At 69.7% G+C, this 57,671-nt stretch carries 41 protein-coding genes and 7 pseudogenes; 30 read left to right on the plus strand and 18 right to left on the minus strand.

Annotated features, from left to right (window positions below; translation table 11 throughout):
* Positions 1-136 precede the first annotated feature (136 nt).
* A pseudogene (locus ACIQM4_RS25120) lies at positions 137-445 on the minus strand (TetR/AcrR family transcriptional regulator); the annotation flags it as partial.
* A gap of 138 nt (positions 446-583) precedes the next feature.
* On the minus strand, positions 584-1,297 hold the full coding sequence (locus ACIQM4_RS25125) for a FadR/GntR family transcriptional regulator (RefSeq protein ID WP_401595700.1): 714 nt from the start codon (positions 1,295-1,297) through the stop codon (positions 584-586).
* Between the two features lie 171 nt (positions 1,298-1,468).
* Between ACIQM4_RS25125 and ACIQM4_RS25130 the strand changes: the two genes are divergently transcribed.
* The 4 genes and pseudogenes from ACIQM4_RS25130 to ACIQM4_RS25145 all read left to right on the plus strand — a co-directional run bounded on the left by ACIQM4_RS25130 (position 1,469) and on the right by ACIQM4_RS25145 (position 6,854).
* The gene (locus ACIQM4_RS25130; RefSeq protein ID WP_401595703.1) at positions 1,469-2,764 is read left to right on the plus strand and encodes an SLC13 family permease; all 1,296 of its coding nucleotides are present in this window, start codon (positions 1,469-1,471) and stop codon (positions 2,762-2,764) included.
* 101 nt (positions 2,765-2,865) lie between these two features.
* Positions 2,866-4,320 (plus strand): acyl-CoA synthetase, encoded by a 1,455-nt coding sequence (locus tag ACIQM4_RS25135; RefSeq protein ID WP_401595705.1) that lies wholly within the window; start codon positions 2,866-2,868, stop codon positions 4,318-4,320.
* Entirely contained in the window at positions 4,313-5,695 is a 1,383-nt protein-coding gene (locus ACIQM4_RS25140; protein ID WP_401595707.1) for a carboxyl transferase domain-containing protein, read from the plus strand. Before ACIQM4_RS25135 ends, ACIQM4_RS25140 begins: the two co-directional genes overlap by 8 nt.
* A 379-nt stretch (positions 5,696-6,074) precedes the next feature.
* Positions 6,075-6,854: pseudogene (locus ACIQM4_RS25145) on the plus strand (IS5 family transposase).
* 977 nt (positions 6,855-7,831) lie between these two features.
* Here ACIQM4_RS25145 and ACIQM4_RS25150 read toward each other — a convergent pair.
* Positions 7,832-11,113 (minus strand): RHS repeat-associated core domain-containing protein, encoded by a 3,282-nt coding sequence (locus ACIQM4_RS25150; protein ID WP_401596245.1) that lies wholly within the window; start codon positions 11,111-11,113, stop codon positions 7,832-7,834.
* A 535-nt stretch (positions 11,114-11,648) separates the two neighbouring features.
* Between ACIQM4_RS25150 and ACIQM4_RS25155 the strand changes: the two genes are divergently transcribed.
* The gene (locus ACIQM4_RS25155) at positions 11,649-11,846 is read left to right on the plus strand and encodes a hypothetical protein (RefSeq protein WP_401595710.1); all 198 of its coding nucleotides are present in this window, start codon (positions 11,649-11,651) and stop codon (positions 11,844-11,846) included.
* A gap of 106 nt (positions 11,847-11,952) precedes the next feature.
* Here ACIQM4_RS25155 and ACIQM4_RS25160 read toward each other — a convergent pair whose 3' ends face one another.
* Together ACIQM4_RS25160 and ACIQM4_RS25165 are read right to left on the minus strand one after the other, a co-directional pair.
* Positions 11,953-12,630, minus strand: a complete 678-nt coding sequence (locus ACIQM4_RS25160; protein WP_401595712.1) for a DUF998 domain-containing protein — start codon at positions 12,628-12,630, stop codon at positions 11,953-11,955.
* 346 nt (positions 12,631-12,976) lie between these two features.
* The gene (locus ACIQM4_RS25165; RefSeq protein ID WP_401595714.1) at positions 12,977-13,102 is read right to left on the minus strand and encodes a hypothetical protein; all 126 of its coding nucleotides are present in this window, start codon (positions 13,100-13,102) and stop codon (positions 12,977-12,979) included.
* A gap of 18 nt (positions 13,103-13,120) precedes the next feature.
* Here ACIQM4_RS25165 and ACIQM4_RS25170 point away from each other — a divergent pair, with 18 nt between their 5' ends.
* The 7 genes from ACIQM4_RS25170 to ACIQM4_RS25200 all read left to right on the plus strand — a co-directional run bounded on the left by ACIQM4_RS25170 (position 13,121) and on the right by ACIQM4_RS25200 (position 29,025).
* Positions 13,121-13,246 (plus strand): hypothetical protein, encoded by a 126-nt coding sequence (locus ACIQM4_RS25170; protein ID WP_401595717.1) that lies wholly within the window; start codon positions 13,121-13,123, stop codon positions 13,244-13,246.
* A 509-nt stretch (positions 13,247-13,755) separates the two neighbouring features.
* The gene (locus ACIQM4_RS25175) at positions 13,756-16,029 is read left to right on the plus strand and encodes a hypothetical protein (RefSeq protein WP_401595719.1); all 2,274 of its coding nucleotides are present in this window, start codon (positions 13,756-13,758) and stop codon (positions 16,027-16,029) included.
* A 9-nt stretch (positions 16,030-16,038) separates the two neighbouring features.
* Positions 16,039-17,589: an ABC transporter substrate-binding protein gene (locus ACIQM4_RS25180; protein WP_401595722.1), complete on the plus strand. Its 1,551-nt coding sequence runs from the start codon at positions 16,039-16,041 to the stop codon at positions 17,587-17,589.
* Between the two features lie 240 nt (positions 17,590-17,829).
* Positions 17,830-19,416: an FMN-binding glutamate synthase family protein gene (locus ACIQM4_RS25185; protein ID WP_401595725.1), complete on the plus strand. Its 1,587-nt coding sequence runs from the start codon at positions 17,830-17,832 to the stop codon at positions 19,414-19,416.
* A 139-nt stretch (positions 19,417-19,555) separates the two neighbouring features.
* Complete coding sequence (locus ACIQM4_RS25190; RefSeq protein WP_401595728.1) at positions 19,556-21,283, plus strand: thiamine pyrophosphate-dependent enzyme; 1,728 nt, start codon at positions 19,556-19,558, stop codon at positions 21,281-21,283.
* Between the two features lie 1,240 nt (positions 21,284-22,523).
* Positions 22,524-28,652 carry a DNRLRE domain-containing protein gene (locus ACIQM4_RS25195; RefSeq protein ID WP_401595731.1) on the plus strand — a complete coding sequence of 2,043 codons (6,129 nt, stop codon included), beginning with the start codon at positions 22,524-22,526 and terminating at the stop codon, positions 28,650-28,652.
* A gap of 19 nt (positions 28,653-28,671) precedes the next feature.
* Positions 28,672-29,025 (plus strand): hypothetical protein, encoded by a 354-nt coding sequence (locus ACIQM4_RS25200; RefSeq protein WP_401595734.1) that lies wholly within the window; start codon positions 28,672-28,674, stop codon positions 29,023-29,025.
* A 492-nt stretch (positions 29,026-29,517) separates the two neighbouring features.
* Here ACIQM4_RS25200 and ACIQM4_RS25205 read toward each other — a convergent pair whose 3' ends face one another.
* Both ACIQM4_RS25205 and ACIQM4_RS25210 read right to left on the minus strand, forming a co-directional pair.
* The gene (locus tag ACIQM4_RS25205) at positions 29,518-30,516 is read right to left on the minus strand and encodes a serine hydrolase domain-containing protein (protein ID WP_401595737.1); all 999 of its coding nucleotides are present in this window, start codon (positions 30,514-30,516) and stop codon (positions 29,518-29,520) included.
* Entirely contained in the window at positions 30,513-31,448 is a 936-nt protein-coding gene (locus ACIQM4_RS25210) for a DUF6895 family protein (protein WP_401596248.1), read from the minus strand. Before ACIQM4_RS25210 ends, ACIQM4_RS25205 begins: the two co-directional genes overlap by 4 nt.
* Positions 31,449-31,719: 271 nt before the next feature.
* Between ACIQM4_RS25210 and ACIQM4_RS25215 the strand changes: the two genes are divergently transcribed.
* Both ACIQM4_RS25215 and ACIQM4_RS25220 read left to right on the plus strand, forming a co-directional pair.
* Positions 31,720-32,130, plus strand: a complete 411-nt coding sequence (locus tag ACIQM4_RS25215; protein ID WP_401596250.1) for a VOC family protein — start codon at positions 31,720-31,722, stop codon at positions 32,128-32,130.
* Positions 32,131-32,143: 13 nt separating this feature from the next.
* On the plus strand, positions 32,144-32,404 hold the full coding sequence (locus ACIQM4_RS25220) for a hypothetical protein (RefSeq protein ID WP_401595740.1): 261 nt from the start codon (positions 32,144-32,146) through the stop codon (positions 32,402-32,404).
* 238 nt (positions 32,405-32,642) lie between these two features.
* Here the strand turns inward: ACIQM4_RS25220 and ACIQM4_RS25225 are convergent, their stop codons facing one another.
* Positions 32,643-32,780 (minus strand): peptidase inhibitor family I36 protein, encoded by a 138-nt coding sequence (locus ACIQM4_RS25225; RefSeq protein ID WP_401595742.1) that lies wholly within the window; start codon positions 32,778-32,780, stop codon positions 32,643-32,645.
* Between the two features lie 359 nt (positions 32,781-33,139).
* On the minus strand, positions 33,140-33,370 hold the full coding sequence (locus ACIQM4_RS25230) for a hypothetical protein (RefSeq protein ID WP_401595745.1): 231 nt from the start codon (positions 33,368-33,370) through the stop codon (positions 33,140-33,142).
* 122 nt (positions 33,371-33,492) lie between these two features.
* Between ACIQM4_RS25230 and ACIQM4_RS25235 the strand changes: the two genes are divergently transcribed.
* Both ACIQM4_RS25235 and ACIQM4_RS25240 read left to right on the plus strand, forming a co-directional pair.
* Positions 33,493-33,744 carry a DUF397 domain-containing protein gene (locus tag ACIQM4_RS25235; RefSeq protein ID WP_401595748.1) on the plus strand — a complete coding sequence of 84 codons (252 nt, stop codon included), beginning with the start codon at positions 33,493-33,495 and terminating at the stop codon, positions 33,742-33,744.
* 144 nt (positions 33,745-33,888) lie between these two features.
* Positions 33,889-34,074, plus strand: a pseudogene (locus tag ACIQM4_RS25240) (repressor LexA); the annotation flags it as partial.
* A 138-nt stretch (positions 34,075-34,212) separates the two neighbouring features.
* Here the strand turns inward: ACIQM4_RS25240 and ACIQM4_RS25245 are convergent.
* The 3 genes and pseudogenes from ACIQM4_RS25245 to ACIQM4_RS25255 form a co-directional block, all read right to left on the minus strand.
* Positions 34,213-34,773 (minus strand): annotated as a pseudogene (locus tag ACIQM4_RS25245) (hypothetical protein); the annotation flags it as partial.
* A gap of 74 nt (positions 34,774-34,847) precedes the next feature.
* Entirely contained in the window at positions 34,848-34,988 is a 141-nt protein-coding gene (locus tag ACIQM4_RS25250) for a hypothetical protein (RefSeq protein ID WP_401595751.1), read from the minus strand.
* A 133-nt stretch (positions 34,989-35,121) separates the two neighbouring features.
* A complete protein-coding gene (locus ACIQM4_RS25255) occupies positions 35,122-36,582 on the minus strand; it encodes an MFS transporter (protein WP_401595754.1) in 1,461 nt (486 codons plus the stop codon).
* Between the two features lie 286 nt (positions 36,583-36,868).
* Here ACIQM4_RS25255 and ACIQM4_RS25260 point away from each other — a divergent pair, with 286 nt between their 5' ends.
* The 3 genes and pseudogenes from ACIQM4_RS25260 (at position 36,869) to ACIQM4_RS25270 (ending at position 40,685) form a co-directional block, all read left to right on the plus strand.
* The gene (locus ACIQM4_RS25260) at positions 36,869-38,116 is read left to right on the plus strand and encodes a cytochrome P450 (RefSeq protein WP_401596252.1); all 1,248 of its coding nucleotides are present in this window, start codon (positions 36,869-36,871) and stop codon (positions 38,114-38,116) included.
* A 752-nt stretch (positions 38,117-38,868) separates the two neighbouring features.
* Positions 38,869-39,633: pseudogene (locus ACIQM4_RS25265) on the plus strand (bifunctional 5,10-methylenetetrahydrofolate dehydrogenase/5,10-methenyltetrahydrofolate cyclohydrolase); the annotation flags it as partial.
* A gap of 710 nt (positions 39,634-40,343) precedes the next feature.
* A complete protein-coding gene (locus ACIQM4_RS25270) occupies positions 40,344-40,685 on the plus strand; it encodes a hypothetical protein (RefSeq protein WP_401595757.1) in 342 nt (113 codons plus the stop codon).
* Positions 40,686-40,823: 138 nt separating this feature from the next.
* Here ACIQM4_RS25270 and ACIQM4_RS25275 read toward each other — a convergent pair whose 3' ends face one another.
* The gene (locus tag ACIQM4_RS25275) at positions 40,824-41,726 is read right to left on the minus strand and encodes a LysR family transcriptional regulator (RefSeq protein WP_401595760.1); all 903 of its coding nucleotides are present in this window, start codon (positions 41,724-41,726) and stop codon (positions 40,824-40,826) included.
* A gap of 68 nt (positions 41,727-41,794) precedes the next feature.
* Between ACIQM4_RS25275 and ACIQM4_RS25280 the strand changes: the two genes are divergently transcribed.
* Positions 41,795-42,805 (plus strand): DMT family transporter, encoded by a 1,011-nt coding sequence (locus ACIQM4_RS25280; protein ID WP_401595763.1) that lies wholly within the window; start codon positions 41,795-41,797, stop codon positions 42,803-42,805.
* A gap of 170 nt (positions 42,806-42,975) precedes the next feature.
* Here ACIQM4_RS25280 and ACIQM4_RS25285 read toward each other — a convergent pair whose 3' ends face one another.
* Positions 42,976-43,581 (minus strand): hypothetical protein, encoded by a 606-nt coding sequence (locus tag ACIQM4_RS25285; RefSeq protein WP_401595766.1) that lies wholly within the window; start codon positions 43,579-43,581, stop codon positions 42,976-42,978.
* Positions 43,582-43,748: 167 nt separating this feature from the next.
* Between ACIQM4_RS25285 and ACIQM4_RS25290 the strand changes: the two genes are divergently transcribed.
* The 6 genes and pseudogenes from ACIQM4_RS25290 (at position 43,749) to ACIQM4_RS25315 (ending at position 49,114) form a co-directional block, all read left to right on the plus strand.
* A complete protein-coding gene (locus ACIQM4_RS25290) occupies positions 43,749-45,047 on the plus strand; it encodes a helix-turn-helix domain-containing protein (RefSeq protein ID WP_401595769.1) in 1,299 nt (432 codons plus the stop codon).
* Positions 45,048-45,158: 111 nt separating this feature from the next.
* Positions 45,159-45,839, plus strand: coding sequence for a hypothetical protein (locus tag ACIQM4_RS25295; RefSeq protein ID WP_401595772.1), 681 nt, complete (start codon positions 45,159-45,161; stop codon positions 45,837-45,839).
* A 267-nt stretch (positions 45,840-46,106) separates the two neighbouring features.
* A pseudogene (locus ACIQM4_RS25300) lies at positions 46,107-46,904 on the plus strand (S8 family serine peptidase); the annotation flags it as partial.
* A 7-nt stretch (positions 46,905-46,911) separates the two neighbouring features.
* Positions 46,912-48,126 carry a hypothetical protein gene (locus ACIQM4_RS25305; RefSeq protein WP_401596255.1) on the plus strand — a complete coding sequence of 405 codons (1,215 nt, stop codon included), beginning with the start codon at positions 46,912-46,914 and terminating at the stop codon, positions 48,124-48,126.
* A complete protein-coding gene (locus tag ACIQM4_RS25310; protein ID WP_401595775.1) occupies positions 48,108-48,410 on the plus strand; it encodes a hypothetical protein in 303 nt (100 codons plus the stop codon). The genes ACIQM4_RS25305 and ACIQM4_RS25310 overlap by 19 nt, the downstream gene beginning before the upstream one ends.
* Complete coding sequence (locus ACIQM4_RS25315) at positions 48,407-49,114, plus strand: B3/4 domain-containing protein (RefSeq protein ID WP_401595778.1); 708 nt, start codon at positions 48,407-48,409, stop codon at positions 49,112-49,114. Before ACIQM4_RS25310 ends, ACIQM4_RS25315 begins: the two co-directional genes overlap by 4 nt.
* A 389-nt stretch (positions 49,115-49,503) precedes the next feature.
* On the opposite strand, the gene ACIQM4_RS25320 is transcribed toward ACIQM4_RS25315, so the two are convergent.
* Both ACIQM4_RS25320 and ACIQM4_RS25325 read right to left on the minus strand, forming a co-directional pair.
* Positions 49,504-50,139 (minus strand): NADPH-dependent F420 reductase, encoded by a 636-nt coding sequence (locus tag ACIQM4_RS25320; protein ID WP_401595781.1) that lies wholly within the window; start codon positions 50,137-50,139, stop codon positions 49,504-49,506.
* 32 nt (positions 50,140-50,171) lie between these two features.
* Positions 50,172-50,906 (minus strand): SDR family NAD(P)-dependent oxidoreductase, encoded by a 735-nt coding sequence (locus tag ACIQM4_RS25325; RefSeq protein ID WP_401595784.1) that lies wholly within the window; start codon positions 50,904-50,906, stop codon positions 50,172-50,174.
* Positions 50,907-51,047: 141 nt separating this feature from the next.
* Between ACIQM4_RS25325 and ACIQM4_RS25330 the strand changes: the two genes are divergently transcribed.
* Positions 51,048-51,659 carry a TetR/AcrR family transcriptional regulator gene (locus ACIQM4_RS25330; protein WP_401595787.1) on the plus strand — a complete coding sequence of 204 codons (612 nt, stop codon included), beginning with the start codon at positions 51,048-51,050 and terminating at the stop codon, positions 51,657-51,659.
* Between the two features lie 318 nt (positions 51,660-51,977).
* Here the strand turns inward: ACIQM4_RS25330 and ACIQM4_RS25335 are convergent, their stop codons facing one another.
* A complete protein-coding gene (locus tag ACIQM4_RS25335) occupies positions 51,978-52,895 on the minus strand; it encodes an NmrA family NAD(P)-binding protein (protein ID WP_401595790.1) in 918 nt (305 codons plus the stop codon).
* Positions 52,896-52,999: 104 nt separating this feature from the next.
* On the opposite strand from ACIQM4_RS25335, the gene ACIQM4_RS25340 reads away from it, so the two are divergent.
* Both ACIQM4_RS25340 and ACIQM4_RS25345 read left to right on the plus strand, forming a co-directional pair.
* Positions 53,000-53,626, plus strand: a complete 627-nt coding sequence (locus ACIQM4_RS25340) for a TetR/AcrR family transcriptional regulator (RefSeq protein WP_401595793.1) — start codon at positions 53,000-53,002, stop codon at positions 53,624-53,626.
* Between the two features lie 39 nt (positions 53,627-53,665).
* A pseudogene (locus ACIQM4_RS25345) lies at positions 53,666-54,598 on the plus strand (amidohydrolase family protein); the annotation flags it as partial.
* 187 nt (positions 54,599-54,785) lie between these two features.
* Here ACIQM4_RS25345 and ACIQM4_RS25350 read toward each other — a convergent pair.
* On the minus strand, positions 54,786-55,832 hold the full coding sequence (locus ACIQM4_RS25350; protein WP_401595795.1) for a LacI family DNA-binding transcriptional regulator: 1,047 nt from the start codon (positions 55,830-55,832) through the stop codon (positions 54,786-54,788).
* A 263-nt stretch (positions 55,833-56,095) separates the two neighbouring features.
* Between ACIQM4_RS25350 and ACIQM4_RS25355 the strand changes: the two genes are divergently transcribed.
* Positions 56,096-57,493 carry an extracellular solute-binding protein gene (locus tag ACIQM4_RS25355; protein ID WP_401595798.1) on the plus strand — a complete coding sequence of 466 codons (1,398 nt, stop codon included), beginning with the start codon at positions 56,096-56,098 and terminating at the stop codon, positions 57,491-57,493.
* Positions 57,494-57,671 lie beyond the last annotated feature (178 nt).

The following is a 57,671-nucleotide window of genomic DNA, read 5'->3' on the forward strand; positions in this document are numbered from 1 at the left end:
ACCGGGACTCGGCGCCAGCTTTCAGTGACAACCCGGCGTCCCGAGTTCAGCACACCAGACAAACCTCAAGCCACACACGCTGAACCATCACTGAAAACAGAACACCGAACCACTAAAAAACCAACGCCGAGCATCAGAGAGGCTGACGACCATCGAGCGCGAATCTGGCGATCTCCGTGTTCTCGATCAGTAAGCGCACCCGCGCCCGGCCGTAAGCAACCAGCCGGTCGACTGGCGGCGCACCGGGGCCGAGCGGCGGTGGCCCGGACAGTACCCGCTCCTGCAAGCCTCGCTCGATCTCATCGAGCAGCGCCTGGAAGATCCCCGCCCGAGTGCCGAAGCGCCGAAATACGGTGCCTTTGCCCAGGCCCGACCGCTCGGCCAGGGCATCCATCGTCAGCTGGTCGGGGCCGGACTCGGCCAGCATTTGGCGGGCAGTGGCCAGGAGGTGGGCGCGATTGCGGGCCGCGTCCGCCCGCTCCGGCCGCGGCGCTCGCTCGGATGTTCCGACTGTCCTGGTCCGGGGCGGCCCTGGGCGATAGGGATGACCGGTCCGCGCTCCGGCTTGTCGGGGCGGGCCGCCTCAGCCTTCGTCGCTCTCCGGGTCCCAGTCGAGGAGCCGGACCTTCGCGACCGTCCGCACATGGCGGCGCATGGCCGCGGCGGCCCCCCGGCCGTTGCCTGCTTCGATCATCTCGAGGATGACCTTGTGCTGCGCGAACGACTTGGAGGGGCGGCCCCGTTGGCGCAGTGACTCGTGGCGGGACTCCGTGATCTGCTCGGCGATCGAGCGCATGAAGTCCGCGAGGAGCGTGCTGCGGGCTGCTGCCGTCACGGCGGCGTGGAAGCGGCGATCGCCTTCGACGCCGTGCTCGCCTCGCTCGATCTCCTGCGCCATGAAGTCGAGGGCCTCGCGGATTGCGGCGAGGTCCGCGTCCATGCGGCGTTCTGCGGCGAGTTCGGCGAGCTTGGTCTCCATGGCTTCGCGCGCTTCGAGTACGTCGGGGAGCCGGCGCCGGCGCTCCACGAGCTGCTCTACGGGCTCGGCGACGTCGAGGCTGTCGCCGACGAGGTAGGTGCCGCCGCCGTGGCGCACTTCGACGAGCCCTTGGACTTCGAGGACGACGATGCCCTGCTTGACCGAGGCGCGGGAGATGCCGAGGCGCTGGGCGAGTTCACGCTCGGGCGGGAGACGGTCGCCGGACTTGAGGCCGGACTCGGTTGCGTAGGTGCGCAGGCGGTCGATGACCTGCTCGTACAGGCGCGTGCGCCCCATGGGGCGCAGTGCTTCGGACATGGCCCACCCCCTCCCGTGGATATCCGCAGCGTAGCAGCGGAGTTGGACAAGTGGCTGAGCCAATTTGCGCGCACCCCCTTGACGAGGAGGGGCGCGCCCCCGACTCTGTGGGACACCCAATCGACCAAGTGGCTAAGCCACTTGGCCAATCCTGCACCCGGGGAGCCCCCGATGTCCGCGGAACTGATCTCGATCCTTGTCCTCGTGGTGGTCTTCGTGATCGCCACCACCCGTTCGATCAACATGGGGGCGCTGGCTTTCGCCGCAGCATTCGGCGTCGGTGAACTCGTCGCCGACCTCGACGCGGACGGCATCTTCGCCGGATTCCCGGGCGACCTCTTCGTCGTCCTGGTCGGCATCACGTATCTCTTTGCCATCGCCCGAGCCAACGGCACGACCGACTGGCTGGTGCATGCCTCCATCCGCTTGGTCGGCGGGAGAATCGCGCTGATCCCCTGGGTGATGTTCGTGATCACCGGCGCCCTCACGGCGATCGGCGCCGTCAGCCCGGCTGCGGTCGCGATCGTCGCGCCGATCGCGCTCAGCTTCGCCGCGCGCTACGGCATCAGCCCGCTCCTCATGGGCGCGATGGTGGTCCACGGCGCGCAGGGCGGTGGGTTCTCGCCCATCAGCATCTACGGCTCGATCGTCAACGGAATCGTCGAGCGTGAGAACCTCCCAGGTAATGAAGTCGCCCTTTTCCTCGCTTCTTTGGTGGCGAATCTGATCATCGCGGCCGTCGTCTTCGTCCTGTTCGGCGGCCTGAAGCTGGCCCGCCACCGCGCCGACGCCGGCAGCACCGGCGACGACAGCGACAAGGGGGCGACCGCGGAGTCCGGCGCGGCTTCGGAGTCCGGCGAGGAGACCCGCCTCACCGCGCCCCGAATCGCCACCCTCATCGCCCTGGTCGCCCTGGTCGTCGCCGTGCTCGGCTTCGACCTCGATGCCGGTCTCACCGCCGTCACCCTCGCCGTCGCACTCAGTGCCATCTGGCCGACGACCAGCCGCAAGGCCGTCGGCGAGATCGCCTGGCCGACGGTGCTCCTCATCTGCGGTGTCATCACGTACGTAGGCGTCATGGAAGAAATGGGCACCATCACGTGGGCGGGCGAGGGCGTCGGCGACATCGGCATACCTCTGCTCGCGGCGCTCCTGCTCTGCTACGTCGGCGCCATCGTCTCGGCCTTCGCCTCCTCCGTCGGCATCATGGGCGCCCTGATCCCGCTGGCCGTCCCGTTCCTCGCGCAGGGCGAGATCGGTGCCGTCGGAATGATCGCCGCGCTGGCCGTGTCGGCAACGGTCGTGGACGTCAGCCCCTTCTCCACGAACGGCGCCCTCGTGCTGGCGGCCGCGCCGGATGTCGACCGCGAGCGGTTCTTCCGGCAGTTGATGATCTACGGCGGCGTCATCGTCGCCGTGGTCCCCGCCATCGTCTGGCTGGTCCTGGTGGTCCCCGGATTCGGGTGACATGCCCGAGGAAGCCCTGCCCGCGGCCCATGGAGCCGCCCGCCGGCCGATGGTCGGCGGGCGCTTCGCGCGCCTGAGTTCCATGAATCGGAGTACGACACGTGAGTCACCGGACCACGCCCCTGTTCCCCGCCCTAGCCGAAGGATCGTCCCGGCCGGCCCTGACCTTCGGCGAGCGCACGCTCTCGTACAAGGAACTGGCCGAGTCGGCCGGCTCGCTGGCCGCACTGCTCGGCCCGGCTCCCCGAGTCGCCGTCTGGGCGACACCGACCCTGGAGACGGCGATCGGCGTGGTGGCGGCACTGCTCGCCGGCATCCCTGCCATCCCGATCAACCCCAGGGTCGGCGAGCGGGAGCTCGCCCACATCGTCAGCGACAGCGAGCCGTCGCTGGTCCTGGCCACGCAGGGTGACAAACTGCCGCTCGCGCTAGCCGAGTTGGTCCGGATCGACATCAAGGCCACGGCCACCACGGGCTACGGGCGCACTTGGCCCGAACCCGCACCCGACCATCCGGCCCTGATCGTCTACACCTCCGGCACCACCGGACCGCCCAAGGGCGCCATCCTGCCTCGTCGAGCACTGTCCAGCACCCTGGACGCCCTTCAGGACGCCTGGCAGTGGACCTCGCGGGACGTCCTCGTCCACGGGCTTCCCCTTTTCCACGTCCACGGACTGATCCTCGGCATCCTCGGCCCGCTGCGGCGCGGCGGATCGGTGCGCCACCTGGGCCGGTTCAGCACGGACGGGGTGACCAGGGAGCTGAGCGCCGGGGCCACGATGCTCTTCGGCGTACCCACGATGTATCACCGGATCGCCGAGCAACTGCCGGAAGATCCCGCACTGGCCAAGGCGCTGGCGGGAGCGCGGCTGCTCGTATCGGGGTCCGCCGCGCTACAGGCCCGCGACCACGAACGGATCCGGACCGCGACCGGGCGGGCGGTGATCGAGCGGTACGGAATGACGGAAACGCTGATGAACACCAGCGTCCGCGCGGACGGCGAACCCCGGGCGGCCACGGTCGGCGTACCGCTGCGCGGCGTCGACCTGCGCCTGGTCGACGAGAACGGCCGCGAACTCCTGGACGGCCCCGATCAGGTGGGTGAGATCCAGGTACGCGGCCCGAACCTCTTCCTCGAATACCTCAACCGGCCGGACGCCACCGCCGCCGCCTTCACCGACGACGGCTTCTTCCGTACGGGCGACATGGCGGTACGAGACCCGGACGGCTACGTACGGATCGTGGGCCGCAAGGCCACCGACCTCATCAAGAGCGGCGGCTACAAGATCGGCGCGGGAGAGATCGAGAACGTCCTCATGGAGCACCCGGCCGTACGCGACGCCGCGGTGACGGGTGAGCCCGACCCCGACCTGGGCGAGCGAATCGTGGCGTGGATCGTGCCCGGCGATTGCGAACAGCCGCCCACGGAAAAGGAACTGGCGGACCATGTGGCGACTCAGCTCGCCCCGCACAAGCGCCCGCGCACCGTCCACTACCTCGCCGAGCTGCCGCGCAACGACATGGGCAAGCTCATGAAGAGGGCCCTCCATGCCTGAGCCCAGCCCTGGGCCCCGCCGGCCCTCCGCTTCCCCCACGCCGTCCAGCCCCCGCCTCACCGCCCGCCAAGCCATCGCGCTCCTGACCACCGACTTCATCGAACTCCCCACACCTGATGGCAAGTACGAGAGCGACGGCCCTCTCAACTGGCAGGGCTACGGCGCTTCAGTCGCCCGCGCCATCGAACGCACCGGCGAGCAGGAGTCCGTGGTCTGCGGACGGGCCGTGATCGGCGGGACCCCAGCGGTGGTCATCTCGTTCGAGTTCGGCTTCCTCGGCGGCTCGCTCGGCACCCGCACCGGTGACCTCATCGAGGCCGCCCATGCGCACGCCCGCTCCCACCGCCTCCCCGTGGTCGCCCTGATCGCGACCGGCGGCAGCCGGATGCAGGAGGGGATACTCGCGCTCACCCAACTCCAACGCGTGGCACAGCAGTCGGCTCTTACGGCTTCAGTGGGCCTGCCGCAGCTGGCCGTCCTGCGGGATCCGACGACGGGCGGAGGCTGGGCGACCCTCGGCGCCGGCGCCGACATGATCGTGGCGCTGCCCGGCGCCCAGGTCGGGTTCGCCGGGTCGCGGGTGCGGCCGGCCGACGCGGATCCGGCCGCGTACACGGCCGAGGCGCAGTTCGCGTCCGGGCATGTGGACGCGGTCGTCCGGGCCGAGGACCTGCGCGCGGATGTGTCGCTACGACTGCGGTTGCTGACCTCGGCCGGGTCCGCCCTGCCCGCCCCCGTACCGGCCGCGCAGGGCGACACAACGCTCCCGGATTCCGGCTGGGACGCGGTCGAGGCGGCCCGCAGCCCCAGGCGCCCCCGGGCGCACGCCTACTTGGACGCGTACTTCACCGAGCGCACCACCGTCTCGGGCGACCGATGCGGCGGCCGCGACCCCGGCATGCTGTGCGGCTTCGGGCTGCACGGCGGGCGAACGATCGCGTACGCCGCACAGTGCGGCACCGCTACCCGCCCCTCCGGCTACCGCACCGCGGCCCGTCTCATCCGCCTCGCCGACCGGCTCGGCATTCCGGTCCTGACCCTCGTGGACACCCCGGGCGCCGCCAACGACGCGGCGGCGGAGGCGGCCGGCGCGGGCCCCGCCATCGCCGAACTCTTCACAGCCGTCGCCACGGCCCGCGTCCCCGTGACGACGCTGCTGATCGGCGAGGGCGGCTCGGGCGGGGCCCTCGCGCTCGCGGCACCCGACAACACCTGGGCCACCCCATCCAGCTACTTCTCCGTCATCGCACCCGAGCTCGCCACCGCGATCCTCAAACGCCCGGCCTCCGACCTACGGGCGACGGCGAACGAGCTGCGACTCAAGCCACAGGACTTGACGGACCTCGGTGTCGCACGAGGAATCGTTGGCGGATGACATCCCAGGACCAATTCACCCGAACAAGGGTATTTCGCGAGACGCGGCAACGCGGGCGGGGGGGGGGGGGGGCCCCCCCCGGGGGGGGCGGGGGGGGGGGGGGCGGGGGCCCCCCGCCCCCCCGGGGGGGCCCCCCCCCCCCGCCCCCCCCGCGCCCCCGCGGGGGGGCCGCCCCCCCCCCCGCCGCCCTGACCTGCTCCGCCGGTAACAACCCTCAGCGGTAGACGGGTCGTTGACCTCGGCGAGCTCGGCGAGCTCGGCGACCTGGTCGTAGCGCAGCCCGCCGACGCCGTTACGGGCGATCAGCTCGGCCGCCGCCTCAAGAATCCGGCGCCGCACCCTGGCGGTGCGCCCACCCGGACGGCGGGCCGGTTCTTGCATAGGTCCGTTCTCGAACACGGTCGTCGGCAGCTTAGACGGTGTCCTTATCCCGGCGTCGAGAGTTCGGCCACAAGGCGGCGGCACGCAGGACACACCTGATGAGACGCTGTTCGCGGCGATCACCTACGTGCTGGTCAGCGGGTGTTCCTGGCGGGCCTTGCCTCCGTGCTTCGGGGTGTCGAAGTCGACGGTGCACCGCCGGTTCATGATCTGGTCGAGAGCCGGTGTCTGGGGCCGCCTTCACGAAGCGGTGGTGCACCGCCTCGATGACGCCGGCCTCATCGACGTCTCCCGTGTGGCAAAAAAGGGGGCGAACACAAAGGTCCGAGCCCCGTGGACCGGGGCAGGCCAGGTTCCAAGATGCACGTCCTGTCGGACGCGAACGGACTGCCCCTGGTCGTCGGCATCTCCGCCGCGAACGTCCACGACAGCCTCGCCCTGAAGCCCCATGGTCGCCGCTCACCAAACGCGACACGACCCCCACCGCGGCCGGTACTTCAAGCCCCAGCGACTGCACGCGGACAAAGCCTACGACGTTCCCCACCTGCGGAAATGGTTATGGGGCAAGCACATCGGCGTCCGCATCGCACGCAAAGGCATCGAGTCCAGCGAACGACTCGGCCGACGCAGGTGGGTGATCGAGCGGACCATGTCGTGGCTGACCGGCTACCGGCGGCTCAGCCCACGCTACGAACGCCAGCCCGCCAACTACCTGGCCTTTCTCGGACTTGCCGCGGCCCTCTGCTGCTACAAACGGCTCGTCCGACTCACCACATAGGACACCGTCTTAACCTGGTCAGGACGGCATCCAGTGATCCCCCGTTATAGGGGCGTCTGTGAGAGGTGGGCGCCCAGCCGGAACCGCCCGGCTGGGCCCGCCGACGGTGTAATCCGACCAGCTGCTCCCGCAGCGCTAGATCGGCGGTGACCAAGACCGCCTTCAGCTGGTTCATGGCCTGGGTGCGCGAGGCCGATTCCGGTGGAGCGGCTCACCTTCATTGACGTACGCAATCTCCAGGGCGGCGACGGCGACCTCGTCCCCCGAGGCTGGTTCATTGCCGCACTCGACGGAGCGGGCAGACCGGTTCTCCTCGCCGCCGCCTCTCACAGCTTACGAACATCATCAGCGCGTTGGGCGCTGCACGTGCTCCGGCGGACGATCAGGGGGGGGATATCTGAGGCTGCATCCAGCTCGGGCGGTTCGTTGGGTTCGTGGCGTTTACCGGACCACCGTCTTCATCGCAGGCCGTTCTCGTCCTTCATCACGCCTCAAGAGGTTGTGTAGGCGGGCAATGCCGAGCATGGCGTGGTGAACGCCATCGCACTTGAGGCGGCAATCACGCAGGATCTTCCAGCGCTGGGGAGGCATGCGGGGCGACGAGAAGTCGGTCAGTAAGAAGCCGGGGGCGTGATGCTGCCCCCGGCCTCTTTACCTGGTCCTCAGGATAATTCCGGCGCCAATTACGGGCGCACAGCAGAGCACTATGACAACCCGGTTCACATCCAGGACGCTCATGGTCAAGGCTGCCAAGCAGCCGGCACCGATCAGCCAGTACGCCCTGTGAGGTGAGGTCACTTCTTCTTGTTCTTCCGTCCGAAGTAGATGAAGATTATGGCGAGTGCCAGGACGGAGACGCCAACCACTATGGGACGTCCGCCTTCAGGAATCCACCATCCAGCACCTTCGGAGCTCAGTAGGTACATTTCGGGGATACCTTTCATTGGCCTCAGTCTGTGTATCTGGAGAGAAGTAGATCATGACCAGGCTGCGACGGTTTTTTCTTCAGCGAAGGATCCGGCAGCCTCGCCAAGGCCCATGCAGGGCACTGCGGCGACTCCGGCTGCTACAGGTCCGAAGGCTGCCCCTGTGCCCCCAATGCATGCAGCCTCTACAGACTTGCTCACGGCGAGGCCAAAGCCAACCCCCGCTACCTTTCCCCAGTCCCCGTCAAGCCCCGCGTTCCACATCTTTCCGACGGTGGCAATATCGTTGGAGACAGAGACGGACTTGGTGAGGCCGTCCACGATCCCGCCGAAGCTCAGCGTCCCGTTCGGGTCGATGCGGTTGACGGGGTCCCCCTCGGCGTAGAGATACGGGTTCTTCTCCTGGCCGGAGGGATCCGGTGAGGTGAAGCGGCCGATGCGGGGGTCGTAGTACCGGGCCTTGAGGTGGTACAGGCCGGTGGGGTCCTGGTAGCCGCCGGCGAACCGGTAGGGCTGGGGGACCTTTTCGGTGAAGGTGCCGTCGACGCCGCGGGGGCTGTAGCGGTACTCGTTCACCTTGGCGCCGGTCTCGTCCGCGAGCGCGAGGACGGAGCCGAGTGCGTCGGTGAGGTAGTAGTACGACTTGCCCCCGGTCGTCATGGAGTTCAGGGTGCCCCCGGGCTCCCGGTTGAATCCCATGTCCCCGGTCGGGTCGGTCTTGCCGGAAAGGCCGAGCGGGCCGTTGTGCATGGTGGTGTCGCCGTAGTAGAGGCGCTCGGACTGGTCCGTGGAACCGTAGGTGCCTGAGTAGGTCTTGCCCGCGACCGTCAGCGAGGTCTGCTGCGAGTGGTCCGACCAGACACCGCCGGTGCGGGCCCGCTCGGCACCGCTGGCGCCATCGGTCTCGTTGCCCGACTTGTCGTAGCCCCACCCGGCGGTCGAGCCGGCGCGGGAGATGATCTGGGAAGCGTCGTTGTAGGTCAGGGCGATACCGGACGGGCAGCCCTTGGCCGAGCCCTGCGAGGTGAGGTTGCCGACCGCGTCGTAGCAGTACTGGTAAGACGCGGCGAGCGTGGTGCCCTTCATCTCCGTGGCGTAGGAGAAGCGGCCCGCGCTGTCGTACTCGTAGGTCTTCTTCAGCCCCATCACCCCGTCCGTGACGGTGCGGATCTTCGTGCCGTCCTTGAGCGACGTGCCGGAACCGTAGGAATACGTGTACGAGGTGTTGGTCAGTGTCCCCTTCGGTGAGGTCGCCTTGATCACCTTCGGACGGCCGGACTCGTCCAGGGTGGACTCCTGGACCGTACCTCCGGGGTAAGTGGTTTTCGTGCGCTTGTCGTTGGAGTTGTACGTGTACGTCGTAGCCTTGCCCGCCGGGTCCTTCAGCGTGGTCAGGCGGTTGGCGGCGTCGTAGGTGTAGTCGGTCAGGCCCGCCGGGTCCTTGTACGTGTCGACGTTGCCCGCAGCCGTATACGTCAGTTCGGTTTGTGAACCGTTCTGCAGGGTGCGGATCGTCTCGCGGGAGAGCGGGTCGAATTCGTACTTCATGACGCCGGTGTCATCAGTGCGCTGTGAGAGGTTGCCGTCACCGTCGTAGACGTAGGACACCGTGGTGGAGGTCGAGGAAACTTTGGTGATGCGGTCGCGGCTGTCGTAGGTGAAGACTGCCTTCACCCCGCGTCCGTCCAGCGAGGTTTCGACCCGGCCCAGCGCGTCGTAGGTGTTCGTGGTCTTGCCGAGTGGCGCGGGCGGGGTCACCTCGATCAGGTTGCCCTCGGCGTCGTACTTGAACTTGGTGACCTTGCCCCGAGCGTCGGTGGCGGTGCAGCGCTGGCCCTCGAAGCCTCCGCAGTTGGGGGTCGCCTTGTTGTAGGTGAACTTCTGCGTGCCGCCGCCAGTGCCCGAGATGGCTACCGACTCGGTGTTGCCTGCCGCGTCGTAGGTGTACGAGGACTTCTCGCCGTCGGCGTTCGTCTGGCTGTTCGGCAGGTCGCGGCCGGCGACGGTGTTGTACTTGTCGACCGCCGCTGTTGCACCCGTCGGCAGCTTGGCCGAGGTGGCGTTGTTGCGGGCGTCCCATCCGTACTCGGTCTCGTTGCCCGGGGTTGCACCCACTCCCATGGCGTCCGTGGCCGTCTGGACGTTGTGGTTCGCGTCGTAGGAGGAGGAGCGGTTGTGGCCGAGGGCGTCGATGGTCTTGGTGACGCCGCCGTCCTTGTCCAACTCGTAGGTGGTGGTGTGCGCTTCGGGGTCGGTGACCTTCGTCTTCCCGGCCTCGTAGGCATAGGTGTAGGTGGGGCCGGTGTGGCCGGTGCCGTTGAAGGCGGTGGCGCGCTGCATCGAGGTGACGCGGTTCTGGGCGTCGTAGCCGAAGTTGGTCACCCGCCCGTCCGGGGTGGTGATCCGCGTCAGGCGGCGGGAGGAGTCGTACTCGAAGGATGTGGCCCCGTTCGTGGTGTCCGTGGTCTTCACCAGGTCGCCGGCCGCGTTGAGGTCGAAGACTGCAGTGCGGCCGGTGTGGTCCTTGGCCTGCCACTGCGAGGCATCGGTCTTCACGAGATCGATGGACCGGCCGGAGCGGGTCTCCGTGAGTTTGAAACCCTTGTGCTCGGCACCTTCGTCATGCTGGGTAACGGTGATGGTGCCGTTGTTGCTGTCGGTCACCTTGGTGAGGGTGCCGTACTGGTTGTAGGTGTCCTTGGACCCCGACTTGCGGTTCGTCAGTGTGTAGGTGCCGTCCGCGTTCTTCTTCAAGTCCTGCGAGTAGCCGGCCGGCGTCATGTATGTGCCGTCGGACTTCTTCGCGAAGCGCACCGAGGCACCGGTGGCGTTGTAGAGGACGAACTCGGAGTCGGATATCTGCGCGTAGCGCTCATATCCCTGCCACCAGCGCTGGGAGACCTTGCCCCACGGGGCGTCCATCGAGTTGTACGTCCGCGACAGCTGCAGGCCCTGGCCGACGCCCGCGACGTCGAAGTCGGTGCCGGCAAGCATCAGGTTGCCGGTCGAGTAGTTGACTCGTGCGACCAGTGAGTCGGTGATGCGAAAGTCGGAGATCTTGTGCCACGGCACCGCCCCCTGCCCCTTGGGGACTTCGGCGGCCAGCGGTGCGGCTGAGGCGGACGGGGCGGCGAAGCGGGCCTTCTGCCCGGACTCCGCGCGTGCCTCCTGTGCCTTGCGCCAGGCCGCGCGCTCCTTGGACGGTGCTGCCTCAGCGACCGGGGCCACCGGGTCCGTCACGCCCACCTTCACCGGAGGGACAGGCAGCTTCCCGCTGTCCTTGCCCCACACCGAGTCCGCGGGCACCGGCGGCGGGTCCACTGGATCAGCCATCGCGGACGGCAGAGCACCGGCCCCCAGCGCCAGGACCGCGAGAGCCACAGTCAATGAGCGTCTTGCCCGGAATTGGGCATGGTTGTGCGTCAACTTCCCCCCAGGGAATATGTGTTCCGAGACGGCCAGAACGGCCACCGGTCACACACACCTTCACACACAAGATCCGCAAACTTCCTGGCACTACCCCCAAACAATTCAAACATGTGTGCGCCATGCACTGTTTCTTCCGTACCGGGGAGACGCTGCGCGGCGATAGCGCGCCGGGCCATCTGACCAGCACCTGAGCCCTGCCCCGTAGTCCACCGCCGCGCCTCGCCGACAAGCCTGGAACGATTCCCTGCGTTGAAGGCGACTTCACCCACTACACACAGACGCAAATAGCTTCTTCTCGAACTTGGTTTCAGCTTCACGGTGCGGGTACCTGCGCTGAGCGCCGCGCGCCGCCTGCCGCAAACCCTGTCGGCACAGCCGGCCCGTTGAACGGCACTGGGCGAGCGAGCGCGGTACCACTCACCTCTTGAAGGTGTGCACCTTGAAGATCAAGGCGCCCCGTGCGGCCCACCGGAACATGCTGTTCTCCACAATGGCCTGCGCCGCACTGGCAGCTGGCCTCACGGGGTGCTCCGACGTTTCCTCCGACGAGAAGAAGTCCCCCGCCACGGAGAAGCAGGCGTCCCAGGGTAAGAGTGCCGACCAGATAAGTACCCACTACCTGCCCGCCGACTCGTGAACCACCCGGCCCCCGCCTCGGCGGGGGCCTTCCACTGCCCGACCCGCCGAATCGTCCAGCGGCACAGGCGTCGACGTGGAGGCCAACCGGGACCTGACCAGAGCGCTCAACCAGCGCGGCTGAGAGGTTCTGTCGGCTTCGACTCGTGCATACGGCCTGCCCGACAAATGGCGCCACGAGCGCCGACAGCCAGTGCCCATAACAGGAGAGGAAGAGCAGCGACCCGTTCCATGCCGCCCATGCCGAGGCCGAGGTAGTGGTGGGAGAGAAACAGTCCGAAGGCGGTGATCGCTGTGACTCCCAGCAGGCTGGTGCCCCACCGCAGGGGGGTCGGTACGTGTTCTGCCAGGGCGAACCCCGCCGTGGCGAGACCAATGTTGCCCGCTGCCATGATGAGGAGGGCGCCCAGGACATGTTGGTTCTCATTGACGTCCGCAGGTGCCAACCCGGCCAGCACGAATCCCACGGCGGCACATACGAGAAGCAGGCGGGCCATGGCAGCGGCCCGTCCTCTGCGCCACAGGACACCACGGGTCAGGGCGACGCCAACAACAAGCAGCACTCCCAGGACGACGAACGAAGCATTCATCAGGCTGTGCTCGGGGGAACAGATATACCGCGGCTCAGGATCTGGCTGCAGAGCGCAGTGAGCGTTGCCTAAATCGCTGATGTTGTTCCCCGCCCAGCTATACGGTCTGGCCCAAGCCGACTCGGCAATCCAGTTGATGACGAAGAACTGCACCACGCCCACGATCCATGCCGAGTAACCGATCCGGACTCTCACTTGTCCACCTTCCGTCACGCGAATCACGTGCGGACAGCCGATCATGCGGGGCCGGACCCAGGCACTCCGACGAGCCCCCGGAGCAGGGTGGGGCAGGCCCTACTGCGGCGGGGGAATAGGAGTTCGCGGAACGAGGCTCACGACTCCGCTCATCGAGCTTCGTCGCAAGCAGCGTCATACATGTTGCACGCGATATGGTCGCTCAAACCAGCGCTGAGCTGCACAAAGTCGTTCCCGCTCGCCTCGCGCCACACGATCACCCCCCAGAGAACGCGGCAAAAGGGCGCTCTGGTGAGCTGCCGCGCGGCCGTCGGCCCTCATGGCCAGGAATACGCCAAGCGTCGTGCTACACAGCGAGCGTGGCGGGCAGGACGAGGACGGCGTGGTCGTCGTCGATGTGCATCTCGACGGATCGACCGGGTACGTACCCGTGGACCGGGCACCTGGCAGGCGGGCCCTGATCAGTCACCACGGATGGGACGGAAGAGTCATGTCACACATGCTGTTTTTCGCCAAGGGAGCGGGTCAGGGCTCTCCCCCCTTCTGGATCATCGCCATCGTTTTGATCGTCATCGTGGGAGCGGCATTTCTGGTGGCCAAGGCGCGCAGGCGATAGAGCGCGATACTCAAGGCGTCCAGCTCCAGTGGCCATCGGTCCAACTTCGATGCCAAAGGCCATCGAGACGTACGCCACAACCCGGCTCAGCTGACTGGGCGCCGGGCTGTCACAGGGGGGCCAGCCCGGAAAGCAGTCGGTCTGTATCGAAGCCCAACCAGATCCTGCACTGCGAAGTCCAGTCCCACTGTCCCACTGACACCTCCCGTGGCAGAACAACTGGCCGGCGCCGGGCCCGGGGCGTGGCCCACCAGCTCCCCGCCGGTACGACGCCATGACTACAAGCTCAGAAGCATTGGGTGCACCGGCGTTCAAGGGCTTCGGCTGCTGGGACCGGCCGTGGATCGTCCGGACCTGGTCACACCAGTGACTGGCGGGACCCGTCAGCGTATAAACTGCAGAGCCGACAACTCCCTTTGTCGGAGGTGCACTTGTCGCCGCGATCGACCGGCTCCGCAGCTCATTGGCGCAGGTCATCCGCGAGGGTGCCGGAATTTCCGGGGGGACGCATGGGGAACGACCTGCACAACCTGAACGCCGTGCTGGACGCACTTGCCCCGGCCGTGATCGGCCTGCCACCGGGAGGTACTGCCTGGCAGGACACGAAATTCACGGCGGGCGCGCCAGTGGTGGAAATCGTCGGCGACCGTGCGTCCGGCAAGACTGCTTTGATCGACGCCCTGTACGCGGGCTACCACGCGGCGGTGCCCACCGCTCGCGTCGACCTCGCCAAGGCCCCGTACTCCGCCACCGACCCGGTCGATCAGGACTGGCTGGACGTGGTCAATGCATCGCCCGTGACCCACCTGCTCTTCACCCTTTCCTACGAGTTGCACAAGACGCACGGCGGCAGGGTGATCGAGTTCCCCCGGCTCGCGCCCGCGCTGCTCGTCCTCACTGCCTGGCGGCCGGACGCGCCGGCTGAGGCGGAGCCGGGTGAGGACGAGAGCACGGGGGGCGCACCGACCCGGGCCCGGCCCGGTGTCCCGCCGTCCGGTCTCGAGGTCTGGCCCGCCCGCCTGACCGCAGCGGAAGGCGCCCTGCGCCGGCTGCTCGGCACAGGCACTCCCCCTCCCGAGCCGCAGCAGGGTGGGCCGCTCGATGTCTGGCTCGGGGCCCTGCCCGGCATCGTCGCCGGGTTCGTCCCCGGCGTGCCCGGGTTGGAGAACATCCTGCAGGCCGGCATCACCACCCTGCGCGAGCGAAGACCTGCCGCCGCCGAGTGGGAGTGGTGGCGCGAGCGCCTCGCCAAGGTCAACGGCGACGGTGTGCAGCGGCTCTTCTCCCTCGTCCGGGACTTCCGGGCGGGCGGGGCGCTCCGTACCGCTGTGGAGGCCCACCTGGTTGCCGCGCTGCTGGCCGACATAGACGGCGCGTACGGTTTCTGGGCCAGACGCAACAGACACCCCCCACTCCTGCTGCTCGACAACGTGGACGAGGTGCTGCGTGCCCGGTTTCTCGATCCCCTCGTCCGCGAGTACGGGGCGCTGAGGACCGTCGCGCACGGGCGACGGCGGCGCGGCGGCGTCATGCTGCCCGCGGTGTTCGTCACCTCCTTGGGCGACGGACGCTTCTCGCACGGCAAGCGCCTACTCCCGGCCTCCGACTCCGAGCCGTGGACCAAGCCGGAACTCTGTCCTCCCACGACATGGCTGTTGCGCCTGGGTGTGCCACGGGTGACCCGCCCCGAGATACAGCGGATGCTCAGTGGCGGCGGCGGGCCCGCAGGTCTGTCCCAAGTGGTCGAGCGGCTCAGCGGCGGGCGCACCGGCTGCGCCCTGCTGATCGCGCGTGCGGCGGCCGAGTGGCACAGCCGGGTGCACCAGCCGGAAAGGGCCGGGCCCGGGGGCCTGCTCGACCTGCCCGCGCCGGACGCCGGCGAACTGCCCCTCGGCGCCCGGCTGTTGGAGATGCTGCTGCCCGACCCGCGCGTGCGCGCCGAGTTGATCAGCCTCGGACCGGTCCTGGACGAGGAGGCGGCGGCACGGCTGGTGCTGCCCTCCGCGCCCGGTGCCATCGGAGCGCTGCGGGTACGTGAACTGCGGGACAACACCCTTGCCCTCGCACACTGGGATCATCGCCCCTGGCCGCCTGGCATGCAGGGCACGGTCGGCCCTACTCCGTTGGTTTCCGACCGCGCCCTGCGTGCGCTGCTGCTGGCCGCACTGCGGACCCGCCCCAAGGAGGACGCCCGGGACACCTCGTACCCCTGGGACCGGGTGCACAGCAGACTCGCGCACCACTACGACGCGGCCGATCTCCAGGCCGAAGACTCTGTACGGCACGTTCCCCGCCACCTCCACCACGCGCTCGCCCGCGGCCAGCTCGACACGCTCGTCGTACGGGCGATGCACCACCGCTACCGCAGGTTCCCTGCCGCCGAGTGGCTGCGTGACCTCAACCTGGTGGCGGCGGCCCCCCAGGCGCGCGAGGACCAGCACGCCGCCCCCGCCGGCCCACCGCCGGTCTGCCCCGACTGCCAAGGGGACTCGGCCGGCCTCGCCGTCGCCCGAGCTGTGCACACGGCGATACGCGAACTGCTGCGGACAGTGTGGCGGCTCTCGGACCCGCTCGCCCAGCCGCCTACCGGGTACAAGCACCCGGATGCCGACGCGGTCGGCCGAGCGCTCACGACGCTCTGTACCTACTACGAGATCCACCACGTACGGCCGGTCGCCACTTCCCTCCCGAACGCGTTCGTCGACGCCCTCGCCCGGGACGGCTGGCAGCACGCCCTGATCACCGGAGTCCAGGCACCCGACCTCCCCGTCGCGGGAAGATAGAAGGTGGTCGTGAAGCCCTTTGAGGCTGTCACCGAGCGGTACGCGAGACAGAGCCCGGCCGTGCGGAAACTCTTCTGGGTGGTGCTGGTGCTTCTGCTGGCGGCCGGTGCGACCGTGACCGTGCCGCGGCTGCTGCCCAACTCCTCTTGCGGCGTGGGTGTGGAGAAGCGGGGCGATGACGTGGAGTGCACCGGCGTCACCGACGGCGCATATCACTTCATCCCCGAGATCGGCCCGGTCTCCGACCGCATCAAGGCGGAGAACGACCGTGTCACCGGGAGCGGCGCACCCTATTCCACCATCGCGCTGATGATCCCGATGACACCCACGGAACAGGACACGGCGGCCCGCACCCAGCTCCTGCGAGAGGTCCAGGGCGCCTATCTCGCACAGTTCCGGGCCAATCAGGAAGGGGAACTCGAACCGCCCATACGGCTGGTGCTCGCCAACCCGGGCCGGGAGATGACCCGGCGCACGGAGGTCACCGACCAGCTGGCCGCCATGTCTGCCTCGGACCGGGACCGTCTGCGGGCCGTCTTCGGGTTCAATGTCAGCACCACACAGACCGAGGAGACCATCCGCCGGCTCACCGAGGTTCACCGCATCGCGGTCGTCGGCGGTCCGATCACCGCGGACAGTATCGCCAACACCAAGGCGGAACCGGACAAGTACCCGGGACTGGCGAAGATCGTCCCGTCCAACAGCGACCAGGCCCGGGCTCTCACCCACTACCTCAAGGTCAAACCGGCCGAAACCTTCCTGGTGGAGGACACCCGCGCCGACGACCTCTACGCCCGATCCCTGCGCGCGGCCTTCCGCACGGAAACCAAGGGCACCCCGTTCGCCCCCGAGGAATACCGGGCCGACCAGGCAACTCCCAACGACTTCGCCCAGATGGTCAACAACCTCTGCAACTCCCGTGCCACCACCGTCTACTTCTCCGGCCGCCCGCCCGCCCTCACGCAATTGGTGCGAGCCCTGGGCAAGCGTGGCTGCCCGGAAAAACGCTACCGGGTCGTCACCGTCTCCGGCGCCTCCACGCTCGCCCTCGACCCGAAGATGCCCTGGGAGGCGTTCACCTTCGGGGCCGGCCTCTCCGTCGAGTACGCGACCATCACCCACCAGGACGCGTGGACCGCCAGACCGCCCGCGACCGGCGGCTCCAGCACCGACTACAAGGCCCTCGAACGTCTCGTCACCGACCCCAGGCAGAGGGACGCGGTGGGCGACATCGGCCCGACCGGTCTCGCCGACGGCCGTACGATCACCACACACGACTCCGCCCTCACCGCGATCGCCGCCATCCGCAACCGGGTGGTCGGGAAAGGCCGGGTGCCCGACCAGAAGTCGATTCCGGCCGCCTGGCCGCGCCTGCACGGTCAGGCGATGGTGCGCGGGGCATCGGGCTGGATCTGCCTCAACAGCTACGGCACGCCGTACAACAAGGCCGTCGCCATAGTGAAGCTGTTACCTGCCGAGGGCCACCACATCCAGTTCGTGCGCCTGGCCTGGCCGGACGGCGCCCCGCCGAAGAAGGAGTGCACGGCGAAGGGCGACTGATGTCGAGCGGGCCTGGGAGCGGTTCGTGATCACGCGAGAGACCGCGGCCCTCGCTTGGCCGGACGGGCATGGCCGAGTGGCAGAACCGGCCCCTGGACGCGTTCCGGTTCGCCTTCCGCCACGTAGCCGTTCACCCGTTCCGCCCGTAAGCGTTCCGCACGTAAGCCGTCTGCCGCGCTCAGGAAAGTTGTCACCTGGTCGGCGGACATGAGAGCACCCATCGCGGTTAACAGATCAGCCATGAAGCGTTTCGGGGCGGTGGCCCTCCTGGTTCTGTGTGCGGCCGTGGCCGTGATGACGGCGGTCCTCCTGACGCCCTGGTGGTGGTTCGCAGCCGCGCCATTGGCCGTCGCCGCTCTGGTAGGGATCTACGACTTGACGCAACCGCGTCACTCGGTGCTGCGCAACTACCCCGTGCTTGGGCACGCGCGTTTCCTCCTGGAGGCGATCCGGCCCGAGCTCCAGCAGTACTTCGTGGAGCGCAGCTTCGACGGGCGCCCGTACGACCGGGACACCCGCAACATCGTCTACGAGCGGGCCAAGGGCGTGGACGCCGAGGAGCCCTTCGGCAGCGAGCGGGACATGTACAGCCGCGGTTACGAGTTCCTGGTGCCGTCCATGCGTCCGGTCGAGCCGCCCAAGAGCGCGCCCCGGGTGCGGGTCGGCGGGCCGGACTGCACACAGCCCTACGACATGGCGCTCCTGAACGTCTCCGCCATGAGTTTCGGGTCGCTGTCCGCCAATGCGATCCTCGCGCTCAACACGGGTGCCGCCCGCGGCGGCTTTGCCCATGACACCGGTGAGGGCGGGCTCTCCGAGTACCACCTCCGGCCCGGGGGCGACATCATTTGGGAAATCGGCACCGGCTACTTCGGCTGCCGTACGAAGGACGGGGACTTCGATCCCGAGCAGTTCCGCCAGAAGGCGGCACACGACGCGGTGAAGTGCGTCTCACTCAAACTGTCGCAGGGGGCAAAGCCCGGAATCGGCGGCGTGCTTCCCGGCGGCAAGGTCAACGCCGAGATCGCCCGGGTGCGGGGCGTTCCGCAGGGAGAGACCGTCATCTCGCCGCCCTACCACCGGGTGTTCTCCACCCCGCGGGAGCTGGTGCGGTTCGTGGCGCGGATGCGGGAGCTCGCGGATGGCAAACCAGTCGGCCTCAAGCTCTGCCCGGGATCGCGCGTGCAGTTCCTCGCCGTCTGCAAGGCGATGCTCGCCGAGAACATCACTCCGGACTTCATCGTCGTGGACGGCGCCGAGGGCGGCACCGGCGCGGCTCCCTTGGAGTTCGCCGACAACCTCGGCATGCCCCTGACCGAGGGTTTGATCACCGTGCACAACGCCCTGGTGGGTACCGGCCTGCGGGACCGTATCCGGATCGGCGCGAGCGGCAAGGTGGCCGCCGGTTCCGACATCGTCAAACGCCTGGCCATGGGCGCCGACTGGACGAACGCCGCCCGCGCCATGATGTTCGCCGTCGGGTGCATCCAGGCCCAGCGGTGCCACACCAACCGCTGTCCCACCGGCGTCACGACGCAGGACCCGCGCCGCGCCCGCGCGCTGGTCGTCGCCGACAAGTCCGAGCGGGTCCACCGCTTCCAGGAGGCGACCGTTTCCAGCGCGTTGCAGATCATGGCTGCCATGGGTGTGACGGACCCTGCTGATCTCAGCCCGCGCCTGGTGCGTCGGCGCGCCACTGACGCCGACGACTTCCGCTCGTACGCGGAGCTGTACGAATGGCTGGCCCCCGGCGCACTGACCGATAACCCACCACCCGCCTGGGCGTCGGACTGGAAGGCCGCGAACCCGGACACCTTTACGTTCTGATCCTTCTGGCCCCCTCGACCCCGGCGGCCCTCCAGTCCGCCTGGCCGGGTCGGTGAGACAACCGCCCCCTCCCCGACGCAGCGAGGACGCCTCCCCGTCGCCCGCAGAGCGTCCTTGCTCACGGAAAGGAACAACCCCCATGACCCGCACTGTCGGACAACTCTTCGCGGACACCCTTGAGGACCTCGGCGTCCAGCACGTCTTCGGCGTCGTCGGAGACGCACTCAATCCGCTGACCGACGCGATCAGATCCTCGAAGTCGCTCTCCTGGGTCGGCTGCCGGCACGAGGAAGCGGCCGCCTTCGCCGCCGGCGCGCAGTCGCAGCTCACCGATACGATCGGTGTGTGCATGGGCACGGTGGGGCCAGGCGCCGTCCACCTCCTCAACGGTTTGTACGACGCGGCCAAGAGCGGCACCCCGGTGCTGGCAGTCGCCGGACAGATCCCGCTGTCCGAGATCGGCACCGACTACTTCCAAGAGGTCGACAACGATCTGTTGTTCAAGGATGTGGCGGTCTTCAGGGCCACCGTCACTTCGCCCGAACAGCTGCCCGCTCTGCTGGAGGTCGCCGTCCGCACGGCAATCGGACGCCGCGGTGTGGCAGTCCTGAGTGTGCCTGGCGACATCGGCGGGCAGAAGCTTCCCGCCGACCGGCCTCTGCGGCTGTCCCTCGTCGGCTCAGGCAACCGCCCCGACGACCCGGCCCTTGACGAGGCCTCGACGCTGCTCAACGACGGCGGCAACGTCACGCTGCTGGTAGGACGCGGCGCGCGCGAGTCCCGCGAGGACGTGCTGGCCCTCGCCGAACGGCTCGCGGCGCCAATGGTCCTCACGCTCAAGGCGAAGGAGGGGTTCGAGGGCGCGAACCCCTATCAGGTCGGCCAGACCGGGCTCATCGGCAACCCGGCCGCCGCCTGGGCGATGGACCACGCCGAAACGCTGCTGCTACTCGGTACCGACTTTCCCTATCGCGACTGGTACCCGGAGGGCAAAAAGGTAGTCCAGGTCGACCGGGTGGCCGAGCACATCGGACGCCGCGTGCCGGTGGACGTCGGACTCGCCGCGGATGTCGGGCCCACCGTGCGGGGGCTGCTGGAGCGGCTCGACAGCCGCAAGGACCAGGACCACCTGGAGTCGGCCCGCAAGAAGTTCCTGCACTGGCAGGAGGGACAGCGTCGGCTGGCCGAACCGGAGCACGACCGGGGGCTGCTGGGGCGGGTGCGCTCTGCGTTTGACAACAATTCCCACCTGGTACGGCCGGAGGCGCTTGCCGCCGCCATCGACCGTGCGGCGGCGGAAGACGCCGTGTTCACCTCGGACACCGGGATGGCGACGGTCTGGCTTGCGCGGTTCGTGGAGATGCGGGGTGCGCGCAGGCTGCTGGGCTCGTACAACCTCGGCTCGATGGCCAACGCCATGCCCCAGGCGATCGGCGCCCAGCTGGTGGACCGGGACCGTCAGGTGGTGGCGTTCTGCGGTGACGGCGGGCTCTCGATGCTGCTCGGGGATCTCATGACGATCCGCTCCGAGCGGCTGCCGGTCAAGCTCGTCGTCTTCGACAACCAGCGGCTGGGAATGGTGAAGTTGGAACAGGAGCAGGCGGGTCTGCCCGAGTTCGGCACGGTCCTGGACAACCCCGACTTCGCCGCCGTGGCGCAGGCGCTCGGAATCACCGGCATCCGCGTCACGCGCGCCGAGGACCTCGCCGACGGAGTACGACGCGCGTTCGAGGAGCCCGGCCCCGTGCTCCTCGACGTGCTCACCAATCCGGACGAGATCGCCGTGCCGGCCAAGCCGACGGTCCAGCAAGGTTGGGGATTCGCCATCGCCAAGGTGCGGGAGAATCTGCGCAGCGCGGGCAGTTGAGCAGCTACCAGGAAGCAGTCCCGCCGCGGCGCGGTCGGACCGGCACGGTCGCGAGCGGTCAGTGATCGACTGCGGCGGCGTCCGGCGTCCAGGAGAGCGGAGTGATGCTCATCGTCAAGCCCTTCGGGCAGAGACCCTTACCCAATCGGACCAGGGCGGGACGGTGAGGCATGACGGCGACAGCGCGCCGCCCGGGCCCCGGGCCCGGGGCCCTTCGCTCCGGACAGCCACCGGAGCGACGGACCAGTCGCTGTCGCAACCTGATCCTCGTGCGAGGCCGCGCCCCACATCCCGCCCCGACCGCGCCCTGTCCGAGGTCGCCTGCCTCCCGGCTGGGGCGGTCTGTTCGCCGCGACACGGCACCAAGACCCGCCCGTGCGATGTGGCACTCCGAGACACGACACACGTGGCGTGACGGCGGGAACCCGCATGCGCGCGTATCAATGAGGTACCGGTGGGAGGTGCCGGGTGCTCGTCCCCTCGCCAACTCCCCACAGCGGTCCCTTCGTCGGGTTCCTTGAGGCGAGCGCGTTCCTATGGGCGCGCACTACGTCCTGACGAATACCGTGGCCGGCGGCCGCCTCGCCGTGGCGGGCTGTCCTACCGCTGCCTGACGGCAGCACCCACCTCGTCGCCACCCGCGGCCTCGACGCGGCACCTGCCACGCCCTGGCCGCCACAGCCGTAGCCGCTCACACGGGCCCAGGGCCTCGCAGACCAGTGAAGCCGGTTGCCGACCGCCCAGCCTCGACCGACAGGCACGGTCCAGCAGACCGCCCGGGCCGCCGCGGCATGCGCTCCGCAACGGCCTGACCTCGCATCAAGCCCCGAATGACCTCCAGAGCGCACCGCTGAGCGGCAACCGCCTTTGCGTGCGTACGACTTGAAAGCCAGTGGCGAAGACGTCTGAGTGGCCCCATTCATTCCCATTTGTTGATCACGATCAGACATCGCTTCAGGTCAGCTGTTGGAGCAGTTCCTGATCACACGTTCAATAAGGCGGTCAATATGTGAGCAACCTGTGCGCATCGTGCGGGTTGAACGGAGGCATTGTGAAAAGCAGTTGGGGGCGGAAGATACCGCCTCTCGCATCCATCAACAGGACACGGCAGGTCAGACGGGTCGCCGTCGGCCTGACTACCGTCCTGCTGGCGCAGACGGCCCTGGTGTCGCTCGACAATGGTGCGGCCTTCGCCCTCGAACAGCCGACCTCGGTGAGGCCTGCCACTGGTACGCCGACCATGGGCACACCCACGGGTGCCGGCGCCGTCGATGCGCCCGGTGCAGGGAAGGCGGCGTCCACCGCCGACTCGGTGGCGGCCGGCCTGTTGATGGCCCGGCTGCAGAAGCGCAGGATCGAGGTGCTCTCGGAGCGTACGGCGACGACGACCACCTACGCACTGCCCAGCGGTGAACTGGAGACCTCGCTGTACGCCGGACCCGTCCGCGCACAGGTGAACGGCCGCTGGCAGGACATCGACACCGCGCTGGTGGACTCCGGGCCCTCGCTGAAGCCCAAGGTCGCCGCCGCCGAGGTGCAGTTGTCCGACGGCGGCGACAAGTCCCTGGCAACGGTGGCACGAGGCGGCCGGTCCTTCGGCATGCAATGGTCCACGCCCCTTCCCGCACCCAAGGTGAAGGACGGCACCGCCTCATACGCCCTGGGCGGTGGTGAGACGCTCACCGTGACGGCACTCTCCCAGGGCTTCTCGCAGAGCGTCGTCCTGGACAAGGCGCCGACCACGGCCCCCGTGTACCGCATGCCCCTCAAGCTGGGCGGCGGACTGAAGCTCTCCAAGGCCGGCACCGGCCGCCTGCTCCTCAAGGACGGCACGGGCAAGCTCGTGGCCGAGGCCCCGGCACCCATGATGTGGGACTCCTCGGTCAACCCGGCGTCCGGCGAGTCCAGACACCTGGCACAGGTGGCCACCACGATCGAGACGGCCGCCGACGGCACCCAGACCCTCGTGCTGAAGCCCGACGCCGGTTACTTCAAGAAGCAGCTCACCTATCCGGTGACCGTCGATCCGACGTCCACCCTCGCGGCGTCCACGGACACCTGGGTGGCGACCAACTACCCGGACTCGCAGGTGTCCTCCACCGAGCTGAAGTCGGGTACCTACGACGGGGGCACCACGAAGGCCCGCTCGTACCTCAAGTTCGACGTGAACGCGCTCAAGGGCAAGCACGTCACGGACAGCAGGCTGACGCTGTACTCGTACTACTCCGCGACCTGCGGCACGACCGGAGCGGGCACCCAGGTCCGGCGGGTCACCTCCGCATGGGACTCCTCGGCCCTCACCTGGGGAGCCCAGCCGACCACGGCGACCGAGGGCGCGGTGACCAACAAGGCCGCGCTGGGATACAACTCCACCTGCCCGGCCGGAAATATGGCCTTCGACGTCGACGCCATCGTGCAGGCGTGGGCCGCCGGTTCCGCCAACCACGGGTTCCGGGTGGCCGGAGCGAGCGAGACCGACTCGACGACGTGGCGCCGGTTCCGTTCGGCCAACTACGTGTCCGGTGACGGGTCCACCGAACCGCACCTGACGGTCACATACAACTCCTACCCGGCCGTGCCCACCGGCGTGTCGGTGCTCCCCTCCGCGGTGAACAGCTACAACGGCAAGCGTTATGTCACCTCGCGCACTCCCCTGCTGTCGGCCGACGTGAAGGACCTCGACGGCTCGAAGGCCAAGGCACAGTTCGAGGTCACGGCGGACCCCGCCTACGCGGACACCACCTACACGTACACCGCCACGTCCGCCGAGGTCTCCTCCGGAAGCACGGCGAAGCTCACCGTGCCCACGGCCAACGCCTTCCCCGACGGTGCCCACCTGCGCTACCGGGCCCGCGCCCACGACGGCATCGACTACGGCCCGTGGACCGGGTACAGCACGTTCGTCATGAACACCATCAAGCCCACCGCGCCCAAGGTGACCTGCGAGACGTACGAGGAGAACGGCTGGACCGCCAAGGCCGCCGAGCCCGTCTCCTGCACCCTCGACACCACCTCGGCGGACGGGGCCGGCTACTGGTGGGGTCTCGACGATCCGGCCGTGCCGCACAAGCTGCTCGACACCACCAACGGCACCGGTGGCGACGCGGCGACCTTCGCCGTCAACCCCGCCGACGGCTGGCACACCCTCTACGCCAAGACCGTCGACTCCGGCGGCAACCTCTCGACCACCGCCACCACCTACCAGTTCGGCGTAGGTGAGGACGGGGCGGCCGTACTGTCGCCCGCCGACGGCGCGGAAACCGCCCGCCGGCTCACCCTGGCGGCCAGAGGACTGACCTCCTACACGGGCGTCACCTGGGAATACCGACGCGGCGAGGAGGACACCTGGCGCACGGTTCCCGTCGCCGACGTCACCGCCTCCGGCGCGGCGGTCACCGCGTGGCCGGTGAAGGTGACCGGTGGCACCGCCACTCCCCTGGTCTGGAACGTGGTGTCCACCCTCGCGGAGGACGGTGGCATCGAACTGCGCGCCCGGTTCACCAACGGCACCACCAACGGCCACACGCAGACCACCGAGGTCACCCTGGACCGGGACGCGGGCAACGCGCCCACCGACAGCGTCGGCACCGGGGAAGTCAACCTGCTCACCGGCGACTTCACGCTGACCGAGCCGGACGCATCGGCGTACTCCGTGCAGGTGCAGCGCACCTTCTCCTCGCGCACCAACGGCAAGGACACCGAGGGCCAGGCCGAGATCTTCGGTCCCGGCTGGACGTCGTCGGTCAAGGGGGAGGAGAGCGGCTCGTTCACTCAGCTGCGCAAGACCTCGGACACCTCGGTGGAGATCCTCGAAGCCGACGGCTCCACCATCGCGTTCACCGCGGCCGCACAGGGCCGTTGGGCGCCGCAGCCGGGATACGAGTCCCTCGTGCTCACCGGCACGCTCACCGGCGCGTCGTTCACGCTGACGGACACCGGCAAGGCCGACGTGTCCGTGTTCACGAAGGCCAACTCCGCCGCCACCACGTGGCCGCTGGCGTCCAGCGCCTCCGCGGTGGACGACACCCAGCTCACCTTCGTCTCCGAGACGGTCGGCGACGCCGGACACCAGCTGGCCCGCCCCAAGTACGTGATCTCGCCCAACGAGGCGATCGCGGCCGCACAGTGCCAGGCCGACCCGGCCCGGCGCGGCTGCCGCGTCGTCGAGTTCGTCTACGCCGACCGCACCACCGCCGCCGGCGGCGCCCTGGGCGACCGGCAGGGACAGGTGCAGTCCGTGCGTCTGTGGGCCACCGCCCCGGGAGCGACCGCGTCCACGCCGGAGGTCGTGTCCCGGTACGCCTACGACGCCAAGGGCCTGCTCCGCGAGGTGTGGGACCCGAGGATCGGCACCGAGCTCAAGACCTCCTACGGCTACGACGCGGACGGCCTGGTCACCACCCTCACCGAGGGCGGCCAGCTGCCGTGGACCTTCACCTACGGCAGGGCTGGCTCGGCGCTGACCGCCGGTTCGGGCATGCTCCTCAAGGTGTCCCGTCCCGGCCTTGCCGAAGGCTCGGCCACGACCACGTCCGGCACCGCCGCGACCACGGTCGTCTACGACGTGCCGCTCGCCACCGACCGGGCGCCGTACCGGATGGACGAGGCCACCGTGGCGGCCTGGGGACAGGACGACGCGCCCACCGACGCCACCGCCCTCTTTCCTCCCGGGTCGGCCCCGGCCTCCAGCACAGGCTCCGACCTCGCGTCGGGTGACTACGCCGCGGCGACCGTCACCTATCTCAACGCCGACGGCGAGGAGACCAACACCGCCTCGCCAGGCGGCTCGATCACCACGACCGAGTACGACGCGCACGGCAACACGGTGTCCGAACTGAGCGCGCGCAACAGGGAGATCGCGCTGCGCGCCGACGACGACACCGCCGCCGCCCTCGGACTGGCCGACCTGTCGGGCGTCGAGCGCGCCGAACGTCTCTCCACCACCTCGGTGTACTCGCCCGACGGCACGCGGCTGGTACACGAGTACGGCCCGCTGCATCTCGTGACCCTGGTCAAGGAACTCGCCGGCGCCACCGCAGAAGCCACGTTGCCGGCCGGCTCGGTGATCCCCGCCCGTTCGCACAACAGCTACGTCTATGACGAGAACCGGCCCGCGGACGCCGCGGTGTCGGGTCAGGTGACCACCACCGCCTCCGGCGCAACCGTCGAGGGCTACGCCAAGGACGCGGACCTCCAGACCGCCTCCGTCAGCTACGACTGGAAGACCGGCCAGGTGCTGTCCGGCAAGGACGGTGCCACGGGCGGCAGCGGCGCCACCGCGGTGGCCCGTACGACGTACGACGCCAAGGGCCGGGTGGAGAGCACCCGCACCGCCGCGTCCGGCGGCTCCGACGCCGGCACCCTGCGGTACACCTACTACACCGCCGACGGAACCGGTGACTGCGCCGGTCGGCCCGAGTGGGCGGGCATGCTCTGCCGCACCGCTCCCGCCGCCTCCGTGACCGGAGGGGGGAGCAACCCCAAGGAACTTCTCACCACCCGCCTCACCTACGACCGTTCGGGCCAGCTGGCCACGAAGACCGAGATCGCAGGCACCGTTACCCGCGTCACCACGGTCGTGCGGGACGACGCGGGCCGCACCGTCAAGATGTCGGTCACCGGCGGTGTCGGCGAGGCAGTGGCGGACACCACCCTCACCTACGACAAGGCCACCGGACAGCAGGCCACCCGGGCCTCCGGCGGTCAGACCGTCTCCTACACCTATGACGCGCTGGGACGTCCGACCTCCTACGACGACGGCGCCGGCAATGTGACAACCACCGCGTACGACCTCCTCGACAGGCCGGTGAAGGTCACCGACTCCGCCCCGTCGACCACGTCCTACGCCTATGACGGGGCAGGGCGGGTCAAGAAGATCACCGACTCCGTCGCGGGCGTCCTCGGCGCCACCTACGACGCGGACGGAAAACTCGCCACCGAGTCACTCCCCGGCGGTTACACGCTCAAGGTCACGACCGACACGGCAGGCAAGGAGACCGGCAAGGAGTACACCGACCAGGCCGGAATCCCGGTCCTCTCGGACGTGGCGGGCACCACCGTCAACGGCGAGCAGGCGCAGCACACCCAGACCGACGGCGCCACCACCGAGAGCGCCTTCACCTACGACGGCACCGGACGCTTGATCACCGCCACCGACACCACAGCAGGAGGCTGCACCACCCGCACCTACACCCTCGACGCGAACAGCAACCGCACCGCCCTGGCCACCGCGTCGGACGACTGCGACAGCGCCACCGACGACGCCACCCGCACCACGGTCACCTCCGCCTTCGACAGCGGCGACCGCCTGACCGCCTCCGGCATCGAGTACGACGCCTTCGGCCGCACCACGGCCAACGGCGCCACCGCGCTGACGTACTACGCCAACGACCTGGTCCGCAGCGAGAGCACCGACAACCGGCGCACCGTACGCTCCCTGGACGCGGCCGGACGGCTTGCCCGCTCCACCGAGCAGGTCAAGCAGGAGGACGGCACCTGGGCCGCCGGCGAGAGCCTCACCAGTCACTTCGCCGACGACGAGGACAGCCCAACCTGGACCGCGTCGTCCAAGGGGACGCTCACCCGTTCCGTCACCGGCCCGGGCGGGCGGCTGTCCGCCCTCACCTCGGGCACGGGGGACACGGTCCTGCAACTCTCGAACCTGCACGGCGACGTCTCCGTGCAACTTCCGCTGAGCCAGGCCGCCGCCCCCGTGGTGCAGCGGTACGACGAGTACGGCAAGCCCCTCGACGGGACCTCCTCCGCCTCCTACGGCTGGCTGGGTTCCTACCAGCGGGACAGCGGCACTTCCAGCGGTCTCGTCCTCATGGGCGTGCGCCTGTACGACCCCGCCTCGGGCCGGTTCCTGTCCGTAGATCCCGTCCAGGGCGGCAACGACAACAGCTACGAGTACTGCCGCGGCAACCCTGTCTCCTGCCTCGACCTGAGCGGAGAGTACTCGTACGGGTCCTCCTACGGTCTCGGCTACTTCTACAGCTCGGCCAAAACCGTCTTCAAGTGGATGCGCAATCACTTCTGGGTCTTCCCGCTGACCGGCTGCGGTTCCACCCTCAACAAGGGCGAACGCTGCAACCTGGCCTACGGCAAGGGCCCGGTCCGGGTCACGAAGATCTACTCGACGGGCTGGAAGTTCAAGTCCCTCAAGGGTCACGTGGAGGGCAAGGACAAGAACATCAAGTTCTGGCTCGGCAAGAAGTACGGCAGGCTCCAGCTCAACGTGAAGGCCTGGGGCCCCAACAACACCTGGTGCAACCGGAACAAGCCGTGCTCCAAGGCGAACAACGTCTTCGCCAAGGTGATGTGGGCCCTGTTCGCCAGCAACATCAGCTGGTACGCACCGCGCTGGTAGGAATCTGAAGGAGAATCGGATGAGAAGGTCCGCGGACACCCCACCGGCCCGTATCGCCCAAGCGGTGGCCCTGATCGGGCTGGCGTTCCTGCCGGGGCTCTTCGCGGCGCTCCCGCTCGTGTTCAACGGCGCCCAGCACGTTCTGGGCGCCGGGGGACACGCGACGATGCCCGAGGGCACGACGGCCTCGCTGGGCTGGGGCCTCACTCTTCTGGGCGCGGCCGCCCTGCCCTTCGTCGCCGCGCCGGTGGCCCTCGTCACCGCCCGGGTCAGGCACCTGCCCCGTGACAGAACGGTTCGCGTCTGCGCGACGGCGGTTTGCGGTTGCGGCCTGCTGTCCTGCCTGATGGCAGCCGTGTCGGCGGCAGTCTGACGACCGGGGCGACCTCAGGGCTGAGGGCCGGGAACTCTGTTCCCGGCCCTCAGCCGTTTCGACGGTCGTCCCCCACCTGGCTTCGGGGTTACGGAACGCATCGCGCCAGGAACGCGTCGCGCCAGTCTGCGCGGCAGGATCCGAGTCCTCGGCGTTCGAAAGGCTGGTAGGGCGACCCCGTCGACGACCAGGAAGCCCTGCCGCAGGTGGGAGCCGAGTCTGCTGGTCAACCGCCCGGCCGCTTGGGCGGCTTTGAAATTGCGGGTCGGCAGGGCCACAGCCGTCGGATCGCTGTCGGTGTTTGCCGGTCATGCGCTCACTCGTCTGGACTGTCGCGGTAGTGGCAGGGACCGCAGTCACGGCCGGCCCCTGCGCTACTGCATCGCGGCGACGGACACCGACTGCGGATCTCCGCCCGCCACCCGTTTGGTCCGGCGGGTCTTCCTCGCGGTGGCCCACAGGGAGTGCTGTCAACAAGGTTGTGGCGGACATTCACATGCCGGTGTGCAGGATGTTGTAGGCCTGTCTGAGGAAGCCTGCTGCTCGCGTGGCGTTGGTGTTGGCGAGGGCGGCGATGGCGGTTTTGGTGTGGGGGGCGAAGCCGATGAAGGTGGTGAAGCCGCGGGTGGCGCCGGCGTGGGTGATGACAGGTTGGTTCTTGACCTGGTTTCGGTACCAGATCAGGCAGATCTGGCCGCTGCTGCGTGGGAGGCGCAGCTGTGCTTCTTGCACGGTGCACAGTGCGGCGGGCAAAGGTGAGTTGTCAGGTTCGATGTGTGCGTGGAGGTAGCGCAGCAGGTCGTTGGCGGTGGAGCGCAGTGCGCCGGCGGCGGGGAGGGCGGGGCACTGCCATGGGGGCATGGGGCGGCCGGTGTTGTAGCCGACCGCCTGGGGGCTGTCGCTGCGGCAGTGGGTGGCGGGCAGCCCCAGAGGCTGGCAGACGCGCTCGTCGAGGAGGCGTGGGTAGGGCGTGGCGGTGGTATGGGCCATAGCCCGGCCGAGGAGGGCGGCTCCGTAGTTGGAATACCCGAAGTGCGTGCCGGGCGGGTGGGTGAGTCTGGTGTGGTGCACGGAGCGTGCAAGATCCTCGTCGGTGTAGGGCAGGTAGGGGTTGGTGAGGAGGTGGGGAAGGGCCTTGCGTAGGAGGCCGGGGGGCAGGGCGGGCAGGCCGGAGGTGTGGGTGGCCAGATGCAGGGGGGCGACACGGTCGGCGCCCGGGCCGTGCAGACGAAGTTCTCGTGGGAGGTAGCTGTTGAGGGGTGCGCGGGGGTCGATGTCGCCGCGCGCGGTGAGCTCGGCCAGCAGCAGGGCGGTGAAGGTCTTGGTGATCGAGCCCATCTCGTAGACCGTGTCCGCCGTGGTGGGCGGTCCGGTGCGCGACTGGTGGCCGTGGCAGAAGACCTGCGAGTGCCCGTCGCGCAGGACGGCGAGCGTGACGCTGGTGGCGCCCGGGGTTGCTTCGGCCAGGGCGGCGAGGTCGGATGCGCTCACTGGGGTACGGGCGAGGAGCCCAGGGCTCGGGCGAGGGTGAGAGTGCCGGCGCACACGGCGACCACGGCGGTATGTTCGTGGTTCTTGAACGCCAGGTCGACGTCGTCCTCGACGGGGTCGTTGTCCCGGGGGGTGAGGCCGTCCGGGTGCTGGGCGGCAAGCAGCGGTTCCCACGCATCGGCTAGACACTGCGGGTCACCGATACACGTGTCGACGAGGAGGAGTTCACCCGCCAGGTCCCACTGTCCCAACTCGGTCCACACATCGACCCATACCGGGAGCCACTGGCGTAGGTAGGTGCGCATGGGTTCGGGCAGCCCGCCTGGCATGGCCCCCCAGTCGGTCAGGTGGAACACGGTGTGGGTGACGTCGTAGGCGGTGTTGACGTCCAAGGCCCACGGTTCCGGGGTGGCACCCAGCCAGGTCGCGGAGGCCAACGCCGCCCAGTCCGAACTCGGACCGACGCCCAGCACGCGGCGGGCGTTGGCGATCGCCAGTCGCCGGTTGGGGACGCTTTCCGCGACGTGGGGCGAGCGCAACCTGGCGCTGGAGCTCAGCAGCTCGTCCATCTGCCGGTGCCGCAGGCCCGCGACGACGAAGGAGTGGTAGACCTCCAGCGGGTCGCTGAGCATCATGTGACGCAGCTGGCGCTCGTACAGGAAGTCGCCCCGGCCCAGCTGGTTCCAGCAGAACTCGATCATACGGCGTGCGATCTCGGTGTCCTGAGTCCCGGCCACCCCCTCACGCAGGACGAGCGACGCCGCGAGGGCGCACTCGCTGAGAGGCTTGCAGGTCTCATCGGGGTCGTCGCTCATGTCGGCTGAGACGTCCGCCGAGAAGTGGCCGCGGCCCTCCGCATGAGCGGCGTCGAGCCAGCCCAAAGCCTTGGAGGACCACACCTGCACCGCACCGAGAAGACCGGAGTCATGCATCGCCATGTCTCCCCGTCTCTTTGACGGAGAGCTCGCCTGGCACGGCGAATGAACCTCTGGGGGGCTGACGCACCTGATCCTCGACCCGCCCACTACCGCCCTCGACCCCGAAGAGCTCTGCCTGGCAGCAACCGCCGAGCTGAGCCGACGATTAGCGCGGTTCTACACCCCCTCGGAACCCAGGGCCCCCCTTTACCGGCGCTTCTGTCTCCGTCGGGACCGCGACTGGCCTGTCTCGAAGTCGGGTGCGAGCTTGTGGCAAGATCGCGGGATGCTGCGACTCACCGATTTCATTATCGACTGCCCGGACACGATGGAGCTGGCGGCTTTCTACTCCGAGGTGACGGGCCGTCCGATCAAGGAAGGCAGCTCCGAGGACTGGGCCGGCATCCAGTTCGGCGAGATCGAGCTGGCTTTCATCCGGGTGGACGACTATCGCGCTCCGCAGTGGCCCGACAGCGAGCACCCCAAGCAGTTCCACCTCGACTTCGAAGTGGACGAGTTCGAGTCCGAGCAGCTGCGCGTCCTCGACCTCGGCGCGACGCTGAGGCAGGACTTCATCGGCCCCAACGGCTATGGCTGGCAGGTCTACATCGACCCGATCGGCCATCCCTTCTGTCTGTGCCGCAACAAGGGCGTCATCTGGACCGACCAGGGCCCGATCTGGCCCGAGCGCGACTAATGAGGTTCCGGTCGTGGAGAAGAGCGAAGTCACGATCAAGCTCACCCCCGACGAGGCCCTGATCCTCTCGGACTGGCTGGAGCGGGTACAGATGACAGATTTCAGTCGCCTGGTCGACGATCCGGCCGCATGGGCCCCGATCCACAAGATCGCGGGAACACTGGACAAAGCGCTCCCTGGAAATTTCGCCGCCGACTATGCCGAACGTCTGGAAGCGGCTCGGCATCGTCTCCGGCCGGCCACGGGCAACCTTGCCGAAGAGCAAGACGGCTGAGCTGTCCTTGCCCACCACCAGCGCGCTTCCGTGAAAGCCATGTCGTTTGAGAACGCCGGCCCGCGGCGTTCTCAAACGACATGGCAACCCAGCAGGTCAGCGGCCCATGATCTGTCAGCTGCACTGCGACAGGACAGGCGAGTTGTCCTCAGCCGCAGTCGTTCCTGTCGATCCTCAGGGAACGGGTCTGGCCGTTGAGGTTGTAACCGCACAGGTCAGGCGGAACCGCCGCTGCGCGTCACGCACCCCACCGCCCGCCGTAGCTGCGCTTCTCGTACACCCAGGCCGTGCGCTCCGAGTTGTTGCGCACCGAGCTGCCCCGGTCACGGATCGAGGAGGGGAGGTCCTTGACGCTGCCCTCCACCGCCCGCTTCACCCACGGCTGCCCCCCCCGAAGTTGATCTCCGGATAGATACAGACGTAGCCGTCCGGGCAATCGATCTCCGCCACCACGGAAGCGGCACGGCCGTGGGGAGAGGCATCGGCGCCGGGAGCAGCCAGCAGGAATGGGACCAGAGCAACTGCAGCCGTCACAGCGGTGCGCACACAAGGAGTCGTCATACCCCCAGCAGTAGCTCCGAACAGGCACCCCCCACCACACCCCGGACCGTCGGCCACCCCTGAGGGAAGCCCGGGGCGGCTCATTCGGGCGGCCGGCTTCTGGAATGTTCTCCCGGAAGATCTCGTCGAGCTGGTCGTCCGACAGGAGACGGGCGGGCCCTGTGGCCCGCTGCGTCACTCATCGCGAGGCTCCTCACGCACCACGGCAAGCAGCGCGGGCATGTCCCGCAGGATCTCCGCGATCCGCTCCCGGCCGTCGGCAGTCAGGACGTCACGCTCGATGAGCGGCGGAGCGCGCTGCGCGCGCCAGGCCCGCGCGGTCTGTGGGTCGTCGGCAGCACCGATGCGGCCGCTGTGTGCGGCAATCACCGCGTTGAGCACGGCGTGCACCCTTTTCGTAGTCATCCATCTCAGCGGCGGTCCACCGCGGCGCCCGCCCGCCGTTCGACATGGTCTTCTTTCCCGCCCTTGATCGTTTTCGGTGTGCCAACTCGCCGTCTCGCGAAGCGCGTTGTTCCTAGACTCGCGTGGACAAGCTGCTCGTAGTGCACGCCCTTCTTCGCCCCAGGGAGAACCACATGTCGCTGCGTCCGAGCGTCTGGCACAAGAGCACCTACGGCGGCGATTTCCAAGATGCCTGCGTCGAGGCTTGCGCAGCAGCGGACGGTACCGGGGTGCAGGTCCAGGATTCCAAGGACCGCGGGCTGGGACCGCTCACGATTTCGCGTGCAGCATGGTCGACCTTCCTGGTCAGCCCGTACACCGAGGCAGGCCGCTGAGCGGTACATACGTGAAGAACCCGGGGAAGACCGCCCGGTGCACGGCGGCCATGTGTCGGCCTGTCGAATTGGTGTTCTCTTTTCCGGGAGTGCGGGGCTACGGTCAGTGGACGCAAGATCGACAAATCAACAAGGGGGGATCTCGTGCGTGCTGCCTCTGGCCTGCCCGGACGTCCGCCGGGTATCTACGAGGACGCCGCCGGCCTGACCGCGCGTCAGCGCAGTGTCCTGGCCTGTCTCCTGGACTCGGTACGCACGCGCGGCTACCCGCCCACTCTGCGCGAGATCGGCCCGAGGGTGCACCTGGCGTCCCCCAGCTCCGTGGCGCACCAGATGCTGGCTCTGGAGCGCAAAGGCTTCTTGCACCGTGACCCGAACCGGCCCCGTGCCTATGCGCTGACCCCGCGCGCCCAGAAGCTGGCCGACAGCCACCCGGTGCCCGCCCCGTCCGACGTCTACCTGACGGCACGAGCCGATCAGGCCGAGCGGGACGCCCGTGGCCGATGTACCCCTCCTCGGCCGGGTCTCCGCGAGGTGTCGCGGCATCAGCATCGTCACGTAGGTGGTCGCGGAACTGGCGAACCGCACCGGCCGTACCGGGTCGATGGGAACCAGGTCCGTGGGTCCCAGTACGGCGGTGCTGCCGCCCTGCTCGGCACGTACGTGCCCTCGTTTCACCACCTCGACCTGCCAGAGCCCGCTGTCCTGGGCACGTGCGGAGTGGGCCTTGCGGAAGCATTCGCCCTCCGGGGTCACCAGCTCGGTAAGGCGCAAGGGGCCCAGGTCACGGCTCACCACAGTGGCAGGGAGATCCTCGCCCGTGTGCCGGTCACCGCGCAGCCGCGGCAAGTCACTGCGTTCCAGCGCCTCCAGGAAGCCGTCGGCGCTCCTCATTCCGGTCATTCCGAGCCCGGTTTGCGCGGCGCTGCCCAGTCGCGTCTCGTCACCGTCCATCGATGCAGTGTTCCGTCTCCACCGCTGGCGTGCGGCGCTCGCAGCAGGCTGCTCGGCACCGGGTCTCGCGTCCATGGGCCCGCCCCGCGGGGCGGGCCCATGAGGCCCCACGCGGGGCGGGAGAGACAGTCCGTGCCCGGGGCCGCCCCTCAGTGGGCCGATCCGCCGTACTCGGCGTGCCGGCCGAGCAGTACGTAGCGGGGCTCGTCGTCGAGTGGAGGCGGCAGGACAGTTCTGCGTATCTCCGCCCGAGCCTCCGCGAGTAGACGCAGGAACTCTTCGTCAGTCATGACGCTCACCAGATTTCGCTTGTCACCTGTGATTCGGTGCGGTCGGCTTCCGGGATTGGTTACCCCGGGGACAGAAGGCACATAGCAGGGGAAGCCGGGTGTTGCGCGGATCGGGGGTCCACACGCAAGTGGCTCAGTCGGTCCGCATCACTGCAACTCGCCGCACGTCCGCGACGGCGACGGCGAGTGCGAGGAGCACGAACGCGAGCGCCGTGAGCAGCCCGAGTTGCAGGGCCCGCCCCCAGTCGTCGTGATTGGCGACATGGGCGAAGAACACGGCGCCGACCATCGCGATGCCCGCCGCCGACCCGATGCGCTGACCGGTCTGCAGGACGCCGCTGGCCGAACCGCCCAGGGACACCGGCACCTTGGACAGCGTCAGCGTGGTGTTCGGCGAGATCACGAGCCCGGAGCCGACTCCGGCCAACAGCAGCGGCACGGCCGCCACCAGGGCCACGGAGCGTCCCGGCACGAACTGCACCACCGCCATCGTGCCCATCAGCCCGAGCGCGACCCCGACCAGTCCGTACGCCACCAGGCGCCGCCCGTGCCTGACCACGAGCCGCCCACCCGCCGCCGCGGCGCCCGCCGACCCGACCGCCACCGGGGTGGCGGCCAGGCCGGCCTGAAGTGCGCTGAGGTCGTGCCCGTTCTGCAGGAACAGCGTGTAGACGAAGAACAGCGTCGTGAACCCGGAGAAGTACGCCAGGCCGAGCAGCGCGCCCAGTGAGAAGGACCGCAGCTCGAACAGTCGCAGATCGATCAGCGGTGCGCGGCCCCGCGCAGACTGTCGCGATGCTCGCCGCTCCCACCCCCAGAAGCCCGCGAGCAGCGCCACCCCGGCGGGAATCAGCAGCCACTTGCCCCGCCCGGCCCACTGCTGCTCCTGCACCAGGGGCAGCATGATCGCGACGACCCCGGTGCCGAGCAGTACCACACCGACCAGGTCGAAGCCGGTCCGCCCGCGCCCGGAGCGCTCGGTACGGGGCAGCAGCCGCAGGGCCGCCGCGAACGCGGCCACCCCGATCGGCAGGTTCACGAAGAACACCGCGCGCCACCCGTGCTCCGCCCCGAAGCCCCCGATGAGCAGCCCGCCGACGAGCGGTCCGACCGCCGTCGAGATTCCCACGACGCTGCCGAGCCGCCCGAACGCGCGTGCCCGTAACGGCCCCTGGAACATCTGCTGGATCAGCCCCGACACCTGCGGCGACACCATGCCCGCGGCGGCACCCTGCAAGAGCCGGGACACGACGAGCCAGGTGGCCCCGGGCGCGAGTCCGCACGCCACGGAGGCCAGCGTGAACAGTGCGAGCCCACCCAGAAACATCTCCCGCCGCCCGTACAGGTCCCCCAGGCGCCCCGCCGGCACCAGCACGAGTCCGAACGCCAGCGCATAGCCGGACACCACCCACGACAGCTCCGCCTCCGCGGCGCCGAGGGCACGCTCGATGGAGGGCAGCGCCACGTTGACGATCGATGTGTCGAGCAGCGTCATGAACCCGGCGGTCAGCAGGACCCCGAGCGCCCTCCCACTCCTCTGATCTGCGGCACTGCCCGCGGAGACACGCGCCGTGGAGGTGTCCGTGCTGTCCATCCGCCCACGCTAGGCAGCACCGGCCGGCCCCGGCGGGCCGGAGAGCCCATCTGGAGTACGCCGGTGCGAGCTCCCGCCCGACGGTGCCTGATGGTGAAGGGAGAGCCCCCACAGGCATGGCCACGGACGCGACAGCCACATGCGGACGTGACGAAGAACGTACGGAGACGGAGACGGACACGTGCTCGACGACCTCGCCCCCGAAGAACGGCCCGTCGCACCGGAGGAACGCCTCGTCGCTTCCGAGGAGCACCGCCCCGCCCCCGAGGAGCACCGCGAAGAACCGCTGGCCGAACACCGGACCCTGGAACCCGTCGTCCGTGACTGGCCCACCCAGAACATCCAGGGCCCCGACTTCGACCCGGTCCTGATCGAGCTGATGCGCGAAGGCCCGCTCACCCGCATCAAGCTGCCGTACGGCGAGGGCTGGGCCTGGCTCGTGACCCGCTACGAGGACGTACGCGCCGTGACGAACGACGCCCGCTTCGTCCGTGGCCCCGTCCCCGGACGGCAGATCACCCGCCTCGCCCCGCACTTCAAACCCCGGCCAGGCGCCCTCGCCTTCGCCGACCCGCCCGACCACAACCGGCTGCGCCGCGTGGTCGCGCCCGCCTTCACGGCGCGTGGTGTGGCGCGGCTGCGCGCCGGGGCGCAGGAGACCCTCGACGCCCTGGTGGACACCTTCGTACGGGGCGGCGCACCGGCGGATCTCACGGCCCGCGTCCTCGAACCGTTCCCCATCGCGGTGCACTGCGAGGTCATGGGCGTACCCGAGGCCGACCGCCCGCGCCTGCACCGGCTGACCCAGGAGATCGTGTTCCCGTCACGCGACGCGACGGTCACGGGTCGAGCGAAGGACGAGCTGTACGGCTGGCTCGCCGACGAGCTCCGTACCCGTCGCAACCTCCGTCCCGCCCCCGACGCCGAGCCCGCCGCCGATGCCGAGCCCGCCGCCGACATCCTGTCGCTCCTGGCCGCCGGGGTGGACCGCGGCGATCTGACGGAGGAGGAGGCCATCGGCGTCGCGGGCCCGCTGCAGATCGGCGGCGAGGCCGTCACCAACAACACCGGCCAGATGTTCTTCCTGCTCCTCACCCACCCCCACCTCCTCCACCGCGTGCGGACCGACCCCGCGATCCGCCCCCGGGCCATCGACGAACTGCTCCGCCACATCTCGCACCGCAGTTCGGTCGGCCTCGCCCGCATCGCCACGGAGGACGTGGAACTGTGCGGCCGACGCATCAGGAAGGGCGACCCGGTCTACGTCTCGTACCTGGCGGCCAACCGCGATCCGGCCGTCTTCCCGGACCCCGAACGCATCGACTTCGACCGCATGGACAACCCGCACGTCGCCTTCGGCCACGGCACTCACTACTGCACCGGCGGCCCGCTCGCCCGCCTCCAGATCGACCTCCTCCTCAACACCCTCCTCGACCGCATCCCCACCCTGCGCCTCGCGAGCGCCCCGGACACGATCCCCTGGCGCCGCAACGCCCTGATCCGCGGTCCCGAGGCGCTGCCGGTCGCGTGGTGAGGCGACGCCGTACGGATGGCGGGCGGAGCGGTCGTCGTCGGACATGATTCCCACGCGCGCAAGATCCACAGATCGGCGAGGGTGTCCAGCGACAGGCGTGCGGTTGGGGCTCGCTTCCGACACCCAGGTGTACAGGGGCCCGGCCAGAACCCTCCGATCCACACCGGCGGCCGGGGCTGCTGCACGGCCGCCGAGTTGGCCACCTGCCGCGCGAGTTGCTGCGGCCGCTTTCGAGCCGCCGGGGTGAGCAGTGCCCCAGCCGGTGCAGGACCCACCGGGCCGGCTGGGTCAGGCCGAGAACCCCGAGCGCGATGCGGGTGTTCTGGACGACGGCCCGGCCGGCCGCGTTGGCCCAGTACCCGATGGGCTGGCCGATGAGGCCGGCGTCGTCGTGGGCGGGAGCGAAGGAGGCCGAGGTGCTGCTCGAAGAGGTCATGGGGACAACGCAGAAACTCAACCATGCTTGAGGTCAAGCGCCTTGGGGGGCGAATCACGGCTGAACAGCCGACAGAGGGCCGCTGCTGCCGCGGCGCCGCGGTAGACGTGACCGCGGTCGCATCCGGTCGGGACGGCGTGGCGTCGGCGGAGCCGGGGTCGCTCGGGGTGTAGAGCTACTCGGCGCGGCAGCCCTGCGCTGGCTCCCGAAGGGTGCGCCCGACGCCTCAGCCGGTCCCGCGTCCCCCTCCGCCTGAATCTTCCGCGACTCTGGGTCCACCGTCAGGCCGACGCCGCTCTACGTCAGTCTTGTCCCCCGGATCGGACCGGCCCCCTGTCTGGCGACGGTGCTGGTAGGAGATGACCCTGCTTCGGCCACGTATGTACGTATGAAGCGGGCGCGGTGCGCCAAGACAGGTATCCGGTCCCGACATGTCGCCCTGCCTGCCACCACTACAACCACTGAGCTGATCGGCACCCTCGCCGGCCTGTCCGGCGATCGGCAGGTGCACGGCATCCTGCTCCAGCATCCTTGCGGCCCCCACATTGACGAGCGCGCGGCGTTCGAGGCTATTGCACCGGAGAAGGACGTCGACGGGGTCACGATGCATTCCTTCGCCGCGATGAGCTTTGGCCTTCCGGGCTTCGTCTCCTGCACTCCGGGAGGAATCATGCGACTGCTGGTGGCGTACGACGTCGACCTCGGCACACACGCCGTCGTCGTGGGGCGCAGCACAATTCGCGGCAAGCCGGCGGGGATGCTCCTGCTCGCCAAGGACGCAACGGTGACCTACTGCCACTCCCCCACGGCAGACCTACCGGCGATCGTCCGGGAGGCAGACGTGCTGGTGGCGGCCGTGGGACGGCCCCGGTTGATCCGTGGTCAGGACATCAAGCCCGGAGCGGTGGTGCTCGATGCCGGATACAACCCGGGCAACGTCGGCGACGTGGAGTTCAACAGTGCTCTGACCCGCGCCCGTCTGATCACACCGGTACCGGGCGGCGTCGGGCCGATGACCATCGCCGTCCTCCTTGCACAAACCGTGGACGCCGCCGCGAACCAGCTCGGACTCCCGCAGTGAACTCCTGAACATCGCCCGATCGTAGATCAGAGCGCCTCCCACATCCGCGAACAACTGACGACGCAGCTCGTGGACAAGGCCACGCTGACAGACGATCTACTCCACAGGCTGCCGCGTACGACCAGCACGAGCACCCCGAGAACCGATCACACCAGCTCTTTGACCTGCAACTTCAAGGCGGCGCAGGCTCACTCAACTGAACTGCATGCACTGCGCACTGCTGGTGCTACGCACTACGGGTACAGCGGTGTTGCGTACTGCTCGCGGCCTGGAAAGTCACCGCGCCGGTGACCTGGGAAGCGTCACCGCTTCTCCGGCAGCCAGCCCCGTCACCCGTCCTGCGTCTGCTCTGGCTCAGAACCCCACTGCCGGACTTCCCGGTGCGCGCGCCCCCAGTCGGCGCCTTCACCAGGGGTACTGCACTTGCACTGCTGGGTACTGCCCCTACGGGTACTGCTCCCGGGTGCACCGCGGGATCTACCGGGTGGTGGCTCCTGATCACTGCGGGCCCTCTGGTGATGCCCTGGGCCTGGCAACCTCCTCCTGAGGTACCCGGTGGCAGTGAGCGCCGGGGTCTGGGGCACACGGAGCCCACCAGTACGGCGGGCTCCCCGCCCGCGCCTCTGTGGAGAACGACATGAAGCCCTGCCCAGCCCAGCCCAGCCCAGCCCAGCCCAGAAGAGACTGGTCCCCCGCGAGTGGGTCGCAACGTGCTCCACCAGCGTTTCGGCTCAAAAGCGGAATTCCGGCTCGTCAATGCTGAGGCGAACCTGTTGACCGACCGTCTTGAGTACCTCTACACCAGCCACTTGGTGACGATGGAGAGAGTTATTCGGCCTCTCGTGGACGCACTCTCCTCGGCGGGATTGATCCGGCCGGTGCCCTGGCGCAGCTTGTTCCTTGTGTTCACTGCTGGAGGAACCGCCAAGTTCAGCAATGAAGCCCTTGCCCGCCTGGTGGATCCCGGACACGTCGAGGCATCCGTGGACGTGGAGACGCATGCCGACTTCGTGGCGGACCTCGTCATCGCCGGGCTGTGCGTACCCGGCTGACCGAGGGACGACCTGATCCAGACGCAGCACAGGAAGTCTCGCCCGCACACGTGGCGAGCCGAACCCGCAACGGGGCGGTCCGGCTCCCTGTTGGCGGGCCGGGACTCGTGTGAGCCGTTGAGCGGCAAGCGCTGCCACTCATCTGCGGGAGCGGGGCGGGGCTTGGTTTGTGCGGTAGAGGTCGATGGCGAGGGCGACGGCGGCGCGGGTGGCGGGATGGGGGTCCTGTCGGCGCCAGATGAGGTGAACGGGGACGGGCTCGGCGTCACGTAGGGGGCGGTAGGTGATGCCGGAGGGGCGGTACTGGGCTGCGGTGGCTTGTGGGGTGACGCCGACGCAGCGGCCGGAGGCGATGGCGGCGAGCCAGTCGTCGATGTCATGGACGTGTTCGCCGGCGGGCCGTTCGGGCTCGGGCCACAGATTCAGGGTGGTGGTGCCGGTGCGGCGGTCGAGGGCGAGGGTGCGGGTGGCGACTTCGGCCAGGCGGATGCTGCGTCGGCGGGCCCAGGGGTCGTCGGAGGCGAGGGCCAGGTAGCGGTCCTCGTGGCCGACGAAGGCGTGGGACCAGGGTGTGAGGTCGAGGGCGCTGCGAATGACCGCGAGGTCGCACAGTCCTTCGGCAAGCCCTCCGGTTGAGGAGTTGTGGCGGACGAGCCTCAGCTCGATGTCGGGGTGGTCGTGGTGCCAGCGGCGCTGGAACTCGGTGGTGTGGCGCCCGAAGGCCGACCAGGCGTGACCGATGTGCAGGCGGCTGTGGCCGGAGGCGGCCTCGGCGACGAGTTCGTCCGCGCCGGCCAGCAGCAGACGGGCTCGGGCGAGGACCTGCGCCCCCGCCACGGTGGGTTCGACCGTGCGACTGGTGCGGTGCAGCAGCCGCACTCCCAAGGTCTTCTCCAGGGCGAGCAGGGTGCGGGAGACCGCGGCCTGGGAGACGCCCAGCTCCAGGGCCGCGTCCGTGAAGCTGCCGGTGTCGACGATGGCGACCAGGCAGCGCAGGTGCTTCAGCTCCAGCCCCGCACCACGTTCTCCGCGTGTGTCCATACGCTCAGCGTATCGATAGTCGGCTGGATGCATTTTGCGTATCGTGCGCGGAGGCGCACGGTGACGCGATGAAGACCTCACAGGACCTCACCGTCGACGCGGATGCACCGGGTCCGGGCGGGAGCCGCTCACTGACCGGCTCGCTCTCGGTGCGGCGCGGTTTCGCCCTCCTCGCCTTCGTCGGGATCGCCTGGGGTACCACCGGCGCGGCCGTGGAGGTCATTTACCGGACCAGCGACCTGGGGCCCATGGCCATCTCGTTCTGGCGTTTCCTGGCCGGAGCGGTGCTGCTGCTGCCGGTCTGGGCCCTGCGCCCGGTCCGCAAGGCGCCCCGCGCGTCGCAGCCTGCCGGGCGGCGTGTGTTGCTGCTGGGGGGCACCGGAGTGGGGCTGGCCGTCTTCCAGACCGCCTACTTCGCCGCCGTGCGGGACACCGGCCTGGCGGTGGGCACCATCGTCACGCTCGGCGCCGCACCGGTGTTCACGGCCGCCGGCGGGCGCCTGTTCCTGGGCGAGCGCGTCGGCCGCACCGGGGCACTGGCCGTCGCCGGTGCGCTGGCCGGACTGACCGTGCTCGTGCTGGGCAACCAGCCCGGTGTCGTCCGCCTCGCGGGCGTGGCGATGGCGCTGCTGTCCGCCGCCGGTTACGCCGTCTCCAACCTGCTGGGCCGATGGACCGGACGTCACGGCACCGGCGAGGACGCCCTCACCCTTACCCTGTGGTCCTTTCTCATCGGCGCAGCCGTGATGCTGCCGCCGGCCTTTCACGAGGGCCTTCTCCCCCAGGGCGGGAACCTCGCCCGGGCGGCGCTGCTGATGCTGTACATCTCCGCTGTCACCACGGCGCTCGCCTACCCGCTGTACTTCGCCGGCGTCGCCGTCCTCAGGGCCGCCACCGCGTCGGTGATGATGCTCCTCGAACCGGTCAGCGCCGCCGTCCTGGCCGTGCTGTTCCTTGACGAACGACTCACGGTGGCCACCGTCGCGGGCACGGTGATCCTGCTCGGGGCCATTGCCGCCCTCGCTCTTGCGGAAGCGCGGACGGAGGAGGAGACCGTTCCTCCGCCGATGTCCACCTAGAGACCACCTCCCTTGGCGAGTCTGCGGTAGCAGATGAGGGTGCAGGCGATGCCGGTGAAGGCCAGGAAGTGATCGCCGCCGGCGGAGCAGGTGGGACACGACAACGGCGCGGCCGGGGTTCCGGCCGCGCCGCCGTCGAGCTGTGGTCAGCCCCCGGGGGAGCCCCCGGGTCAGTGGAGCTTGCTGACGGCGGTCTTCGTCGTGGTGCGGAAGGCGGTCAGCGGGGCGTCCGCGAGGTCGCCCATCTGGCCCCAGCGGACGAGGGTGACGGTGCGGCCGTCGCGGCCGACGGAGAACAGGTGGATGTCGGAGATGCCGATCTGCGGGTCGGCGGTGTCCAGGCTGTAGACCCAGGCGCCCTCCTCGACGGCGAGCTTGCCGTGGGAGGCGCTGACGGCCTGCAGGCCCGGGTTCTGCTGCTCCAGCAGGGGGCCGCAGCCGGCGAGGGCCCCGCGGAGTGTGTCGACCAGCTTCACGGCGTCGGCCTCGGTACGGGCGACGGTGGTGACCTGGACGCCGTTGGTGTCGAGCTCGGTGCTGAACTCGCGGTAGCGGGTGTTCTGCGCCGGGATCTTGTACGGGGCGCAGAGGACGCCGCCGTTCTCCGGGACGCCGGTGAAGACCTGGGTGGCGGACCACGGCGTCGACGACGGCGGCATCTGGGATGCGGCGAGGAAGGCGGGCTGGGCAGCGGCCTGCGCCGGGGCTGTGGCGAGGGCCGCGAGGCCAAGTGCGGCAGCGGCTGCGGTGGCGCGTGCGGTGCGGAGCTTGTTCATGGTGGTGGATCCCCCGTCGGGTCGTTCGTTCGGTCAGTGCTCAACCAGCGTGGGGCCGGCGCCCGCCGGCTGCAACGATCATGCGCCCACCAGCCGTCCCGGAACCATTCCACCCCCGCTGACGTGCAAGGACGTGAAGGATGGGATGCAGGGTCGAGGGGGATGGAATGCCGAAGGATGCCGCCGTCGAGGAGTTCGCGGGGCTCGTGCGCGCGCTGAAGGCGCGGGACGGGAGGAGTTACGAGGCGCTGGGCCGGCGGCTGAGCGTCAGCGCGTCCACCCTCCACCGCTACTGCTCGGGCGCGACCGTCCCGGAGGAGTTCGCCGTGGTCGACCGCCTCGCCCTGTTGTGCGGGGCGGACGGGGAGGAACGGCGGGCCCTGGAGGCGGCCTGGACGGAGGCGGACCGCGCCCGCCGCCGTGCGGCCTCGCCCGCGCCTGTGCCGGCCGTGTCGGCCGCGCCGGAATCGAACCCGGAACCGTCCGCGCCGGAACCGGACCCCGGCCCCGCACCGGACCCGACCACACCGGACCCGACCGCACCGGACCCGTCCGCCGCGGATCCGTCCGCCCCGGGCCCGTCCGCCCCGGACCCGTCCGCCCCGGACCCGTCCGCACCGGATCCGTCCGCCCCGGACCCGACCGTGCCGGAGGCGCCCCGCGCCCGCCCTCGTCGTGGCGCCCCCGCTCCCCTCCTCGTCGCCGCTGCCGTCGGCCTCGTCGTGCTCGCCCTCGCCGCCGCCCTGCTCGGCCACCCCACCCGTACGGCTTCCGCCCCCGCTCCCGCTTCCACCGCTCCGGGGCGGACCGCGGCTCCCCTCCCCTTCACCTGGAGCATCGGTTCCCAGCTCTGGGAGGGCGGCTGCGGGCACACCTACCTCGTGGACCGGGGCCCCCGAGCGGTCGCCCCGCCGCCGGTCGCGGCCGACTCCGGGGCGTGGGCCGGGACGCACGGTGCCGTGCACGGCGGGGAGGCGCTGGTGCGGATCACGGTCCAGGGCCGGTCACCGTCCGACGCCGTCGTCCTCCATGCCCTGCACGTGCGCGTGGTCGACCGCGCCGCGCCGCTGCCGTGGAACGCGTACCGGATGGACAACGGCTGTGGCGGCGCCGTCACCCCGCGCCACTTCGCCGTGGACCTCGACCGGCCGCGCCCGCTCGCGAGGCCCGTCGACGGCCTTGACGCCTCCGGCGCCGAGGTCCGGAAGATCCCGGCCGTCTCCTTTCCGTACAAGGTCACCTCCTCCGACCCCGAGGAGCTGCTGGTCTCCGCGCGGACGGCGGGCTGCGACTGCCGCTGGTACCTGGAGCTGGAGTGGAGCGCCGGCGGCCGTACGGGGACGGTGCGGATCACGGACGACGGGAAGCCGTTCCGCACGAGCGGGACCAGGGGGAGGCCGGCGTACGTGCACGACTCCGCCGAAGGGCGCTGGATCACAGACTCGGACTCCGGACAGACCGGGTGACCAATGCGTAACTTCGACTGACATACGCCGAACAAGCGCTTTAGACGGTGTCCCGCTACTTCGGACGAACCGGCGGAAGGCAACGTCGGTGGGACTGAGAGACTCTGATCCGTGCTGATCAGGGGATACGGCTTCGGGCCGATGATCGAGGGTGAGCGGCTGCTTGAACGCGCCGGGTTCTGGTCCAATCACCTTCTGGCCATGTGCCGGTTCGTCTCGGGTGAGGCCCGGCCGGCCCCCGAGTGGTTCGGTGACGACGGCGCGGACACCGACGCCCTGGCCGAGGTTCTTCTGGACGACCAGGCCTGGCCGACGTTCCGCATCCCGTTCGAAAGCGGCAGCGCTTTCGTCGTGTACCGGAACCTCGTGGGTGACTTCGGGATCGACTACCTGCTGACCCGAGCGGGCCGGCCTCGGGCAGAGGAGCTGGCCAGCTTTGACGGCGACTGGAACGGGCCGGGCTTGTCCTGGCGCGCCATGGTGCACATCGCCGAGACGCCCGACCTGGCCGCCGTCGGCGTGCACGACACCGCGGCACGACTCCTGCTTCTGTTGCCGTTGCTCGCCGACGACGAGTTGCCGCCGGATGCACCGGCACGGGTGAACGCCGCTCTGACTGCCGTCGGAGCACCCGACGACTGTGCTCAGGACACGGCTGACCATCTCCTTGGGAACGGAAGGCCTGGAGCGGGGCGCCGTGGGGGCGGCGCCGATTCTCCGCTGAGCGGTCCGGGCAGGCTCTGCCCGGCGGATCAAGACGGCACAGGCTCCAGGGCATGCACAGCACCCTGACGGAGCACGCCCGGTGTCTCTACGGAGACGAGTACCGACCTACGAAGTGCGACGGCGACCACCACGAGCACTACTTCGTCGAAGAGCTGACCTTCGCCGATGCAGAGTCGATCCTCGCCATGCTGTCAGACCAACCCATGGCACATCCCTGCCCAGTAATGCTCCAGTAACGGCCTCCTCCTAGCGTCACGGAAAAGTCCGCTCCCCCACCCCCGGTGCCCGGGGCGGTGGGGGGCGACCCCGTACCGGCCATGGAGGAGCACTCCCATGTACCTGCCCCGATCCTCGTGGCGCACAACTGCCACGTGGGCGGCGGCCGCCGCAATCACCGCGGCTGTCCTCACCGGGCCTGCCCCTGCCTCCGCGCAGCCCAACAGCGCTGACGTGTCCCGGCCCGGCAGTGCCTCCGGCGACGTCCAGGTCGACCCCGCCGTTCTCGACACCGTCAAGACAGGCAAGGAGTCAACCTTCTTCGTCACGCTGAAGAAGCAGGCGGATCTCTCCGCCGCGCGTGCGAAGCCCACCCACGAGGACAAGGCGAAGTCGGCCTTCGGCTCGCTGCGCAAGGAGGCGGGCCGCAGCCAGGCATCGATCCGGTCCTACCTGGACAGGGCCAAGGTCGGCTACGAGCCGTTCTGGATTGCCAACGCCATCAAGGTGACGGGCGACGAGCAGCTGGTCGCCGAGCTCGCCGCACGCGGCGATGTGGAGAGCATCCGCCAGGAGCGCACCTACCAGCTCGACGAGGTGGAGCAGCAGGCGGTCGCCGGCCCGTCGCTCGACACCGGCGCCGCCCCCGAATGGGGTATCAAGGCCGTCAAGGCCGATCAGGTCTGGTCCCAGTACGACGACCGCGGCGAGAGCATCGTCATCGCGAACATCGACTCGGGCGTGCAGTACGACCACCCGGCTCTCGTGGACAACTACCGGGGCAACCTGGGCGACGGCACGTTCAGCCACGACTACAACTGGTACGACCCGACCGGCGAGTGCGGCCCCTCCGGGAGCCCGTGCGACAACAACGGTCACGGCACGCACACCATGGGCACCATGGTCGGCGCCGACGGTGTCGGTGTCAGTACTCCAGTTCGTCAGCGGGCAGTACGAGGAGGCGCACGCCTCGGCGTGCACCGCGCAGAAGTCCGCCGACGCCATTGCCGGCAGCGGACGGCGCGGGCTGCTGGCCCGGGCGCTGGGGCTCCAGGCCACGTCGCTGGGGCTGGCCGGACGACTGGCCGAGGCACGGCCCGCGGCCGATCTGGCGCTGCCGCACGCGGAGGCGTACGGCGATCAGGAACTGCTCGTCAACATCCTCTCGGTGCTCCGGGAGCACGCCCGCCGCTCGGGCCGTCTCGCCGAGGCGGCCTCGACGGGGCAGCGGGCGCTGCGGCTTGCGGAGCACGCGGGCGACCCGACGGCCGTCGCCTTCGAGCGCGCCAACCTGGCCGAGCTGCACCTGCTGCTCATGGAGTTCGACGCGGCACGGGAACATGCGGAGGCGGCGGTGCGGGACACGGGCGAGCGTGACGAGTGGTGCACCCCGTACACGCTCGCCGCACTGGCCCGGGTGCGCGTCAGAACCGGTGAGCCGGGTAGCTCCCAACTGCTGGCGCGGGCCGCGGAGGTGGCCGCGGCACAAGCGGACCGGCAGGCGATGCACGAGGTACGCACCGCACAGGCCGAGCTGCTGATACGTGAGGGCCGTCCCGAGGAGACATTGCCCCTGCTTGCCGACGGCACGGGCCCGGGCGCCGCCCATCTGAGGGCGTGGGCGGAGCTCCTGTCGGGCCACCCGGACCTGGCGGCACACCGGGCTGCCGCGGAGACGGGCCCGCGCGGAACGCACCGGCGAACGCCTCGCGGAGACGGAGGCCCGCGCGGTGCACGCCGCCGCACTCATGGCCCTGGGGCGGGAACGGGAAGCCGGGGAGGAGTTCGACAGATCCGCAGCCCTCTGCGCCGAACTCCCCTACCCGGCAGGCGCACTCAGGGTCGCGCAGGCCCGCGCTCTGCGCTTCGGCTCATGGCGGCTTCTGCCCGGCGAGCGGCTTCTACCCGGCACAGACACCTTCGGGCCCTGTCCGCAGCCGGAGAACATCGGGCCGGCCGTGGAACCGTAACCGGCGTAACTCACCTCGCTTCCTCCAGGAGCGCGCGGCGCGTTGCAGCGCCGTTACTCCGTGGCGTCCGTGGTGGAGGCGAAATTGAGAGGAGGCGCCCCTGTCGCGTGAGGCTCGGGGCTCACCCTGACGAGAGACAGGAGGCACCATGCTGGAAGCCCTGGTGAGCGGGGCACTGGAGGGACTGGTCGCGAAGGGGCTGCTCACCCGGACTGCCGGAGAACCCGCCCAGCTCATCGCGTCCCCGCCGGACATCGCCGGGGAGGTTCTGCTGCTGCGCCGTATGCAGGAATTCCATCTGGCCCGGGCTGCCATGGGACGATTGTCCGCCGAGTACCACAGCAGCGGCACAGCAGATACGGCGCCTGAACCGCGTCGGCACCTGGAAGCCATGACCCTGCCCCACTGCCATCCCGCCCCCTCCTCCCGGAACGGAATTCTCTCGCCATGACCACCTTCCGCCTCAGCCAGGCCGTCGCCGACGCCTTCCCGGACACCCTCATCGCCATCGTCACCGCCACCGGGTTGCGCGGCCGCGAACCGTGGCCTGCCACCGCCGCAGCCCAGGAAGACCTGGAGCGGCAGCTCGCCGCCGGCGCCTGGGCTCCCGCCGACGAGAGCGACCCGCGGATCGAGGCTTGGCACACCGCCTACCGCTCCTTCGGCACGAACCCCCGCCGCATCCGCCCCAGCGTCGACGCCCTCGGCCGCCGCCTGGCCAAGAAGGGTTCCCTGCCCCGGATCAACCCGGCCGTCGACTCGTACAACGCCGTCTCCGTCCGCCACGGGCTGCCCGCCGGGGCGTTCGACCTCGACCGCGTCACCGGCGATGTCGAGATCCGCCACGCCGACGGCAGCGAGAGCTTCACCCCGCTCGGCGAACCCGACACGATCGAGAAGCCCAAAGCCGGGGAGATCATCTACACCGATACCACCGACGTCCTCACCCGCCACTGGAACCACCGCGACGCCCACCGCACCCGCGTCACCGAAGACTCCACCCACGTCTCCTTCATCCTCGAAACCCTCCACGCCACCCGCGACGGCCACCTTCTCAAGGCCGCTGCCGGCGAACTGCAGGACCTGCTCACCGCGCACTCCGCCGGGAGCACCGTCGGCCACCTCAGCCCCGCAGACCGGCAGGTCACCATCTGAGTGGTCACGTCGTGACCGGGCGGGGGCGGGCGGGGGCGCTGCACTGTTCGGGCTGTTGCAGGAGTTTCGCGAGACAGCGGCCCACCGATCCGCGGAAGCCCTCGTGGAGTTCTACGCAACTTGCCGGAACTCGCCGCCCCGGCCCCCGACTGCCTCGGCATGGGCACGGGGCCGGGCCTGCGCCCCTGGATGCACGTCCCGCCCGAATCGACCGCCTCCCTGGACGTGCTCAGGGCGCCCCGCGTCTTCCGCCCCTCGACCGGAAGGTCCTCGTCACCGGCTTCTCGCAGGGAGCATCCGCCGCCCTCGGACTCGGCAGGGCATTGCAGGCGGGCGAGACCGGTACTTCCGGCTCGGCGCGGCGGCGGGCGGTCTGATTCGGCAACCCGTCAACCGTTCGCTCGGACGGGGAGTTCGGTGATACCGAGGGCGAAGTCGACGTTTCCCACCCCGTGGTTGGCGAGGCCCACCGAGACGACGCCCAGTCCTTCCAGCCAGTGCGCCATTTTCAGGGCGCCGACGTCCAACGGTCGCATTCCGAGGCTCTCGATGAAGGCCTCCACACTTGCCTTGGCCTGCGCACTGTCGCCGGCCAGGAAGACATCGGGCCGGCCTTGCTCCAGGACATGACGGAAGACGGTGTTGAACGCCTTCACCACGCCGGCGCCGGCTGGCGCCACCTTGGCGACCTGCTCCGCGACTGAGGTCTCCTCGCGATGGGCCAGACCGTCGAACGTGGAGTTGAAGGGATTGCTGATGTCGACGATGACCTTGCCCGCGAGAGCGTCTGCGTACTCGACGACGACCGGCACGACGCCGTCGTACAGCAGGGCCACGATGACGATGTCCCCGGCCGGTGCGGTGCCCCACTCTCCCGTCCTGGTGCCACCCCCGAGTGACTTGGCCAGTTCAGTGGCCTTGGAACGATCGCGGCCCATGACCTCGACGGTGTGGCCGCCGGCCATCGCCCGAGCACCGATGGTGCGGGCCATGTCGCCGGTGCCGATGATGCTGATGATGCTCATGAGATGTCCTGCCCTGGTAGTGGGTGGTCGGTTCAGATGGCCGTGGTGCCACCGTCGGCGACCAGTTCCGTGCCGTTGACGTAGCTGGAGTCGTCGGAGGCGAGGAAGAGGGCGGCGGTGGCGATCTCGTCCGGGCGGCCCATCTGGCCGCGGGGGATGAGGGACTCGAACTGGCGCTTGGTGGCCTCGTCGAAGAGTTCTACCTGCTTGGCCGTGGCGACCTGGCCGGGGGTCAGGACGTTGACGCGGATGCGGCGGTCCTTGAGTTCGTTGAGCCAGATTCGGGCCCACGCCTGCTGGACGGCCTTGCTGCCGGCGTAGACGCTCCACCCGGGGAAGGCGCCGAGCGAGGCGTTGGAGCCGGTCATGAGGATGGAGCCGCCGTCGTTGAGGAGCGGGAGGGCCTTCTGAACGGTGAACAGAGTGCCGCGGGCGTTGAGCCCGAACCAGGTGTCGAACTGGGCCTCGGTGATCTCGCCGAGGGGGGCGGGCTCACCTCCGCCGGCGCTGGCCCACAGCACGTCGAGGCTCCCCTTCTCCCGCTTGACGGTGTCGTACAGGCGGTCCAGGTCATCCAGGTTGGCCGCGTCGCCCCGGACCCCGGTGACGTTGCGGCCGATCTGCCGCACGGCCTCGTCCAGGGCGTCCTGGCGGCGGCCGGTGACGAAGACGTACGCCCCCTCGTCGACGAAGAGCTTCGCGCCGGCCAGCGCCATGCCGGTGGTGCCGCCGGTGATCACCGCGACCTTGCCGTCGAGCTTTCCCATGGTCGTTCCCTTGCTCGGTGGTGCCGTATGTCTCTGCCGGGACAGCTAAGTACACCGCCCTGTGTGCTTACGGTAGCGAGCAAGCACGCGAGGAGCAAGCTATGTACACCGGTCGGTACCAAACTGCGGTAGATTGGAGCCATGAAAGAGCTGGAGAAAGGCCCCACGGGCCGTCGCCGCGGCCGGGGCGCCCGCGAGCGCATCATCAGTGCGTCCCAGCAGCTGTTCCGCGAGCAAGGCATCGGTCGCACCGGCATGGACCAGCTGTGCGCGGCGGCCCAGGTGTCCAAGCGCACCGCCTACCAGCACTTCACCGGCAAGGACGAGCTCGTCGCCGAGTACCTGCGCCGGTTCGACCCCTCCGTGCTCTCCGGCGTGTTCGACCGCACCGACCTCACGCCTCGTGAACGGCTCCTCGCCGCCTTCGACATCTCCCCCGGCACCCCTCTGTGCCCTTACATCGCCACAGCCGTCGAACTTCACGACCCGCAGCACCCGGCATCCCGGTACGCGCGTGACTACAAGAAGGCCGTCGCCGCGCGGCTCGCTGACACCGCCCGCGAAGCCGGCGCCGCCGACCCCGAACAGCTCGGCGAGCAGCTCGCGCTGCTCATCGACGGCGCCGCGGCACGCACCCGGGTCGTCGACGCCGACGCCTTCCCCACCGCCGCCGCCATCGCCGCCGTCCTCATCGACACCGCCATCCCCGCCGCGGCCGGCGATGACCGGCGGCGGGAGGACGTGTCGGGTTAGCGCGGCGCTCCACGGCCGGCGAGTCCGCGCGGTAGGGCCTCGGACCGGGACAGCGACCATGCGCTGACCACCTCACGGACCTGGCTGATGGTTTACCGCCGCGGTTCGGAGCCGCGGCCCGGTGGGCGGAGCCCCGCGGGCTCTCTCGGCTGCGCAGGTTCCGCCCCGAGCCGCGTCGTGACGGGGAGGGGCCCCGCCCGTAGTGATGGGGCGGGGCCCCGCGGGCTCCCTCGACCGCACAGGTTCTGCCCCAGGCGGGCGTCCGCGCCGCAGGTGCGGCGGCCGCCCGCGGAAACCCTTCCGACCTGCCGGGGCCGGTCAGGCCTCGGCAGTCATGTGGCTTTCCGCCCATTCGGCGAAGGTGGTGAGGGGGATACCGAAAGCCTGCGCGTACTGCGGGCGGGCCGGCTGACCCATCACATTGATCAGGTCCTGCCCCGCGCCCATCGCCGGCATCCCGGCGGCGAACGCCTCCTCCTGGGTCATGTCGGGCGCGGTCAGTTCCTTGCCCAGGACGCGGGAGAGAGTCTCCGCGATGTCCGTCATCGTCAGACAGTCGCTCGCCAGCTCCAGCTCGACCTCGTGGAACCGTTCCGGGTCGCCGAAAGCCGCGCTCGCGGCCCTGCCGATGTCGTCGACGGCGACGAGCGACAACAGGGTGTGCGGCTTCAGGACGCTCACCAGTCCGCCCTCCACCCCGCGAGGGAACAGATAGGCCGCGGACGGAAGGAAGTTGCTCATGAAGAATCCCGGCTTGATGAGCGTCCAGTGCCTGAAGCCGGCCTCGCGGACCCGGTCCTGGATTCCGGTCTTGGTCGCGTAATAGGGCTCCATCGCGGCCCAGCGTCCCTCAGCCCAGCCGGGGGCCCGGGTGTGCCGCCCCGCGCCCGAGACGGACGTGTGCACGAACTGCTGGACGCCCGCGGCCAGGGAACCCTCGATCAGGTTGGCGGCCTGGGCCATCTCACCTTCGAAGGGGCGATCGTTCATCTCGGGCATCTGTACCGAGAAGACGGCCCGCGCCCCCTCTGCCGCCCGCGTCACCGAGCCGCGGTCGTGCAGGTCCCCGGTGACCAGTTGCACGCCGAGCGCCTCGACCGCCCTTGCGCGGTCGGTCCCGGGGTCGCGGACCAGCGCCCGGACAGGGATGCCCGCCGCGAGCAGGGCGCGAGCGGTGGCGCCACCCTGTTGGCCGGTGGCGCCGGAGACCAGTACCGGTGCGGACTCTGTCGTCATGGGTGCTCCTCGGTAGTGTCGTCCACTTAAACGGCGGGGCCCGCCACTTAGCTTCCGCTACGATACGGAGGGCCCCGCCACTTAGCAATCCGGAGGTTTACGCCATGGCCGCCCGACGTGCGGACGCCCGGCGCAACTACGCGCGAATCCTCGCCGCGGCCGTGGAAGAGGTCGCCCTGCACGGGGCTGACGCCTCTCTTGAGCAGATCGCCCGCACCGCAGAGGTCGGTTCGGCCACCGTGCGGCGCCACTTCCCGAGCCGACCGGCACTCCTTGAGGCGGTCTTCCACGAGCGGATCGAAACGCTCGACGTCCGCGCACGCGAGCTCCTGGACACCTCCGACGCACGAGCGGCCCTGCTGGAGTGGCTGACCGACCTCACGGTGTACGCCGCATCCGCCCGCGGCCTCGCCGCCGCACTCACCGGCGGCGCTGCGGACGTTCACCACGCGGCACACGACAACGCCTGCACGAAGAGGCTCGCGCAGGCCGGCGGCCCCCTGCTGGCCCGCGCCGCGGAGGAGAACGCCGTGGCACCGGGCGTCAGCATCGGCGACCTGCTCACCCTGGTGGCGGGCATCGCCCTGGCCACCGAACACCACCCGGGCCCCGTCGGCGAGGCGCAGCGGCTCCTGGGTCTGGCCGTCCAAGGGCTCAGCCCCCGTGGACCCGGCACCGCGCGGGGTGCGGGGAACCACGACGGCGCCAGGGCCTGGGAACAGGCGGAGTGAGAGGGCGTGCAGTGATGCGTATCGGCGAGCTCGCCAAGGCTGAACACACGGGAGAACCGGGGGCCTGTTACCGACGACGACACCCTGGCTGACGTTCGCTCCTGCGGCTTTGCCATCACCCCGCCCGGAGGTCACCCGAGCGAACTGATGCCCGAAGGCTTCCGGCCGAAGTGGGACCTCCCGCCGGTGATGCCCCTGATGCCGTTCTCCACCACCCCCGAGGAAGCGGCCGCCTTCGTCCCCCAACTCCTTGCCCGAGGATCCGACTTCATCAAGTTCATGATCGACGACGGCAGCGTGGAGGGGCACCCCGGACTGCCCTCGCTCGACCAGGCCACCGTGAACGCCGGCGTGGCCGAGGCCAAGGGGTACGGGGCCCTCACCGTGGCCCACGCGCTGACCGTGGAGGCCACCAGGATGGCCGCCGAAGCCGGCATCGACGGCGTCACCCACGTGTTCATGGACCAGCCACACACCACCGAGATCATCAGCCTCATCAAGGACGCAGGCATGTTCGTCATTCCCTGCATCAGCCTCAACGCCTCGATGATGGGAATCACCGGCAGCGAACTCGCCGACGACCCCCGGGTCGCAGCCCGCCTCGACAGCGGGTGGGACCAGACCCTGCGCTCCAGCTACAACCGCTACCCGCAGGGCAAGCTCAATGACGTGTACGACACCGTGCGCGCTCTGGACGCCGCCGGCATCGACGTGCTGGCCGGCACCGACGTCTCCATGCCCGAGACGTTCTTCGGTGGCCTGGCACACGGAGCGAGCCTGCACCACGAACTGCAATACCTCGTGGCAGCCGGCCTCACACCCTCGCGGGCCCTGCGCGCGGCCACGGCTACCACAGCCCGCCGCTTCCGCCTCAGTGACCGGGGCCGCATCGCCGAGGGACTCCGCGCCGACCTCCTGCTGGTCGACGGCACCCGTGCCATCTGGCGCCGGGGCACCCGCCTGGCGGCCTGACCCCGCCGCCCGTCAAACGGCGCCGTGGGCCGTCGACCAACAGGTCGGCGGCCTCACGCATGCGAGCCTCCAACCGCGCGGTGACGCCTCACCTCCTGACCTCCTGCTGAGCCGCAGCCCGCCCCGGGCACCCCGACACACCGGCCGGGCCGCGGCCCGGCTCCCGCACCCCGTGAGCGCCGCTCCCTCACGCTCCCGTTCGCCCGGACGTCGCCGCTGACGCGGGCCGGGTGCTCTCCCGCACCATCAGCTCGAAGTCCGCGAAGTGCAGTACGGGCGAGGGGCCTTGTCCGTCTGCGTCGATGCCGCGCAGGAGCGCGTCGAGGGCCAACTCGGCGATGCCCTTCTTGTCGGGTGCGATCGTGGTCAGGGACGGCACGCTGAAGCGGGCCTCCTCCACGTCGTCGAAGCCGACCACGGCGAGATCGTCGGGGATCTTCAGGCCGTGCTCGTGGGCGGCGCGGAGCGCGCCCGCGGCGAGCTGGTCGTTGAAGCAGAAGAGCGCGTCCGGCGGGGCGTCGAGGGCGAGAAGCGTACGCACGGCGGCCGCGCCTGCGGGGCGGCTGAAGGCCGGGGTGTCCGGCACCAGGCGCGGATCGTGCGGGACTCCCGCGTCGTGCAGGGCGGTCAGGTAGCCGTACATGCGCTGGTCCGTCGTGGCGTAGACGGGCCCGGCCGGCCGGCCCACGGCCGCGATGCGCCGCCTGCCGAGGGACAGCAGGTGCTCGGTGGCCCTGCGGGCGGCTGCCGCGTTGTCGATCAGGACGTGGTCGACGGGGAGTTCGTACGACTGCTCACCGAGCAGCACGAGCGGTATGTGCCGCTCGCGGGCGGCGAGGGCCGCCTGGTCGAGGCCGAGGGGGCTCAGCAGTACGCCGTCGATGAGGGGGTCGCTCAGTCCGCAGGCGATGCGCAGCTCCTCCGCCGGGTCCCCCCGGGTGTCTTCGATGAGTACGGTGCGACCGCGCTTCTTTGCCGCAGTGATGACCTGCGCGGCGAGCTCGGCGAAGTAGGGCGCAGTGAGGTCGGGGACGGCGAAGGCGATGATGCCGCTGCGGCCGGTGCGCAAGTGCCGCGCGGAAGTGTTCGGTTGGTAGCCGAGTTCGGCGACGGCCCGGAGCACTCGTTCGCGGGTGTGGTCGCCGACCCGCCCCTGGCCGCGCACCACGTTCGAGGCGGTCTTGATGGATACTCCGGCGCGCTCCGCGACGTCCTTCAGCCGTGTGCCGACCATGGCGTTCCCCCTTCGTGCCCGACAGGAGCAGCGTACGGCACGGTCCCACGTTGAAGCATCCGGTGCGGGATCTCCTGTGCGGCGAAATGCGCAGGGCCGAACAACCAATTGCTTCCGGGGTGTTGACGGCAGGTTTCCGCGATGGGTACAACGTTGAACCACAACGCACCGGAGACATCAGCACCCGTGAGTTCACGACAGTCACGCCGGGTCTCGTTGTGCGGATTCATCGTGCTCTGTCTGCTTGTGGAGGACCCATGCCCATGCGGGATCGCGCAACGCCGTCGTCCAGAGTCGGCCCTTCGGCGGCCGGCCTCCCCGGCGGCCCCTCGCGCCGTCGTGTGCTGCGGGGCTCGCTCGCGGCCGGCGCGGGCGCCGCCACCACTCTGACCGTGGGAGGGTGCGGCAGTACGATCGCGCAGGGTTTCACCGGCGCCGCGCCCGCACCGTCGCGGCTCAACTTCTGGAATCCGTTCACCGGCGGCGACGGCGAGCGGATGCTCGCCATGCAGGACGCCTACCGGGCCTCGCACCGCTCGACCGACCTGAAGTCGGCCACGTTCCTGTGGGGCAACCCGTACTACACGAAGCTGACCCTCGCCACGCTCGGCGGCCGGCCCCCGCAAGTCGCCGTCGTACACCTGTCGAAGGTGCCCACACTCGCCGAGGCCGGTCTGCTCACCGAACTGCACGGCTCTGATCTGGCACGGCACGGGCTGACGGAGGACAGGTTCGACAAGCGGCCCTGGCAGCGGGCCCGGGCCGACGGCGCCCTGCACGCCGTACCGCTCGACACGCATCCGTTCGCCCTCTACTTCCGCACCGACATCGCCGCGAAGGCCGGACTGCTGGACGCGCGGGGCGAGTTGGTGGACCTGGACGGACCGGACGCGTTCATCGACGCGTTGCGCGCGGCGAAGGAGGTGACCGGTGCCTGGGGCGGATCCATCGCCTCGGTGAAGGACGCCTCGACCCAGTTCCGGCTCTTCTGGTCGCTGTACCGGCAGCTCGGCGGCGCCGACCTGGTCGCCGACCAGGGCAGGCGGGTGGTCATCGACACGGCCGCCGCGAGCGAGGCACTCGCCTACATGCGCCGCCTCACACAGGAGAAGGTGGTGCCCGCGAACGCCGACGGGCAGGGCGGCGCCATCACGCTGCTGACCACCGGCAAGGCCGGATTCCTGATGGACGGAGTCTGGCAGGTCCTCGCCGTCAAGTCGGCGCACGTGAAGTTCGACATGCGGCCCCTGCCACGCGTCTTCAAGGACGCCCCTTACGCCTGCGCCGCCGACTCGCACGCCCTGGTACTGCCGAAGGCGCCCTCCGCCGACGCCAGGCGCCTCGACCGCTCCCTCGGGTTCATCGCCTCGATGCTGCACTCCAGCATGCTGTGGGTGGAGGGCGGCCACGTGCCCGCGTGGCTGGAGACCCAGCAGTCCCGCGCGTACGAGGAGTTGTCTCCTCAGTCGCACTACGCCGCTGCCGCCGACGGCGCGGTCTACGACCCGGCCGCCTGGTACGGCGGTGCGGGCAGCATCCTGCAGACCGTCGTCGGCGACGCGGTGACCTCCGTGTTCAACGGTGCAACCAGTCCCACGGCGGGCGCCGCGCGGATACGCCGGGAACTACGCGAACTGGCGGCGCGCCCCGCACCCGTCTGACACGGACGGGCGCCCACCCGCGCTCGTCTGACACGGACCGGGCGCCCACCCGCGCTCGTCCGGCACGGACCAGGCGCCCACCCGCGCTCGTCCGGCACGGACCAGGCGCCCACCCGCGCTCGTCCGGGACGGACCGCTCGCCCGCCCGGGCCTGGTGGTGCATGGACGAGCACCGGCC

The sequence above is a fragment of the Streptomyces sp. NPDC091272 genome (assembly GCF_044757485.1).
Taxonomy (GTDB): domain Bacteria; phylum Actinomycetota; class Actinomycetes; order Streptomycetales; family Streptomycetaceae; genus Streptomyces.

Excerpts from the sequence above, each read along its gene's own strand:
- ACIQM4_RS25255 (WP_401595754.1), bottom strand. The coding sequence starts at position 36,582 with ATGGACAGCACGGACACCTCCACGGCGCGTGTCTCCGCGGGCAGTGCC.
- ACIQM4_RS25340 (WP_401595793.1), top strand. The coding sequence starts at position 53,000 with ATGGCCGCCCGACGTGCGGACGCCCGGCGCAACTACGCGCGAATCCTC.
- ACIQM4_RS25250 (WP_401595751.1), bottom strand. The coding sequence starts at position 34,988 with ATGACTGACGAAGAGTTCCTGCGTCTACTCGCGGAGGCTCGGGCGGAG.
- ACIQM4_RS25185 (WP_401595725.1), top strand. The coding sequence starts at position 17,830 with ATGAAGCGTTTCGGGGCGGTGGCCCTCCTGGTTCTGTGTGCGGCCGTG.
- ACIQM4_RS25330 (WP_401595787.1), top strand. The coding sequence starts at position 51,048 with ATGAAAGAGCTGGAGAAAGGCCCCACGGGCCGTCGCCGCGGCCGGGGC.
- ACIQM4_RS25150 (WP_401596245.1), bottom strand. The coding sequence starts at position 11,113 with ATGGCTGATCCAGTGGACCCGCCGCCGGTGCCCGCGGACTCGGTGTGG.
- ACIQM4_RS25350 (WP_401595795.1), bottom strand. The coding sequence starts at position 55,832 with ATGGTCGGCACACGGCTGAAGGACGTCGCGGAGCGCGCCGGAGTATCC.
- ACIQM4_RS25215 (WP_401596250.1), top strand. The coding sequence starts at position 31,720 with ATGCTGCGACTCACCGATTTCATTATCGACTGCCCGGACACGATGGAG.
- ACIQM4_RS25125 (WP_401595700.1), bottom strand. The coding sequence starts at position 1,297 with ATGTCCGAAGCACTGCGCCCCATGGGGCGCACGCGCCTGTACGAGCAG.
- ACIQM4_RS25280 (WP_401595763.1), top strand. The coding sequence starts at position 41,795 with ATGAAGACCTCACAGGACCTCACCGTCGACGCGGATGCACCGGGTCCG.
- ACIQM4_RS25320 (WP_401595781.1), bottom strand. The coding sequence starts at position 50,139 with ATGAGCATCATCAGCATCATCGGCACCGGCGACATGGCCCGCACCATC.
- ACIQM4_RS25195 (WP_401595731.1), top strand. The coding sequence starts at position 22,524 with ATGGGCACACCCACGGGTGCCGGCGCCGTCGATGCGCCCGGTGCAGGG.
- ACIQM4_RS25315 (WP_401595778.1), top strand. The coding sequence starts at position 48,407 with ATGACCACCTTCCGCCTCAGCCAGGCCGTCGCCGACGCCTTCCCGGAC.
- ACIQM4_RS25285 (WP_401595766.1), bottom strand. The coding sequence starts at position 43,581 with ATGAACAAGCTCCGCACCGCACGCGCCACCGCAGCCGCTGCCGCACTT.
- ACIQM4_RS25335 (WP_401595790.1), bottom strand. The coding sequence starts at position 52,895 with ATGACGACAGAGTCCGCACCGGTACTGGTCTCCGGCGCCACCGGCCAA.
- ACIQM4_RS25200 (WP_401595734.1), top strand. The coding sequence starts at position 28,672 with ATGAGAAGGTCCGCGGACACCCCACCGGCCCGTATCGCCCAAGCGGTG.
- ACIQM4_RS25325 (WP_401595784.1), bottom strand. The coding sequence starts at position 50,906 with ATGGGAAAGCTCGACGGCAAGGTCGCGGTGATCACCGGCGGCACCACC.
- ACIQM4_RS25290 (WP_401595769.1), top strand. The coding sequence starts at position 43,749 with ATGCCGAAGGATGCCGCCGTCGAGGAGTTCGCGGGGCTCGTGCGCGCG.
- ACIQM4_RS25310 (WP_401595775.1), top strand. The coding sequence starts at position 48,108 with ATGCTGGAAGCCCTGGTGAGCGGGGCACTGGAGGGACTGGTCGCGAAG.
- ACIQM4_RS25170 (WP_401595717.1), top strand. The coding sequence starts at position 13,121 with ATGTCACACATGCTGTTTTTCGCCAAGGGAGCGGGTCAGGGCTCTCCC.
- ACIQM4_RS25140 (WP_401595707.1), top strand. The coding sequence starts at position 4,313 with ATGCCTGAGCCCAGCCCTGGGCCCCGCCGGCCCTCCGCTTCCCCCACG.
- ACIQM4_RS25355 (WP_401595798.1), top strand. The coding sequence starts at position 56,096 with ATGCGGGATCGCGCAACGCCGTCGTCCAGAGTCGGCCCTTCGGCGGCC.
- ACIQM4_RS25230 (WP_401595745.1), bottom strand. The coding sequence starts at position 33,370 with ATGACTACGAAAAGGGTGCACGCCGTGCTCAACGCGGTGATTGCCGCA.
- ACIQM4_RS25190 (WP_401595728.1), top strand. The coding sequence starts at position 19,556 with ATGACCCGCACTGTCGGACAACTCTTCGCGGACACCCTTGAGGACCTC.
- ACIQM4_RS25210 (WP_401596248.1), bottom strand. The coding sequence starts at position 31,448 with ATGCATGACTCCGGTCTTCTCGGTGCGGTGCAGGTGTGGTCCTCCAAG.
- ACIQM4_RS25275 (WP_401595760.1), bottom strand. The coding sequence starts at position 41,726 with ATGGACACACGCGGAGAACGTGGTGCGGGGCTGGAGCTGAAGCACCTG.
- ACIQM4_RS25175 (WP_401595719.1), top strand. The coding sequence starts at position 13,756 with ATGGGGAACGACCTGCACAACCTGAACGCCGTGCTGGACGCACTTGCC.
- ACIQM4_RS25130 (WP_401595703.1), top strand. The coding sequence starts at position 1,469 with ATGTCCGCGGAACTGATCTCGATCCTTGTCCTCGTGGTGGTCTTCGTG.